We start from the raw sequence: 56,842 nt of genomic DNA, 5'->3' as shown, positions 1-56,842 counted from the left end.
GGGGGGGGGGGGGGGAGCCAGATCGGCAGGTCCAGCAACAGTTGTTGCTCGTTTGTCATGTCGGGCCTCCAGGGTGTTTGGGTGGCAGTGCAAGCGGTTGAGCACAAGACTATGCATGGATGCATATACAGTCAATGCATTGATGCATTTATTTGCCGCATAAGAAATGCAGCCCCCGTAGGAGCCCGCGGGCGGCGATCCTACAGGCGGACAAGCTTCAACGAGCGTACATACCCCACCAGAACACATGACCCAGGATCAGGATCTGCTCTTCCTGCATTTCCAGGAAAGAGTAGTCCTCGTCCGGATGCTCATCGCGATTGAAGCTGCGCAGGCGAATCCCGGTCGGTAGTCGATACAGCTGTTTGACCCGCAGTTGGCCGTTATGGTTGATGGCATAGAGATCGCCATCGACGATATCGCCTATCCCGCGCTTGCCGGCGTTGACGCCCACCGTGGCGCCGTCGCGCAACACCGGCAGCATGCTGTTGCCACGCACCGTCACGCATTTGGCCTGGTCGAACTGCACGCCGTTATGGCGCAGGCTACGCTTGCCGAACCGCAGGCTGGCGCGCTCGCTCTCTTCGATGGCGAATCTTCCTGATCCTGCAGCCAATTCAACCTCGCGAAGAAAGGGTACCGAGACCTCATCGTCATCAATCGGGGTGTCGTCGTCCCACAGACTGATGTCGGTGAGTTGCGAATGCGCGGCTTCACGCCGTGCACCCGATGCCTGCGCGATGACCGCGCGGCCACGCAACTGATCGGTACTGACGGCGAAGTAGTCGGCGATCTTCGAAATGTGTTTATCGGAGGGGTCGACAATCTTCCCGCCGAGGATGCGCGAGAGCGTGGATTGAGGCACGCCGGTGCGACGGTGAAGCTCCGTGGGGGAGATACCGTGCTGATCGAGCAGCGCTCTTAAAACGGTCGAAACATTGCGTTTTTGCATAACGCGCATGATGCTCGAAGTTTTTTACCACGACAAATGCTTATTTGCATAAGTCATGCATGAACCATCAATAAAGACGTCACCCGGCCGTGATGCCTGCGTCGACAAGACTGCCCATGGTAACCTTGCGCCCATCGCGGAAAAGCCGTGCCAACGCCCGCTTTTGCCCCACACCTTTTGAACGAGTTTTCCTGGCAATCCGATGAATAAAGCCCTCTCCGACCTGTCCTCGCACACGCCGATGATGCAGCAGTACTGGCGCCTGAAGAACCAGCACCCTGACCAGTTGATGTTTTACCGCATGGGCGACTTCTACGAGATCTTCTATGAAGACGCGAAAAAGGCCGCCAAGCTTCTCGACATCACCCTGACCGCTCGCGGGCAGTCGGCCGGCCAAGCGATTCCGATGTGCGGCATTCCTTACCATGCCGCAGAAGGTTATCTGGCGAAACTGGTGAAGCTCGGCGAGTCCGTGGTGATCTGCGAGCAGGTCGGCGACCCGGCCACCAGCAAAGGCCCGGTGGATCGCCAAGTGGTGCGGATCATCACCCCCGGTACGGTAAGCGACGAAGCGCTGCTCGATGAGCGCCGCGACAACCTGATCGCCGCTGTCCTGGGCGATGAGCGCCTGTTCGGCCTGGCAGTGCTGGATATCACCAGCGGCAACTTCAGCGTGCTGGAAATCAAGGGCTGGGAAAACCTGTTGGCGGAACTGGAGCGCGTCAATCCGGTGGAATTGCTGATACCGGATGACTGGCCCAAGGATCTGCCGGCCGAGAAACGTCGCGGCGTTCGTCGCCGTGCGCCGTGGGATTTCGAGCGTGATTCGGCACTGAAAAGTCTTTGCCAGCAATTCTCGACCCAGGACCTGAAGGGTTTCGGTTGCGAAAACCTGACCCTGGCCATCGGCGCCGCCGGCTGCCTGCTGGCTTACGCGAAAGAAACCCAGCGCACCGCCCTGCCGCACTTGCGCAGCCTGCGCCACGAACGCCTGGACGATACCGTGGTGCTGGACGGTGCGAGTCGCCGCAACCTGGAACTGGACACCAACCTGGCCGGTGGTCGCGACAACACCCTGCAATCGGTGGTCGATCGTTGCCAGACCGCCATGGGCAGTCGCCTGCTGACGCGCTGGCTGAACCGCCCATTGCGTGACTTGACCGTGTTGTTGGCGCGCCAGACCTCGATCACCTGCCTGCTGGATGGCTACCGTTTCGAAAAGCTGCAGCCGCAGCTCAAGGAAATCGGCGATATCGAGCGCATTCTCGCCCGGATCGGCCTGCGCAATGCCCGCCCACGGGACCTCGCGCGCCTGCGTGATGCCCTCGGCGCGCTGCCGCAACTGCAAGTGGCAATGTCCGAACTGGAAGCGCCGCACCTCAACCAATTGGCAATCACCACCAGCACTTACCCGGAACTGGCGGCATTGCTGGAAAAAGCCATCATCGACAACCCGCCCGCGGTGATCCGTGACGGCGGCGTGCTGAAAACCGGTTACGACAGCGAACTCGATGAACTGCAATCGCTCAGCGAGAACGCCGGGCAATTCCTGATCGACCTCGAAGCCCGCGAGAAAGCCCGCACTGGCCTGTCCCACCTGAAAGTCGGCTACAACCGCATCCACGGCTACTTTATCGAACTGCCGAGCAAGCAGGCTGAGTCCGCACCCGCCGATTACATTCGTCGCCAGACTCTCAAAGGTGCCGAGCGCTTCATTACGCCGGAACTGAAGGCTTTTGAAGACAAGGCACTGTCGGCCAAGAGCCGTGCCCTGGCGCGGGAGAAGATGCTGTACGAAGCGCTGCTTGAAGACCTGATCGCCCAGCTGCCACCCCTGCAGGACACCGCGGCTGCGCTGGCCGAGCTTGACGTGCTGAGCAACCTGGCCGAACGGGCGCTGAACCTCGACCTGAACTGCCCGCGCTTTGTCAGCGAGCCGTGCATGCGCATCAACCAGGGTCGCCACCCGGTGGTTGAACAGGTATTGACCACCCCGTTCGTGGCCAACGACCTCAGCCTCGACGACAATACCCGCATGCTGGTGATCACCGGTCCGAACATGGGCGGTAAATCCACCTACATGCGTCAGACCGCCTTGATCGTGCTCCTGGCGCATATCGGCAGCTTCGTCCCGGCGGCCAGTTGCGAATTGTCCTTGGTCGACCGCATCTTCACCCGGATCGGCTCCAGCGATGACCTGGCGGGTGGACGCTCGACCTTCATGGTCGAGATGAGCGAAACCGCCAACATCCTGCACAACGCCACCGAACGCAGCCTGGTGCTGATGGACGAAGTCGGGCGCGGAACCAGCACCTTCGACGGCCTGTCCCTGGCGTGGGCGGCGGCGGAGCGCCTGGCGCACCTGCGGGCCTATACGCTGTTCGCCACCCACTACTTTGAGCTGACGGTGCTGCCGGAAGCCCAGCCATTGGTGGCCAACGTGCACCTCAATGCCACCGAGCACAACGAACGCATCGTGTTCCTGCACCATGTGCTGCCAGGGCCGGCCAGCCAGAGCTACGGTCTGGCGGTCGCGCAGTTGGCCGGCGTGCCGAACGAAGTGATCGTGCGTGCCCGTGAGCACTTGAGCCGGCTGGAAGACACCGCCCTGCCCCATGAGGCGCCTGCGCCGACCAAAGGCAAACCGGCCGCGCCGCAGCAAAGCGACATGTTCGCCAGCCTGCCGCATCCGGTGCTGGATGAACTGGCCAGGCTCGATCTGGACAACATGACGCCACGTCGCGCACTCGAAATGCTCTATACACTAAAGACACGGGTCTAACGCAGCGGCTTGCAAGCTGTTAGAATCTCGCGCGGTTTGGGATGCTGCAGGCTTTTAGCCTGGCTTGCAGACTATCGCTCCCAAACCTTGCGACCCCTACGTGAAGGGGCGCAGCAAGCCGCGCCTGAGGAGAAAATTAGAAATGACCTTCGTCGTCACCGACAACTGCATCAAGTGCAAGTACACCGACTGCGTAGAAGTCTGTCCGGTGGACTGCTTTTACGAAGGCCCGAATTTCCTGGTGATTCACCCGGATGAGTGCATCGACTGCGCACTGTGCGAACCTGAATGCCCTGCCGTAGCCATCTTCTCCGAAGATGAAGTGCCTGCCGGCATGGAAAACTTTATCGCACTGAACCTCGAATTGGCCGAGGTCTGGCCGAACGTCACGGAACGCAAAGATCCGTTGCCCGATGCCGCTGAGTGGGATGGCAAGCCAGGCAAGATCGAACACCTCGAACGCTGATTATCCCCGCGTTCCAGAAAAAGGCCCCACAAGGGCCTTTTTGCTTTTCTGCAGGCAAAAAAAGGGGCGGTCTGACCCGCCCACATTTTTTCCCTATTCCCTGTGTTCCTTTTCATCATCCTGATGAATCGCGTCCTGCGATGTCCTTTCCCCTCGTCCTTGAAGGGCGTGTCTGTCCGTAGGCACAACACCGATACTAGGGTTTTTAGCGCCAAGAGCAATCGCCTGCCCAAGCCCGGATGACTTGTCACATCCCGTTCATGTTAGAAAATCGGCTTGTTTTTCAGCGGGATAAAACTGTCCTGCGAAAAATATGGTCGACTGCCAACCTGTAAAAATAGTGAACACTTACGAAAAGAGTAAGCGAAGACTTACACCCCGAAGCTACAAAGCTGCGCTGGCGTCCCGGGGATAAAACCAGGGTAGGCGGATAACAAAAAGCCCCGAACCAGTCGGGGCTTCTTGCTATCCGCTTAACGAATGGCTTATTGAAACAGCGACTCGCTCGACAGCCCGTTTTTCTCCAGGATCTCCCGCAGACGTTTCAGACCTTCTACCTGAATCTGTCTGACCCGTTCCCGGGTCAGGCCAATTTCCAGGCCCACATCTTCAAGGGTGCTGCTCTCATGACCGCGCAGGCCGAAGCGGCGTACAACCACCTCGCGCTGCTTGTCGGTCAATTCCGAGAGCCACTGGTCGATGCTTTGAGACAGGTCGTCATCCTGCAGCAGCTCGCATGGATCGGTTGGGCGATCGTCGGTAAGGGTGTCCAACAGGGTTTTATCCGAATCCGGCCCCAGCGAGACGTCGACCGAAGAAACCCGCTCGTTTAGGCCCAGCATGCGCTTGACCTCCGCTACCGGTTTTTCCAGCAGGTTGGCGATCTCTTCAGGTGAGGGTTCATGATCGAGTTTTTGCGTCAGCTCCCGTGCGGCCCGCAGGTACACATTGAGCTCCTTGACCACATGGATCGGCAACCGGATGGTCCGGGTCTGATTCATGATCGCGCGCTCGATGGTCTGACGAATCCACCAGGTTGCGTAGGTCGAGAAGCGGAAACCGCGCTCAGGGTCGAACTTCTCCACCGCCCGGATCAAGCCGAGGTTGCCCTCTTCGATCAGGTCGAGCAGCGAAAGACCACGATTGACGTAACGCCGGGCGATTTTCACCACCAGCCGCAGGTTACTTTCAATCATGCGTTTGCGCCCGGCCGGATCACCACTTTGCGACAGGCGCGCAAAATGCACTTCTTCTTCGGGGGACAGTAGAGGGGAAAAGCCGATTTCATTGAGGTACAGCTGCGTGGCATCGAGTGCCCGCGTGTAATCGATGTACTTGTGTTGCTTCAATGTCGCGGAGTGTTTGGATTTGGCACGAACGGAAGGTGGAGCCGCCCCTTCATCATTCGACATCGAATCCGCGGCGACGTCGGTCTCCATCAGGAGAACCTCATCGTCGATGTCAAACTCCGGCACTTCTTTACTGAGAGCCATTGTTATAGTCCTTTGGTGAGTTCGACCTCAAGCTCAAGCGGCGCCTTTATCCTTGGCAACGCTGGAGCCTGTCCCCTCTACGTGACGGAACAGGCTGGAAGCGATCAACGACGCGGCAGGAATTGCAGCGGATCTACTGGTTTACCTTGGCGGCGAATCTCAAAATGCAGTTTCACCCGGTCTGTACCCGTTGACCCCATTTCGGCAATTGTCTGTCCGACCTTGACCTGCTGCCCCTCCCGAACCAACAGCCTGCGGTTATGTCCGTAGGCACTGACGTAGGTTTCACTGTGTTTGATGATGACTAATTCGCCGTAGCCCCTTAAGCCACTCCCGGCGTATACCACCGTCCCATCAGACGCAGCTAAAACAGGCTGTCCCAAATCCCCTGCGATATCAATTCCTTTATTCAAACTACCGTTTGATGAGAATTTGCCGATCAAAATGCCATTAGATGGCCACCCCCAGCCGGTCGGGGCTGGGCCCGGTGGAGGCAGTGGAGCGGGTGCCGGCTTGTTGGCGACGGACGGTACAACTACCGGTGTGGTCGTGGTCGTACCGTCCGCAGAGCGGCGGATGACCGTGGTTTTACTCGAGGATGAAGGCGACGAACTGGACGAGCTGACCACGGTGGTCGGCGTTGAACCGCTGCGTCCATCGAAGCGAATCGTCTGACCCGGATGGATGGTGTATGGCGGCGCAATGTTGTTGCGCGCCGCCAGCGCCTTGTAGTCCCAGCCATAGCGAAAGGCGATTGAGAACAGGGTGTCCTTGGGGCGAACGACGTACTGCCCGGTGGTCACAGCCGGACGCTGGGCGGCGGCTTTGTTGCGGTCGACAACCCCTACATCGCTGGATTTGTTACTGGAGCAACCGACCAGCAAGGTGCTCATGACAAGGCCAGTCACCAGGCGCTGAAAGCTCGTTGTACCCATACGCTGCGCTATGACTGTGAGACTCACCCGCCGCTCCCTTTGTGGTGGCTGAAAATGTGATTTGCCGTGTTCCGGCACGAAGTGCCGCAAGTATAACGGGCCGTGCCGGCTTTTCCCTTAATGAAGCGAAATGCCTTGGCGCACACGTTTGCTGCCCGCCAAAACACCCCGTTTAATCAATCGACCCCGGTGTAAGACAGAGGCCATCGAAGAGAATTCAGCGCGTTTAAATAAATGCTCAGGCCAGTGGACCATTGAGTAACGGGACGAAGCGCACCGACCCCAGGACACGCCTGGAGAAGCCATTTTCTTCCCGGACGATCAGCATCAGTTGCTGTACCTCACCGGAGCCGACCGGGATCACCAGACGCCCCCCTGGCGCCAGCTGATCGAGCAGCGCCTGAGGTACGTCAGTTGCCACCGCCGTGACGATAATGCCGTTGTAGGGCGCCAGCGCTGGCCAGCCCTCCCAGCCATCGCCCCAGCGAAATACCACGTTACGCAAATTCAGCTCGACCAGGCGTTCCTTGGCCCGGTCTTGCAGCACCTTGATACGTTCCACGGAAAAAACCCGCTCGACCAGCTGCGACAACACCGCCGTCTGATAACCCGACCCCGTACCGATTTCCATGACCTTGTCCAACGGCCCGGCTTCAAGCAGCAACTCGCTCATGCGAGCCACCATATAAGGCTGGGAGATGGTCTGGTTGTGGCCGATGGGTAGCGCCGTGTCTTCGTAGGCCCGGTGCGCCAGCGCCTCATCGACGAACAGGTGACGCGGTGTACGACGAATGACTTCCAACACCTTGGCGTTGGTAATCCCCTCCTCATACAAGCGCTGGATCAGGCGTTCGCGGGTCCGTTGCGAGGTCATGCCGATGCCGCGGCGCATCATGTCGTCTTGTCCACGGGTCATGGGTGCAACCCCTCCAGCCAGCCGTCGAGGCTTCTGAAGGCATCATTGAAGGTGCGATCCAGTTGCAACGGCGTGATGGAAACAAAGCCCTGCATCACGGCATGGAAATCGGTGCCGGGGCCGCCATCCTCAGCGTCCCCCGCCGCCGCGATCCAGTACCCTGACCTGCCTCGCGGATCGACCACTTTCACCGGTGCAGCCGCGCGGGCGCGATGCCCGAGGCGGGTCAACTGGATACCGCGGATGTGCTCCAGCGGCAAATTGGGAATATTCACGTTCAGTACCGTACGCGGTGGCAGTTCGAGATCCGCATGGGCCTCGACCAGTTTGCGCGCAAAGTAGGCCGCCGTGGCAAGGTTGTCGACTTGTCGCGAGACCAGCGAAAAGGCAAACGCAGGACGCGCCAGGAACCGACCTTCGAGTGCCGCCGCCACGGTACCCGAGTACAGCACGTCGTCCCCCAGGTTGGCGCCCAGGTTGATGCCGGACACCACCATGTCCGCTTCACGCTCCAGCAAGCCGTTGAGGCCCAGGTGCACGCAATCGGTCGGCGTACCATTAACGCTTATAAAGCCGTTGGCCAGCGTGTGCGGATGTAACGGACGGTCCAGCGTGAGCGAACTGCTCGCGCCGCTTTTGTCCTGGTCCGGGGCAATCACCACGCACTCGGTGTAATCCGCCAGCGCAGCATGAAGCGCGGCGAGTCCGGGTGCGGTTACCCCGTCGTCGTTAGAAATCAGAATACGCATGGGCTGTCCGTCTGCCCCACCGGCACCAGATCAACAAGCTCGCGCACCAATACGGTGGCGAAGCATCCGGCCGGCAGGACGAATTCCAGTTGCAGAATGTCAGGCTCGGGATAATGCCACGTCAACCCGGCAATGGGCAGCCGCAGAATGCGACGTTCGTGGCTCATTCCGGCGTTGATCAACCAATCGCGAAGGTCCGCTTCGCGAGCGGCGATCGCCTGCTCCAGTTCATGGACAGCGCCCGTGGTCGGCGAGTCACCTTCGCCCCACTGCGGACCGGTCGGGTGCAGGTCGAGAATCGCCAGGCGTGGGTCGCTGCACTCGGCAACACCTGCCGGAAAAAAGCTGCGGCTATCGGTGAACGCCAGCAGGTCACCGACCTGAGCACGCTGCCAGGTACCGTCGGCGACACGCGCGGCCAACACCTGGTTGAAGAGGAAACTGCGAGCGGTCGACAGCAGGCGCGAACGCACGTTGCGCTGCTCGGGCAATGCCTTGCGCGCGGCCCAGGCGCGGGCGTCGACCACGTTGCCACCGTCATGCCCAAAGCGCTGGGCACCGAAATAATTGGGAATGCCTTGCCTGGCGATCAGCTGCAGGCGCTCTTCAATGGCGGCCTTGTCGCCTGCGAACTGCGTCAGGCGCAATGTGAAGCCGTTGGCCGAGTGGGCACCGCGTTGCAGCTTGCGTTTATGTCGACTGGTCTTGAGGATTTTCAGCGTGTCGTTTTCGGCCGCGGACAGATCCGGATCGGCCTTGCCCGGCAGTTGTACGCTGAACCATTGGCGCGTCAGCGCCTGGCGGTCCTTGAGCCCGGCGTAGCTGACAGTACGCAATGGCACCCCGGCCGCCTTGGCAATTCGACGTGCCGCCTCTTCCGTATTCAGGCCGCGTTTTTCCACCCAGATCCACAGGTGTTCGCCGTCACCGCTCAAGGGAATATCGAGGACTTCGTCGACCTGGAAATCTTCGGCGATGGCTTTCAGTACGGCGCTGCCGAGCGGTTCACCATAGGCCCGCGGGCCGAGCAATTGCAGTTCGTTCATGCGCGCAGCAACAAGGCAACGGAATGCACGGCAATGCCCTCTTCGCGACCGACAAAGCCGAGCTTTTCGGTGGTGGTAGCTTTCACGTTCACTTGATCCAACTCAACTTGAAGATCCGCGGCAATCAGCGCGCGCATCGATTCGATATGGGGGGCCATTTTTGGCGCCTGGGCAACGATGGTGTTGTCGACGTTAGCGACTTTCCAGCCTTTGGCGTGGATCAACGCGACGACATGACGCAACAGCACTCGGCTGTCGGCGCCCTTGAATTGCGGGTCGGTGTCCGGGAAATGCTTGCCGATGTCACCCAGCGCAGCAGCGCCGAGCAAGGCATCGCTCAAGGCGTGCAGCAGGACGTCACCGTCGGAGTGAGCGAGCAGCCCGAAGCCGTGTGCAATGCGCACGCCGCCCAGAGTGATGAAATCGCCTTCAGCGAAACGGTGCACATCATAGCCGTGGCCAATACGCATAAAAAAACGCCCCGAATTTTGTCAGGGCGTGATTCTACCTGCATTAGGCACCTAGAGCATGCGCGTGATGCCGCAAGTGCTCATCGATGAAACTGGCGATGAAGAAATAGCTGTGGTCATAACCCGGTTGCAGGCGCAACGTCAGCGGGTGACCGGCCAGTTTGGCCGCCTGTTGCAAGGCTTCGGGCTTCAACTGGTTGGCGAGGAAATCGTCGCGATCGCCTTGATCGACCAACAGCGGCAGCTTTTCATCGGCCTCGGCAATCAACGCACTGGCATCCCATTCACGCCATTTCGAACGGTCTTCTCCCAGGTAGCGGGAAAAGGCCTTCTGCCCCCACGGGCAATCCATCGGGTTGTTGATCGGCGAGAACGCCGATACCGACAGATAACGCCCCGGATTGCGCAAGGCACAGACCAGCGCACCGTGGCCACCCATGGAGTGACCGCTGATGCCGCGCTTGTCCGACGCAGGGAAATGCGCCTCGACCAATGCCGGCAATTCCTGCACGACATAGTCATGCATCCGATAGTGGCGCGACCAGGGTTCCTGGGTGGCGTTCAAGTAGAACCCGGCGCCGAGGCCGAAGTCCCAGGCACCGTCCGGATCACCCGGCACATCGGGACCTCGTGGGCTGGTGTCCGGCGCGACGATGATCAGGCCCAATTCGGCGGCCATGCGCATGGCGCCGGCCTTCTGCATGAAGTTCTCGTCGGTGCAGGTCAGGCCGGACAACCAGTACAGCACCGGCAGCTTGCCGCCCTGCTCCGCTTGCGGCGGCAGGTACACGGCAAACACCATGTCGCAGCCGAGCGTTTCCGAGCGATGGCGATAACGCTTGTGCCAGCCGCCGAAGCTTTTCTGGCAGGAGATATTTTCCAGGCTCATGGCTGACCTCAGAAATGGATGACGGAGCGGATGCTTTTTCCTTCATGCATCAGGTCGAACGCCTTGTTGATATCTTCCAGGCCCATGGTGTGGGTGATGAAGGTATCCAGCGGGATCTCACCGGTCTCGGCCATTTCCACGTAGCTTGGCAATTCGGTACGGCCGCGCACGCCGCCAAACGCCGAACCGCGCCAGACGCGACCGGTGACCAGCTGGAACGGACGGGTGGATATTTCCTGGCCGGCACCGGCCACACCGATGATCACCGACTCGCCCCAGCCCTTGTGGCAGCACTCGAGGGCGGCACGCATGAGTTGCACATTGCCGATGCACTCGAAGGAGAAGTCGACGCCGCCGTCGGTCATGTCGACGATGACTTCCTGGATCGGGCGATCGAAGTCTTTCGGGTTTACACAATCGGTTGCACCCAGCTGCTTGGCGATCTCGAATTTGGCCGGGTTGATGTCGATGGCAATGATCCGTCCGGCCTTGGCTTTTACCGCGCCGATGACCGCCGACAGACCGATGCCACCCAGACCGAAAATGGCCACGGTGTCACCGGGTTTCACCTTGGCGGTGTTCAACACTGCGCCGATGCCGGTGGTGACACCACAACCCAGCAGGCAGACTTTTTCCAGCGGTGCTTCCTTGGCGATCTTGGCCACGGAAATTTCCGGCAGCACGGTGTACTCGGAGAATGTCGAAGTACCCATGTAGTGGAAAATCGGCTGGCCTTTGTAGGAAAACCGCGATGTGCCATCCGGCATCAAGCCTTTGCCCTGGGTCGCACGAATCGCCTGGCAGAGGTTGGTCTTGCCCGACAGGCAGAATTTGCACTGGCGGCATTCCGGGGTGTACAGCGGGATCACATGATCGCCCACCGCCACGGAGGTCACGCCTTCGCCGATCGCTTCGACGATGGCTCCGCCTTCGTGACCGAGGATCGACGGGAAAATGCCTTCCGGGTCGGCGCCCGAGAGGGTGTAGGCATCGGTATGGCAGACACCGGAAGCCACCACGCGCAGCAACACTTCACCGGCCTTGGGCATGGCGACATCGACTTCAACGATCTCCAGAGGTTTCTTGGCCTCGAAGGCAACGGCGGCGCGTGACTTGATCATGGTGATTCTCCAGTGAATAAAAACGAGACAAGGAGTGTAATACAGCGCCCCACAGTGAATAATCAGGACAAAAGCAAAACATTATTGCTACACAGGGATAATCTTCGATGTCGGAAAACCGCTGGGAAGGGATCGACGAATTTGTCGCCGTCGCCGAATGCAGTCAGTTCACTGCCGCGGCCGAACGCCTGGGGGTTTCTTCCTCGCACGTCAGTCGACAAATCGTACGCCTCGAAGAGCGCCTGCAAACCCGCCTGCTCTATCGCAGTACCCGGCGGGTCACGCTGACCGAGGCCGGGCAAACCTTTCTGCAACATTGTCAGCGCTTGCAGGATGGCCGCGAAGAGGCGTTGCGGGCGGTCGGCGACTTGACCAGCGAACCCAAGGGCATGCTGCGCATGACCTGTGCCGTGGCCTACGGCGAACGCTTCATCGTGCCGCTGGTTACTCGCTTCATGGGGCTTTATCCGCAACTGCGGATCGACATCGAACTGAGCAATCGCCAGCTTGATCTCGTGCATGAAGGCCTGGACCTGGCGATCCGCCTGGGGCGCCTGCAGGACTCAAGACTGGTCGCCACCCGCCTCGCGCCACGGCGCATGTTCCTCTGCGCGTCACCTTCCTACCTGGAACGTTATGGTCGACCACACAGCTTGTCGGAGTTAAGCCGGCACAATTGCCTTATTGGCAGTTCGGACCTCTGGCAACTGGAACAGAACGGGCGGGAATTTTCCCAGCGAGTCCAGGGAAACTGGCGGTGCAACAGTGGGCAAGCGGTATTGGATGCGGCGCTGCAGGGTGTGGGGTTGTGCCAGCTGCCGGACTATTACGTGCTGGAGCATCTGAAAAGCGGCGCGTTGATTTCGTTGCTGGAAGCGCATCAACCGCCGAATACGGCCGTTTGGGCGCTGTATCCGCAGCAGCGGCATCTGTCGCCGAAGGTGCGCAAGTTGGTGGATTTTCTAAAAGAGGGGTTAGCCGAGCGGCCTGAATACCGGAGTTAGAAATGGGTCGATGTGTCAGCGGAAGGCTGGTTGTCCGGGCCGCCGCCATCGCGGGCAAGCCCGCTCCCACAGTGGTCGGAGGCGATAACAAACCTTGTAAACACCACTGAACCCTGTGGGAGCGGGCTTGCCCGCGATGGCAATCTATCAGACGCTGGAAGAATCAGCGGCGATTAGCCCAACGCTGTTTCAACCACTCAAGGTCTTCGGGCCGCGTGACCTTGAGGTTGTCCGAACGACCTTCAATCAAGCGAGGAGCCATACCCGCCCACTCCATCGCCGACGCTTCGTCGGTGATGACAGCGTCCGCCACCAGACTGTCCGCCAACGCTCGATGCAACGCCCCAAGGCGAAACATCTGCGGCGTGTAGGCCTGCCAGATCACACTGCGATCCACGGTTTCGACCACACGACCGTGCTTGTCGACCCGCTTGAGCGTGTCCCGCGCAGGAACCGCCAGCAGTCCACCGACAGGATCGTCAGCCAGCTCCGCCAGCAGCTTGTCCAGATCGTTGCGACTCAGGTTTGGCCGTGCAGCATCGTGAACCAACACCCAATCCTCATCATCGGCACCTTGGGCATGCAAATGCAGCAACGCGTTGAGCACCGACCCGGAACGCTCGGCGCCCCCCTCGACCCGTGCGATACGCGGATCGCCGGCAAGCGGCAGGTTCGGCCAATAAGGATCATCAACAGCAAGACTGACCACCAGGCCCTTCAGGCCAGGGTGATCGAGGAAACAGCCGAGGCTGTGTTCGAGAATAGTGCGCCCGCCCAGTTGCAAGTATTGCTTGGGACGGTCCGCGGCCATACGGGCACCGACGCCCGCGGCAGGAATCACGGCCCAGAAGGCCGGCAGATCGAGGTTCATTGGGCGAGCTGGTAAAGGGTTTCACCGTCCTTGACCATGCCCAACTCATGGCGAGCCCGTTCTTCAACGGTTTCCATGCCTTTTTTCAACTCGCTGACTTCCGCGTCCATCACCCGATTGCGTTCCAGCAATGTCTGGTTCTCGGCTTGTTGATCCGCAATCTGCTGGGTCAGCTCAGCCACTTGCGCCAGGCTGCCATTACCCACCCACAGGCGGTATTGCAGGCCAGCCAGCAACAGGAGCAAGACGAGAAACAACCAATTGGGACTGCGCATCGAATATCAGGTATCCAGTGGAAAAAGACAGCCATACCAAAACATGAAGCTACTGATAGCACGAAGCCTGGAAAAACCAGGCTTGTGCTTTCAAGGCATCAGATTAGTGGCAAAAATGTCGCTGCTGCGATTTTTCCGACACAATCCGGTGTCTTTTTTACCAGCTTACTATCAACCGCGGAATTCGCTGCGGCCGTTGTACTTGGCTTTACCGTTCAACTGCTCTTCGATACGCAGCAGTTGGTTGTACTTGGAAACGCGGTCGGAACGGCACAGGGAGCCGGTCTTGATCTGGCCAGCCGAAGTGCCCACGGCCAGGTCGGCAATGGTCGAATCTTCGGTTTCGCCCGAACGGTGCGAGATCACGGCGGTGTAACCGGCGGCCTTGGCCATCTGGATGGCTTCCAGGGTTTCGGTCAGGGTGCCGATCTGGTTGAACTTGATCAGGATCGAGTTGGCGATCTTCTTGTCGATGCCTTCTTTCAGGATCTTGGTGTTGGTCACGAACAGGTCGTCGCCTACCAGCTGAGTCTTCTCGCCGATCTTGTCGGTGAGGATTTTCCAGCCAGCCCAGTCGGACTCGTCCAGGCCATCTTCGATGGAGATGATCGGGTAACGCTCGGTCAGGCCTTTGAGGTAATCAGCGAAACCTTCAGCGGTGAACACCTGGCCTTCGCCGGACAGGTTGTACTTGCCGTCTTCGTAGAATTCGCTGGCTGCGCAGTCCAGGGCCAGGGTCACGTCGGTGCCCAGGGTGTAACCGGCGTTGGCCACGGCTTCGGAGATCACTTTCAAAGCGTCTTCGTTGGAAGCCAGGTTAGGTGCGAAACCACCTTCGTCACCCACGGCAGTGCTCAGGCCACGGGCCTTCAGAACAGCCTTGAGGTGGTGGAAAATCTCGGTACCCATGCGCAGGCCTTCCGAGAAAGACTTGGCGCCAACCGGCTGCACCATGAATTCCTGGATGTCGACGTTGTTATCGGCGTGCTCGCCACCGTTGATGATGTTCATCATCGGAACCGGCATCGAGTACACACCCGGGGTGCCGTTCAGGTTGGCGATGTGCGCGTACAGCGGCAGGTCCTGGTCCTGTGCTGCTGCCTTGGCCGCAGCCAGGGAAACGGCAAGGATCGCGTTGGCGCCCAGGGAACCTTTGTTTTCAGTACCGTCGAGCTTGATCATCGCCAGGTCGAGGGCTTTCTGGTCGCTTGGGTCCATGCCTTTCAACAGGTCTTTGATCGGACCGTTGATGTTGGCCACGGCCTTGAGTACACCCTTGCCCAGGTAACGGCTCTTGTCGCCATCACGCAGCTCGAGCGCTTCACGCGAGCCAGTGGAAGCACCGGACGGCGCGCAAGCGCTGCCGATGATGCCGTTATCGAGAAGCACATCCGCTTCCACGGTGGGATTGCCACGGGAGTCGAGAACTTCACGACCTTTGATGTCGACGATTTTAGCCATTGTTGTAAACACTCCAAAGTTGACGAAAACGACGCAGCTAGAGGAAATCTTTTACCGTCGGCAAGTGAGTCGCAGCGGGCAGGCTTGCGGACGATAAGGCTCAGGCCCGAGGGCCTGAGCGTTAAATCGTGCGGTACTTTACCGGAGAATTGAGGATTACGCGGTTTCTACCGTCGGAAAACTCTTCACCAGTTCGTCCAGGGCTTTGAGCTGGGCCAGGAATGGCTCCAGTTTGTCCAGACGCAAGGCGCAAGGGCCGTCGCATTTGGCGTTGTCCGGATCCGGGTGGGCTTCCAGGAACAGGCCGGCCAGAGACTGGCTCATGCCGGCTTTCGCCAGATCCAGGACCTGGGCGCGACGACCACCAGCGGAATCAGCACGACCGCCCGGCATTTGCAGCGCGTGGGTCACGTCGAAGAACACCGGGTATTCGAACTGCTTCATGATGCCGAAGCCGAGCATGTCGACGACCAGGTTGTTGTAACCGAAGCTCGAACCACGCTCGCAGAGGATCAACTGATCGTTACCCGCTTCCACGCACTTGTTCAGGATGTGTTTCATTTCCTGAGGCGCGAGGAACTGGGCCTTTTTGATGTTGATCACCGCGCCGGTCTTGGCCATCGCGACAACCAGATCCGTCTGGCGCGACAGGAAGGCCGGCAACTGGATGATGTCGCAGACTTCAGCGACGACCGCGGCCTGCTCCGGCTCGTGGACGTCGGTGATGATCGGCACGCCGAAGGCTTGCTTGATGTCCTGGAAAATCCGCATGCCCTCTTCCAGGCCTGGGCCACGGTAAGAGGTCACGGAGGAGCGGTTGGCCTTGTCGAAGCTGGCCTTGAACACGTAAGGGATACCCAGTTTCTGGGTAACCTTCACATACTCTTCGCACACCTGCATCGCCATGTCGCGGCTTTCCAGCACGTTCATGCCACCGAACAGCACCATAGGCTTGTCGTTGGCAATCTCGATATCGCCTACGCGGATGATCTTCTGCGCCATCAGGTTTACGCCTTCTTCTGGTGTTGAGCCAAAGCAGCTTTAACGAAACCGCTGAACAACGGGTGACCGTCGCGTGGTGTCGAAGTGAACTCCGGGTGGAACTGGCAAGCGACGAACCATGGGTGATCCGGGGCTTCCACCACTTCGACCAACGCGCCATCACCGGAACGACCGGAGATTTTCAGGCCGGCTTCGATGATCTGCGGCAGCAGGTTGTTGTTCACTTCGTAGCGATGACGGTGACGCTCGACGATCACGTCCTTGCCGTAGCAGCCGTGAACCAGGGAGCCCGGCTCCAGCAGGCAATCCTGTGCGCCCAGGCGCATGGTGCCACCCAGGTCGGACGCCTCGGTACGGGTTTCGACAGCACCGGTGGCGTCTTCCCACTCGGTGATCAGGCCCACGACCGGGTGACCGCTGGCACGATCGAACTCGGTGGAGTTGGCGTCTTTCCAGCCCAGCACGTTACGAGCGAACTCGATCACGGCCACTTGCATGCCCAGGCAGATGCCCAGGTAAGGAACCTTGTTTTCGCGAGCGTACTGGACGGCAGTGATCTTGCCTTCCACGCCACGCAGGCCGAAGCCACCAGGTACCAGGATCGCGTCGACGCCTTCGAGCAGCGCAGTGCCCTGGTTCTCGATGTCTTCGGAATCGATGTAGCGCAGGTTGACCTTGGTGCGGTTGCTGATACCGGCGTGGCTCATCGCTTCGATCAGCGACTTGTACGCGTCCAGCAGTTCCATGTACTTGCCGACCATGGCGATGGTGACTTCATGCTCAGGGTTGAGCTTGGCGTCGACCACGGCTTCCCATTCGGACAGGTCGGCACCGCCGCATTGCAGGCCGAAACGCTCGACGACGAAGTCGTCCAGACCCTGGGAGTGCAGGATGCCCGGGATCTTGTAGATGGTGTCGGCGTCTTCCAGCGCGATCACCGCACGTTCTTCAACGTTAGTGAACTGCGCGATCTTGCGACGCGACGACACATCGATCGGGTGATCGGAGCGGCACACCAGCACGTCTGGTTGCAGGCCGATGGAACGCAGTTCCTTCACCGAGTGCTGGGTTGGCTTGGTCTTGGTTTCGCCTGCAGTGGCGATGTACGGCACCAGCGTCAGATGCATCAGCATCGCGCGCTTGGCGCCGACTTCGAAACGCAGCTGGCGGATAGCCTCCAGGAACGGTTGGGATTCGATGTCACCCACGGTGCCACCGATCTCGACCATCGCCACGTCGGCATCGCCGGCGCCCTTGATGATGCGGCGCTTGATTTCGTCGGTGATGTGCGGAATCACCTGGATGGTTGCACCCAGGTAGTCACCACGGCGCTCTTTGCGCAGCACGTGCTCGTAGACACGGCCGGTGGTGAAGTTGTTGTTCTGGGTCATGGTCGTGCGGATGAACCGCTCGTAGTGACCCAGGTCCAGGTCGGTCTCGGCGCCGTCGTGGGTGACGAACACTTCACCGTGCTGGAACGGGCTCATGGTGCCCGGGTCGACGTTGATGTACGGGTCCAGCTTCAGCATGGTGACCTTAAGTCCCCGCGCCTCCAGGATGGCCGCCAATGATGCCGATGCAATGCCTTTCCCCAAAGAAGAAACAACACCGCCCGTGACGAATATGTAGCGCGTCATGAAAAACCCTAGAAGTCTGCGTTAAAGCGGTCCGAGCCGCCGGGGAAAGCGAAGGAAGGCCGAAGCCCCCGATCACCTGCATTAATCACAGTGCACCTTTCAAAAAAACCGCCGCGTTGGGACAGACCGGGAAATGAAACACCGGTTCGTTGCTCGCTACACATTTTTTGGAATCGCCCAGCAAAGACTGCTTGGTAATCGGCAACTCCTGCAATTCAGGCGAATCCACAGAAGTTGTATCAAGAAGGGAGCGTAGTCTACCGGAAAGCCCCTTTCAGCTCAAACCTTGATCTTCGCCTGGTGGTTGCCAATGTAAATGCCAGTCTCCCTGCGCACTGCCGTCCAACCCCGGCAGGTTCGCCACCGCCAGCAATTGCGCGCCCTTGAACAGCAGCGGCAATCTGCCGCGCACGAACAGCGGCACCGCGCTTTCATTGAGCAAACGCTTGAGGTCACGATGCCCGCGACCCGGTAAATCCATCACCTCGCCTCCCTCACGATAGCGGATCTGCAGCGTACCGGCGGGGATTTGCCCACTGAGCGTGAGCACGCCGTTGTCGGCCAACGTCAACGGTTGCGTGGGTTCAAGCCATGCTCCAGGCGCTGGTGCCGCACGCAGCCAGGCATCGGATAACCACCAGATACGCCCGCCCGCCCGATGCAGCTCGCCATCGGCCAAGCGCCAGATCGGCCGCGCGTCGCCGGTGGCATCGCGTAAATCGACCCAACCCGACCAATGGTCACTGTCCGGCAGTCGGGTCAGGGGTTCGAGCCAATGGCTGAGCGCATTGCGCTGGCGAGCGGCGGAGAGTTTTTCCAGGGGTGCCAGCACCAGCGATGGCAGGCCCAGCCAATCGAAATCACTTGGCGTGTTCGCCTGGCTCAAGTCGATTTGCGCAAGATCATCGAGCAATGCCTGCGCCTCACTGAGATGCGCAGCACTGCGGGCCATGGTCGCCAGCGCCTGTGGCCAACGCGCAGTCAATGCCGGGAACACCTGATGACGCAGGTAATTGCGTGAGAACTGCCGGTCCTGGTTGGAAGGATCCTCGATCCAGCTCAGCTTGTGTTCCGATGCATAGGCCTCAAGCTCGGCGCGCGTAACATCGAGCATGGGTCGTAGCAGATGCCCTTTACCCAGCGGGCGCTGGCGTGGCATCCCTGACAGCCCCCTTACGCCGGCCCCACGCAACAGACGAAACAGCAAGGTTTCCGCCTGATCGTCACGGTGTTGGGCCGTCAGCAGCACTTCTTTGTCTTGAATGGCCTCACAGAACGCCGCATAACGCGCATCACGGGCGGCTCGCTCAAGGCTGGCGCCGGGTTGCACCCGGACGCGAATGACCTGTAACGGCACTCCCAGCGACTCGCACATCGCCCGACAATGCTCCGGCCACGCGTCGGCCACAGCCTGGAGGCCGTGATGGACATGGATGGCGCTCAGCGCTGGCAGGGATTCGGTTTTGGCGAGGTGTGCGAGAAGGTGCAGGAGGACGGTGGAGTCGAGGCCACCGGAGAAGGCGATGTGCCAGGTTGCGGCGTTGCGCCAGGGCGCAAGATTCAGCAGAAGCCTGGCTGACAGAATGTTGGAATTGCTCATATCCGTCGCCTCGCGCAAATCAAATGTGGGAGCGAGCCTGCTCGCGATAGCGATTCAACAGCCAACATATTTGCTGAATGTTAAACCCTCATCGCGAGCAGGCTCGCTCCCACATGGGTACTGCGTGATCGTCTTAGAGACCGTAGCTCATCAGACGCTCGTAACGACGGTCCAGCAGCGCCTTGTGGTCGAGCTTCTTGAGCATCGCCAGTTGCGTGCTCAGTTCGGCACGGATCGAGGCAGCCGCAGCCGCCGGATCACGGTGCGCGCCACCCAGGGGCTCGCCGATCACTTTATCCACGATGCCCAGGCCTTTGAGGCGCTCGGCGGTGATGCCCATGGCTTCAGCGGCGTCCGGGGCTTTCTCGGCGGTTTTCCACAGGATCGATGCGCAACCTTCCGGCGAGATCACCGCGTAGGTCGAGTACTGCAGCATGTTCAGCTGATCGCAAACACCGATCGCCAGCGCACCACCGGAACCACCTTCACCGATCACGGTGGCGATGATTGGGGTTTTCAGGCGAGCCATCACGCGCAGGTTCCAGGCAATCGCTTCGCTCTGGTTGCGCTCTTCCGCGTCGATGCCCGGGTAGGCGCCCGGGGTGTCGATGAAGGTCAGGATCGGCATCTTGAAACGTTCGGCCATTTCCATCAGGCGGCAGGCCTTGCGGTAGCCTTCCGGACGCGGCATGCCGAAGTTGCGGCGAACTTTTTCGCGTACTTCACGGCCTTTCTGGTGACCGATCACCATCACAGGCTGGTCCTCCAGACGGGCAATACCACCGACGATGGCGGCGTCGTCGGAGAAGTGACGGTCGCCGTGCAGCTCATCGAACTCGGTGAAGATGTGTTCGATGTAGTCCAAGGTATATGGACGCTTCGGGTGACGCGCCAGACGCGCGATCTGCCAGCTGGTCAGCTTGCCGAAGATGTCTTCGGTCAACGTGCTGCTCTTGTCCTGCAGGCGGGAGATCTCATCGCCGATATTCAGCGAATTGTCATTACCGACCAAGCGCAACTCTTCGATCTTGGCTTGCAGGTCGGCGATCGGCTGTTCGAAATCCAGAAAATTCGGGTTCATAGGCGTCCGTCTTGGGTCGGCGTCCAAGGGAGCTTGGGCCGGCCGGTTGTCTATTCGCGCCCTACCATAAGGGACAGGCGCGTTAAGGTCGAGATTAAAAATTCTGCTCAAGCCCAGGGTTGCGTAATGTCACCCTGACCTTAACGGTATTGGAGGAAGACGTTGTCTCGCCCGAACTGGTCACGCAGGGCTTGAATCAACGCATCCGCCGGGTCGATTCGCCAGCCTTCGCCGAACTGCAGCAAGGCTTTCGCATCGGGACTGGTGTAGTCCATGGTGATCGGGCACGCACCTCGGTGACGCTTCAACAGTTCACCCAGCCAGCGTAGCTGATCGCCCTTGAGATCCTTGGCATGCAGCTTCAGGCGCAGGCTTTCGGCCAGGTTGGTGCGCGCATCTTCCATGCTCATCACCCGCTTGACCCGCAACCGCAGGCCGCCGGAGAAGTCGTCGTTGCTGACTTCGCCCTCGACCACCACCATCGCATCGGTCTGCAACAGCGATTGCGCGGAATGGAACGCATCGGCGAACAGCGACGCTTCGATCCGCCCCGAACGGTCGTCGAGGGTGATGAAGCCCATCTTGTCGCCCTTTTTGTTCTTCATCACCCGCAGGGCGATGATCATGCCAGCAACGGTCTGGGTGTCGCGCGCCGGCTTCAGGTCGATGATGCGCTGACGGGCGAAACGGCGGATTTCGCCTTCGTATTCGTCGATCGGGTGACCGGTCAGGTACAGGCCGAGGGTGTCTTTCTCGCCCTTGAGTCGTTCCTTGAGGGTCAGCTCCTTGGCCTTGCGATGATTGGCGTAGACGTCGGCGTCTTCTTCCACGAACAGCCCGCCAAACAGGTCGGCATGGCCGCTGTCATGGGTGCGGGCGGTTTGCTCGGCGGCCTTGATCGCCTCTTCCATTGCGGTCAGCAATACCGCGCGGTTACGGTCGATATTGGCCTGGTAGGCTTTGGCTTCGTCATGGAAATACGGCCCCAGGCGATCCAGTGCACCGCTGCGGATCAAACCGTCGAGGGTGCGCTTGTTGATGCGCTTGAGATCGACCCGGGCGCAAAAATCGAACAGGTCCTTGAACGGGCCGTCCTGGCGTGCCTCGGTGATCGCCTCCACCGGCCCCTCGCCCACACCCTTGATCGCGCCCAGGCCGTAGATGATCCGGCCTTCGTCGTTCACCGTGAACTTGAACTCGGAAGTGTTCACGTCCGGCGCGTCGAGACGCAGCTTCATCGTGCGCACTTCTTCGATCAAGGTCACGACCTTGTCGGTGTTGTGCATGTCCGCCGAGAGTACCGCGGCCATGAACGGCGCCGGGTAATGCGCTTTCAGCCACGCGGTCTGGTACGACACCAGGCCATAGGCCGCGGAGTGGGATTTGTTGAAGCCATAACCGGCGAATTTTTCCACCAGGTCGAAAATGTTACCTGCAAGGTCGGCATCGATGTTGTTGGTCGCGCAACCCTCAATGAAACCGCCGCGCTGCTTGGCCATTTCCTCGGGCTTTTTCTTACCCATCGCCCGACGCAGCATGTCCGCACCGCCGAGGGTGTAGCCAGCCATGACCTGGGCAATCTGCATCACCTGTTCCTGATACAGGATGATGCCGTAGGTCGGGGCCAATACCGGCTTGAGGCCTTCGTACTGGTAGTCCGAGTGCGGGTACGCCAGCTCGGCGCGACCGTGCTTACGGTTGATGAAGTCGTCCACCATGCCCGATTGCAGCGGGCCCGGACGGAACAGAGCCACCAGTGCGATCAAGTCTTCCAGGCAGTCGGGCTTGAGCTTTTTGATCAGCTCCTTCATGCCGCGCGATTCAAGCTGGAACACCGCGGTGGTTTCGGCTTTCTGCAGCAGGCTATAAGTCGGTTTGTCATCCAGGGGGATGAACGCGATGTCCAGCGGCGGTTCGTTGACCTTGGCGCGGTCGCGGTTGATGGTTTTCAGCGCCCAGTCGATGATCGTAAGGGTCCGCAGGCCGAGGAAGTCGAACTTCACCAGGCCGGCCGCCTCAACGTCGTCCTTGTCGAACTGGGTTACCAGGCCATCGCCGGCTTCGTCACAATAAATCGGCGAGAAGTCGGTGAGCTTGGTCGGCGCGATCACCACGCCACCGGCGTGCTTGCCGACGTTACGCACAACGCCCTCAAGCTTGCGGGCCATCTCCCAGATTTCCGCCGCTTCTTCATCGACCTTGATGAAGTCACGCAGGATTTCTTCCTGTTCGTAGGCCTTTTCCAGGGTCATGCCGACTTCGAACGGGATCATCTTCGACAGACGATCCGCCAGGCCGTAGGACTTGCCCTGCACCCGCGCCACGTCGCGCACCACCGCCTTTGCCGCCATGGAACCAAAGGTGATGATCTGGCTTACCGCGTTGCGGCCGTATTTTTCGGCCACGTAGTCGATCACCCGATCACGACCGTCCATGCAGAAGTCGACGTCGAAGTCGGGCATGGAGACCCGTTCCGGGTTAAGGAAACGTTCGAACAGCAGGTCATATTCCAGCGGGTCGAGGTCGGTGATCTTCTGCACGTAGGCCACCAGCGATCCGGCACCCGACCCTCGGCCAGGACCGACCGGCACGCCGTTGTTCTTGGCCCACTGGATAAAGTCCATCACGATCAGGAAGTAACCCGGGAAGCCCATCTGGATGATGATATCCAGCTCGAAATTCAGCCGGTCGACATAGACCTGGCGCTTGGCTTCATAGTCTTCGGTGGTGTCCTTGGGCAGCAGGACGGAGAGCCGCTCTTCCAGACCATCGAAGGACACCTTGCGGAAGTACTCGTCGATGGTCATGCCATCTGGGATCGGGAAGTTGGGCAGGAAGTGCGTGCCCAGCTTGACTTCGATGTTGCAGCGCTTGGCGATCTCGACGGTGTTTTCCAGCGCCTCGGGAATGTCGCTGAACAGCTCGGCCATTTCCTCGGCACTTTTGAGGTACTGCTGATCGCTGTAGTTCTTCGAACGACGCGGGTCGTCGAGGGCCCGGCCCTCGCCGATGCACACGCGGGTTTCGTGGGCGGCGAAATCTTCCTGCTTGATGAAGCGCACATCGTTGGTCGCAACCAGCGGTGCGCCGATTTTCTCGGCCAGTGCCACGGCACCGTGCAGTTGTTCTTCATCGTTGGGGCGGTTGGTGCGCTGGATTTCCAGATAGAAGCGATCCGGAAACACGGCCATCCATTCACGCGCCAGGTTTTCCGCTTCATCCGGGTTGCCGCTGAGCATGGCCTGGCCGATTTCACCCTCTTTGGCCGCCGACAGCATGATCAAGCCGTCGCTGGCTTCGGCCACCCACTCGCGCTCGATGATGATCGAGCCATTGCGCTGACCGTCGATAAAACCGCGAGAGATCAATTCGGTGAGATTGCGATAACCCGCGGCATTCATTACCAGCAGGCTGATCCGGCTCAGGGGGTTGTCCGGATCCTTGTTCGACAGCCACAGGTCGGCGCCGCAGATCGGCTTGATCCCGGCACCCATGGCGTTTTTATAGAATTTGACCAGGGAACACATGTTGTTCTGGTCAGTGACCGCTACGGCAGGCATGTTCATGCCGACCAGGGTCTTGACCAGCGGCTTGATCCGCACCAGACCGTCGACCAGGGAGTATTCAGTGTGCAGGCGCAGGTGAACGAATGAAGCCGGCATAGTGATCCTGTCTAAAACGTGAAAACAACAATGCCCGGAAATCCGGCGTTTAAAGCTACTGCGCTTGGTAATACTGCGTTGAACGGCAACTCGAAATGCTCATTGACTAAAGTCAACTCCGCTTTCTCGCTACCGTTCGCCTTGTCTTACCTGCGCTCGTGACGCTTTAAGACGCCGGATTGTACCGGGCCTTGGTAGAAAAAATCAGCCTTGCGACTAACTCTCGATCAGGCTTTCCCGTGCTTCATAAGCGAGGCGTACCGGGGCAAACGAACGTCGATGAATCGGCGTTGGCCCAAGGCGGGCGAGCGCTTCCAGATGAACGGGCGTCGGGTAGCCTTTGTGTCCGCCGATGCCGTAACCGGGGTAGATCAATTCGAAAGCAGCCATTTCACGGTCACGACTGACCTTGGCCAGGATCGATGCCGCGGCGATGGCTGGCACCTTGCTATCACCCTTTACCACCGCTTCGGAGCGCATCGGCAATTTCGGGCAACGGTTGCCGTCAATCATCGCCAGTTTCGGCTGGACGTGCAGCCCGGCAACCGCGCGCTGCATGGCCAGCATGGTGGCGTGGAGGATGTTCAGCTCGTCGATTTCTTCGACTTCCGCGCGGGCAATGCACCAGCTCAGGGCTTTTTCGCAGATTTCGTCGTAGAGCTTTTCGCGGCGGGCCTCGGTGAGTTTCTTCGAGTCGTTCAGGCCGAGGATCGGACGATTCGGATCCAGGATCACCGCCGCCGTGACCACCGCGCCACAGAGCGGTCCTCGTCCGACTTCATCGACTCCGGCTACCAATTCTTCAACCTCCGCGACCAAGGTGAAATCCAGCCCCATCTGCATGCTTTTTTTACTCATTTTACCGGGTCGATCAAGTTCAGCACTGCGTCCGCAGCCTGATTGGAGGCATCCAGACGAAGGGTCCGGTGAATTTCATCAAAACCGCGGGTCTGCTCTTCACCACCCTCGATCAGCGGCGACAGGGTCTGGGCCAGCGCTTCGACCGTGGCATCGTCCTGCAACAACTCGGGCACCAACAGACGCTGGGCCAGCAGGTTCGGCAAGGACACGTAGGGGCTTTTCACCATGCGCTTGAGAATCCAGAACGTCAGCGGTGCCAGGCGATAGGCAACCACCATCGGCCGCTTGTACAACAAGGCTTCAAGCGTTGCTGTACCGGAGGCAATCAGCACGGCGTTGCAGGCCGCCAACGCCAGGTGGGACTTGCCGTCGAGCAAGGTCAGCGGCAAATCGCGACCGGCCAACAGCTCTTCCAGCTGCGCCCTGCGTTGCGGGTTGGCACAAGGCACTACAAACCGCACACCGGGGCGCATTGCCCGCAGGCGCTGGGCCGTATCGAGAAACAAGGCACCGAGACGGCCGACTTCGCCGCCACGACTGCCGGGCATCAGCGCAACCAACGGCCCGTCAGGCAATCCCAGTTCGGCCCGCGCAGCAGCACGGTCTGCTTCCAGCGGAATGGCATCGGCCAAGGTATGCCCGACAAACCGCACCGGCACGCCTTTTTCTTCGTAGAATTTCGCTTCGAACGGGAACAGCGTGAGCATCAGGTCGCAACCTTCGCGAATCTTCAGCACGCGCTTCTGCCGCCACGCCCAGACCGACGGGCTGACGTAATGCACGGTCTTGATCCCGGCCTGACGCAGCTTGAGTTCGATATTGAGGTTGAAGTCCGGGGCGTCGATACCGATGAATACGTCCGGCTTCGCGGCGATCAGGTCGGCCACCAGCTTTTTGCGGCGCGCCAGCAATTCTCGCAAGCGGCCCAGCACTTCCACCAGGCCCATGACCGACAGGCGTTCCATGGGGAAATAGGACGTCAGGCCCTCGGCCTGCATCAATGGGCCGCCAACGCCGATGAACTCGACCGCCGGATGGCGCGCCTTGAGCGCACGCATCAGACCCGCGCCCAGAATGTCGCCGGAAGCCTCGCCCGCCACCAGCGCAATACGCAGACTGGCCATGATTAGCGGGTGATGCCGCGGGTCGAGGACTGTATGGAATCGCGGAACACCGCCACTTCCGGGAACTGGGCAGAGGATTCGGCCAATTCGGCGAGCGCCTGCTCAACCGTCAGCCCCTGGCGATACACCACCTTGTAGGCACGACGCAGGGCGTGGATCGCGTCTTCGCTGAAACCGCGACGGCGCATGCCTTCGAAGTTCATGCTGCGGGCTTCGGCCGGATTGCCGAATACCGTGACATAGGCCGGGACGTCCTTGCCAATGGCGGTACCCATGCCAGAAAAGCTGTGGGCGCCGATGTGGCAATACTGGTGAACCAGGGTGAAACCGGACAGGATCGCCCAGTCTTCCACATGCACATGGCCGGCCAGCGCCGTGTTGTTGACCAGGATGCAGTGGTTGCCGATGACACTGTCGTGACCGATGTGGGCGTAGGCCATGATCAAGTTGTGATCGCCCAGGGTCGTTTCCGAACGATCCTGAATGGTCCCACGATGAATCGTCACGCCTTCGCGGATGACGTTGTGGTCACCGATCACCAGGCGGGTTTCCTCGCCTTTGTATTTCAGATCGGGCGTGTCCTCACCTACCGAGGAAAACTGGTAGATACGGTTGTGCTTCCCGATTCGGGTCGGGCCTTTGAGAATAACGTGCGGCCCGATTACCGTGCCCTCGCCGATTTCCACACCTGCGCCGACGATCGACCACGGGCCGACCTCGACACCGTCAGCCAGGACGGCTTTCGGATCGATGATTGCGCGAGGGTCGATCAAACTCATAGTTTGCGTTCCGCGCAGATGATTTCAGCAGAGCAGACCGGCTTGCCATCGACCGAAGCCTGGCACTCGAACTTCCAGATCTGACGCTTGCAGCTGATGAACTTGGCTTCAAGGATCAACTGATCGCCCGGCAGTACAGGCTGGCGGAAGCGCAGCTTGTCGGAGCCGACGAAGTAATAAAGGGTGCCATCGGCCGGTTTCACGTCGAGCATTTTGAAACCAAGGATCCCGGCAGCCTGAGCCATCGCTTCGATGATCAGTACGCCCGGCATGATTGGATGCGCAGGAAAGTGACCATTGAAGAACGGTTCGTTGATGCTGACATTCTTGTAGGCGCGAATGCGCTTGCCTTCCACGTCCAGATCCACGACCCGGTCCACCAGCAGGAACGGGTAACGGTGAGGCAGGTATTCGCGAATCTCGTTGATGTCCATCATTTCGGGGGGAAGCCTATGTAAAGATTGGGAGCGCGCGACTGACGCACACTCCGCTAGCAAATCAAGGACGCAGTCTAGCGGCTGTGCACACTTGATATGGAAATGGTATCAGCCATCTGATGAAGCATTACCGCCAGGGGTCACTTCCCCTGCTTGCTTTTCCAGCTGTCGCAGACGCCGCGCGATGTCATCGAGCTGACGAATACGTGCCGCGCTTTTGCGCCATTCGGCGGCTGGCTGCATCGCCGTACCGGAGGAATAGGCACCCGGCTCGGTGATCGAGTGGGTCACCATGGTCATCCCGGTGATGAAAACGTTGTCGCAAATATCGATATGCCCCACCAGCCCTACGCCACCGGCGAGCATGCAGTGCTTGCCGATCTTGGTGCTGCCGGAGATACCCACGCACGCCGCCATGGCGGTGTGATCACCTACCTGGACGTTGTGGGCGATCTGAATCTGGTTGTCGAGCTTCACGCCATTACCAATGATGGTATCGGCCAGCGCACCGCGGTCGATGGCGGTGTTCACGCCAATTTCCACATCGTCGCCCACCAGCACGCCACCGATCTGGGCGATTTTTTGCCAGATGCCTTTCTCGTTGGCAAAGCCAAAACCTTCACCACCAAGTACCGCACCGGACTGAATCACCACCCGCTTGCCGACGCGCACGTCGTGATACAGCGTGACGCGCGGGGCCAGCCAGCCACCCTCGCCAACGACGCTACGGGCACCGATGAAGCAATGCGCACCCACGGTCGTACCGGCAGCAATATGCGCCCCGCTTTCGATGACCGCAAATGCACCTATACTCGCTGCCGGGTCGACTACCGCATCCGCTGCAATCACAGCCGTCGGGTGCACACCGGCTACCGCCTTGGGCTTGGGATCGAACAGGTGGGAAATACGCGCGTACGCTGCATAAGGATCAGGCACCACCAACGCATCGCCAGCAAAACCTTCGGCGTCAGCGGCCTTGAGCAACAGCCCTGCCGCCTGGCTGCCTGCCAGGTACTTGCGGTATTGGGGGTTTGCGAGAAAGCTCAACTGAGTTGGGCCAGCCTCCTGCAAGGTGGCTAGCCCAGTAATTGCTTTCTCTGGGTCGCCACGTAGCGTGGCGCCGAGGAACTCGGCCAGCTGGCCGAGCTTAATGGTCACGGTCATGGATTACTTCAGCTGATTCATGCGCTCGATAACCTGGCGCGTGATGTCGTACTGAGGCTTGACATCAATCACTGCACCACGCTCGAAGACCAGGTCAAAAGCACCTTTCTTGATGACTTCTTCCACAGCGCTGTCCAGTTTCGGCTTGAGCTGCTTCAGCATTTCACGGTCGGCAACGGCTTTGGCTTCGTTCAGCTCCTTGGACTGGAACTGGAAGTCACGCGCCTTTTGCTTGAACTCAAGCTCCAGACGCTCACGCTCGCCTTGCTGCATTTTGTCGCCACCGGCCATCAGGCGATCCTGGATGCCCTTGGCGCTGCTTTCCAGGGTCTTGAGCTTGCTCAGCTGAGGACCGAATTTCTTCTCGGCATCCACGGCGTATTTCTTGGCCGCATCGGATTCCAGCAGGGCCATCTGATAGTTCAGAACGGCGATTTTCATGTCGGCAAATGCCGGACCTGCAACCAGTACGGAAGCCAGGAGAACCAATTGAGTCAACTTACGCACGATGCACTCCTACAAAATCCATTGTCGTTATCTTGGGGCAGACGCTTAGAACGTCTGACCGAGGGAGAATTGGAACACTTGAGTTTCAGCGTCATCCGGTTTCTTGACTGGCATGGCCAACGCAAAACTCAGAGGACCCAGTGCGGTGACCCAGGTCACACCCACACCGACGGAACTGGCCATATTGCTCAGACTGATGTCGTTGCACTTGGTGTTGGACTTCGTGCCATCGGCGTTCACAGTATCAGAGCACGATGAGTCGAATACGTTACCCACATCCCAGAATACCGAAGTGCGCAGGGAACGCTGATCCTTGACGAACGGCAGCGGGAACAGAACTTCCACACCACCCTGGATCAGCACGTTACCACCGAACGGCAGCGGATCCTGGTCCGGGTCGAGCGCAGTGCCAGGGTTCTTGCCGGTACTTGGCGTACTGCGAGGACCCAAAGTGCTGTCCTTGAAGCCACGAACCGAGTTGAAACCACCAGCATAGTAGTTTTCATAGAATGGCAAGCCATCGGTCGAACCGTAACCATCGCCATAACCCAGTTCGGTATGCAGGCGCATGGTGTAGTTGTCGCTCAGCGGCTGGAACAACTGGCCACGGTAGTCGAGCTTGAAGAACGACAGGTCGCTGCCCGGCGTGGTGGTTTCCAGCACGAGGCTCTGGGAATGGCCACGGGTCGCCAGTACGCCTTTGTTCAAGGTCGACTCGGACCAACCGGCCGACGCCTTGAAGTTGAGGTACTTGTCGCCTTCCTTGTTAACGAAGTCGAAGATCTCGTCAACGGTATACACACCGGTCTTGATCTCGTCCTGCTGGGCCGTCAGGCCGAAGGTCAGGCGCGAAGTCTCGCTGATCGGGTAGCCGACGCTCACGCCTGCACCCAGGCTATCCACGGCATAGCTGGCCACGTCGACGTCGAGATCGTCGTAGTCAGTTGTACGATAGAAGGCGTTGTAACCCAGGCTCACGCCATCGGCAGTCCAGTAGGGGTCGACATAACCGAAGTTGTAGCGGCTCTGGTATTCACTGCGGGTCAAGCCGAGGCTGACCTTGTTACCGGTACCCAGGAAGTTGTTCTGGGTGATCGAACCACCGAGGATCAGGCCCGCGCTCTGGGCGAAACCGACGCTGGCGGTAATCGAACCGGACGCCTGTTCTTCAACGCTGTAGTTGACGTCCACCTGGTCATCGACACCCGGTACAGCCGGGGTTTCAACGTTGACTTCCTTGAAGAAACCCAGGCGCTCCAGACGGGTCTTGGACTGGTCGATCAGGTAAGTCGACGCCCAGCCACCTTCCATCTGGCGCATTTCACGGCGCAGCACTTCGTCTTCCGACTTGGTGTTGCCACGGAAGTTGATGCGGTTCACGTAGGCGCGCTTGCCTGGATCGACAGCGAAAGTGATGTCTACCGTGTGGTCGTCATCGTGGGGCTGAGGTACGCCGTTGACGTTGGCGAAGGTGTAACCCTCGTTACCCAGGCGACGGGTGATCAGCTCGGAGGTGGTGGTCATCAGCTTGCGCGAGAACACCTGGCCTTTCTGCACCAGCAGCAGGGACTTGACCTGGTCTTCAGGGACTTTCAGGTCACCGCTCAGCTTCACGTCACGAACGGTGTACTTGTCACCTTCGTTGATGTTGACGGTGATGTAGACGTGCTTCTTGTCCGGGGTGATGGACACCTGGGTCGAAGCGATGTCCATGTTGATGTAGCCGCGGTCCAGGTAGTAGGAACGCAGGCGCTCCAGGTCACCGGAGAGTTTTTCACGGGCGTACTTGTCATCGTTCTTGAAGAACGACAGCCAGTTGGTGGTCTTGAGTTCGAACAGGTCGATCAGGTCCTCGTCAGGGAAGACCGTGTTGCCTACCACGTTGATGTGTTGGATAGCCGCAACGGTGCCTTCGTTGATGTTGACCTTCAGGCCAACGCGGTTGCGCGGCTGCGGCACCACCTCGGTGTCGACGGTAGCCGAATAGCGGCCCTGGGCGACGTACTGGCGCTGCAGTTCATTACGTACACCTTCGAGGGTGGCGCGCTGGAAGATCTCGCCTTCGGCCAGGCCGGATTGCTTGAGGCCCTTCATCAGGTCTTCAGTGGAGATCGCCTTGTTGCCTTCGATCTCGATACTGGCAACCGACGGACGTTCGACTACCGTAATGACCAGGACGTTGCCATCGCGGCCCAGCTGGATATCTTGAAAGAACCCGGTTTTGAACAGCGCACGAGTGGATTCCACCAGGCGTCGATCATCCGCCTGTTCACCGACGTTCAACGGCAAAGCACCAAAGACGCTACCCGCGGAGACCCGCTGGAGGCCATTGACGCGAATATCAGAGATAGTGAAGGACTCGGCGTGAACTTCGGCGATCATCAATACGGTGAGAACCGCAGTTAGCAGCAGACGTTTCATGAAGTCCTTTCTTATTCCAACTGGCAATAAACAAACTGCCGCAAAATGCGGCAGGTTCGCAATTCAGCGAAGCGTTACAGTCGACCCAGATCATTGACCAGAGCAAGCAACATCACCCCAATCACCAAACTGATGCCGATCTGTATCCCCCAACCTTGCACCCGATCCGACAAGGGACGACCACGCGCCCACTCGATCAGATAAAACAACAAATGCCCCCCATCCAGTACAGGAATGGGCAGCAAATTCAGAACACCCAGGCTAATACTCAGATAAGCAAGGAAATTCAGGAAATCAGCGACGCCCGACTGGGCCGAAGCGCCCGCCACTTTAGCAATGGTTATCGGTCCACTCAAGTTTTTTACCGAGAGCTCACCGAACAACATTTTCTTCAACGAATCGAGGGTCAGCAGGCTCATCGTCCAGGTGCGTCGAGCCCCTTCCCCCACGGCGGCCAACGGCCCGTAACTGACTTCGCGAATCATCTCCGGTGGCCAATCGACCGCTTTCACCCCCGCCCCAAGGTAACCGGTGGGGGCTTTGCTTTCGCCACGGGCGGCCAACATGACGGGGACGTCGATTTGAGCAGCGTCACGTTCTACCCGCAGCATGATCTTGGTATCAGGATGCATACGGACCGTATCGACGACCTGTTGCCAGTCATCCACCGCCTTGCCATCCACCGCCAACAGCCGGTCACCGGTCTTCAGGCCAGCCGTCTGGGCCGGGCCTTTGGGATCCAGCTCGGCCAGTACGGGCGGCAATGCCGGGCGCCATGGACGAATACCCAGCGAACGAATCGGATCCGGCTCATCTGCGCCCTTGAGCCACTTGTCCAGCACCAGTTCACGAGGCGAATCCACCGTGGATCCCTGCTCACGCACCAGCAATTGCAGGGAACCGCTTTCACCCAGGCGACGGACCAATTGCAGATTGACCGCAGCCCAACCGGAAGTGGGCTCGCCGTCGATGGCAATGATTTCCTGACCTGCGCCCAGGCCTGCCCTGGCAGCAAGGCTACCGGACTCAACAGCGCCGATGACCGGGCGGACCTGCTCGGTACCGAGCATCGCCAACGCCCAGAAAAACACCATCGCCAACAAAAAGTTGGCAATCGGCCCTGCCGCCACGATCGCAATGCGCTGGCGCACCGATTTACGGTTGAAGGATTGATCGAGCTGATCAGCAGGCACTTCGCCTTCTCGCTCGTCGAGCATTTTAACGTAGCCACCCAGCGGAATGGCAGCCACCACGAATTCAGTACCCTGCTTGTCGTGCCAGCGCAGCAGCGGCATACCAAAGCCTACGGAGAAACGCAGCACCTTGACCCCACAGCGACGCGCGACCCAGAAATGGCCGAACTCGTGGAAGGTAACCAGCACACCCAAAGCGACCAGGGTGCCGACAATCATATAGAGCGCGCTCATCTATTTTCTCCGCATTCCTAATCCAGTCCTGCATGGGCCGGCGCATTGCAACACTTACCGCCCGTGGCGACTCAACCATTGCTCGGCCAGTACACGCGCCTTGGCGTCTGCCGTGAACACCGCTTCAAGATCATTCACTACAACCACAGGCTCGAGATTGAGTACTTCTTCGATGATACTCGCGATTTCCAGGTAACGAACCCGTCCGTCGAGAAAGGCCGCCACAGCGACTTCATTTGCCGCATTCAACATCGCCGGAGCGCTGTTGCCCGCCTCGGCGGCGTGACGAGCCAGGCGCAGGCACGGGAATCGATCTTCATCGGGCGCCTGGAAATCCAGGCGCGCAACGGCAAACAAGTCCAGCGGCGGCACGCCTGAGTCAATTCGCTCAGGCCAGGCCAGCGCATTGGCGATCGGCGTGCGCATGTCCGGATTGCCCAACTGGGCCAATACCGAGCCATCGATGAAGTCGACCAGCGAATGAATCACACTTTGCGGGTGAATCACCACTTCAACCTGGGACGGCTTGGCATCGAACAGCCAGCAGGCTTCGATCAATTCAAGCCCTTTATTCATCATGCTGGCCGAATCGACCGAGATTTTGCGCCCCATGGACCAATTAGGGTGGGCACAGGCCTGCTCGGGCGAAACATGCGCCAGCTCGGCCATGGGTGTCTGCCGGAACGGACCGCCAGAGGCGGTCAGCAGGATCCGGCGCACGCCGACCGAATCCAGGCCACGGGCAAAATCCCGGGGCATGCACTGGAAAATCGCGTTGTGCTCACTGTCGATCGGCAGCAATACCGACCCGCTTTTGCGCACAGCCTGCATGAACAACGCGCCGGACATGACCAGCGCTTCCTTGTTGGCCAGGAGGATCTTCTTGCCGGCCTCAACGGCCGCCAGGGTCGGACGCAAGCCCGCTGCGCCGACGATGGCCGCCATGACCGCATCGACCTCAGGGGCGGCAGCCACCTGGCACAGCCCCTCCTCCCCCACCAGAACCCGAGTCGACAGACCGGCAGCGCGCAAATCATCCTGCAAGCAGCGGGCAGCAGCGGGCTCAGGCACCACGGCAAACTGTGGGGCGTGACGCACGCACAGCGCCAGCAGCTCGCTCAGGCGGCTGAAACCGCTCAAGGCGAAGACTTGGTAGCGCTCCGGGTGGCGGGCGATGACATCCAGGGTGCTCAAACCGATCGAGCCCGTGGCCCCCAGGACAGTTATCTGTTGAGGGCGGCTCACGGTGCAGCCATCCACAACAGCACCGCAAACACCGGGATCGCCGCGGTCAGGCTGTCGATGCGGTCCAGCACGCCGCCATGCCCCGGCAGCAGATTACTGCTGTCCTTGATCCCGGACTGGCGCTTGAACATGCTTTCGGTGAGATCACCCACCACCGAGACGAATACGATCAGCGCAGCGCCGATCAAGCCCTTGAACAATTGCGCCACCGTCCAGTCACGCACCAGGGCAACCAGGGTGGTGATCACCAGGCTCAAGGCCAGGCCGCCGTACACGCCTTCCCAGCTTTTGCCCGGGCTGACCTGCGGCGCGAGCTTGCGCTTGCCGAAAGCACGCCCGGAAAAATAAGCACCGATATCGGCGCCCCAGACCAGCACCATCACCGCCATGATCAGCCAGTTACCCAGCGGGTACTGCTTGATCTGTACCAGGCCTTGCCAGGCCGGCAACAGGATCAACAGGCCGATCACCAGCTTGCAGGCGGCGCTCGCCCAATGCTCGCTGGAGCGTGGGTAGGTCAGCACCAGATAGGTCGCCACCGCCCACCACAACACCGAAGCACCCAATACCCATGGCGCAAGGCCCGGCAGGATGTACATGACGAACAGCATCAATGCGACGACGGCGGCATAGCCGGCACGAAACGCTTGAGCAGTGAAACCGGCGAGGCGCGCCCACTCCCAGGCACCCAAGGTCACGACCAGGCCGATGAACAGCGCAAAAGCGGAACCCTCCAGCAGAAAAAACCCACACAGGGCAATCGGCAGCAGGATCAGCGCGGTGATGATTCGTTGTTTAAGCATTAAACCCGGGCTCCAGCCTCGACCTGCTCGCTCGTTTTACCGAAGCGGCGCTGGCGAGATGCGAAATCGGCCAGCGCATTGCGCATGGCATCGTGTTTGAAGTCCGGCCAGAACAGGTCGGAGAAGTACAACTCGGCGTAGGCCAGTTGCCACAGCAGGAAGTTACTGATGCGATGTTCGCCACCGGTACGGATGCACAAGTCCGGCAACGGCAGGTCGCCGGTGGCCAGACAGGTTTGCAGCAGCTCTGGGGTGATGTCTTCCGGCCGCAGATGCCCGGCCTGAACTTCACGCGCCAGGCGTTGTGCGGCTTGTGCGATATCCCACTGACCGCCGTAGTTGGCAGCGATCTGCAGGACAAAGCGATTGGCGCCGGCCGTCATGGCCTCGGCTTCACGCATGGCAGCCTGGAGTTCGGGGTGGAAGCGCGAGCGATCGCCAATGATGCGTAAGCTGATGTTGTTGTCGTTGAGGCGCTTGGCCTCTCGACGCAATGCCTTGAAGAACAGATCCATCAAGGCACTCACTTCATCGGCTGGACGTTGCCAGTTCTCACTGGAGAACGCGAACAGGGTCAACACCTCGACCCCCGCCTCGGCGCACACCTCGATGACCGCGCGCACCGCATCCACACCCGCTTTATGCCCGGCGACACCCGGCATAAAGCGTTTTTTCGCCCAGCGATTATTACCATCCATGATGATCGCGACATGGCGCGGCACCGCGGACGGTGCAACCTGCTTGGTCTTTTCCATGAAAACGCGACCCTTATACGGCCATCAGGTCTTTTTCTTTCTGCGCCAGGTTCGCATCGATTTGAGCCACGTACTTCTTGGTCAGATCATCGATTTCGCCAGTTGCGCGACGCTCTTCGTCTTCGCTGATTTCCTTTTCCTTGACCAGATCCTTGAGCTGGCTGTTGGCATCGCGACGGATGTTGCGCACGGCAACCCGGGCATCCTCAGCCACGTCACGCGCCTGCTTGGTAAAGCCCTTGCGGGTTTCCTCGGTCAGGGCCGGCATGGAGATCAGCAGCAACTCACCCAGGTTGGTCGGGTTCAGGTTCAGGCCGGCACTGCCAATGGCCTTGTCTACAGCACCCAGCATGTTGCGCTCAAAGGCAACGACTTGCAGGGTACGGGCGTCCTTGACAGTGATGTTCGCCACTTGCTTGATCGGGGTATCGGCACCGTAGTACGGAACCATCACACCTTCCAGGATGCTTGGGTGCGCCTGGCCGGTACGGATACGACCGAAGTTGTGCGCCAGCGATTCCACGGACTTCTGCATGCGCTCTTGAGCGTCTTTCTTGATTTCGTTGATCATTGTTGGCCTTCCTCGATCAGGGTCCCTTCAGCGCCACCATGCACGATGTTCAGCAGGGCGCCGGGCTTGTTCATGTTAAATACGCGCAACGGCATCTTGTGGTCGCGGCACAGGCAAATGGCCGTCAGATCCATCACGCCCAGCTTGCGATCCAGTACTTCATCGTAGGTCAGATGATCGAACTTCTCGGCATGCGGGTCCTTGAATGGGTCAGCGGTGTAGACGCCATCGACCTTGGTTGCCTTGAGCACGACATCGGCGTCGATTTCAATTGCACGCAGGCAGGCAGCCGAATCCGTAGTGAAGAACGGGTTACCGGTGCCGGCCGCGAAAATCACCACATCCTTGGAATTCAGGTGGCGCATGGCCTTGCGGCGATCGTAGTGATCGGTCACGCCGACCATGGAGATGGCCGACATCACGATGGCCGAGATATTGGCACGTTCCAGCGCATCGCGCATGGCCAAGGCGTTCATCACAGTGGCCAGCATGCCCATGTGGTCGCCCGTAACCCGGTCCATGCCGGCCTTGCTCAGCGCTTCGCCGCGGAACAGGTTGCCGCCGCCGATCACCAGACCGACCTGGACACCGATGCCAACCAGTTGGCCGACTTCCAGCGCCATGCGATCCAGAACTTTCGGATCGATCCCGAACTCTTCCGAGCCCATCAGGGCCTCGCCGCTAAGCTTGAGTAGAATGCGTTTATAGCGAGCCTGATAACCACTGCCCTGCTGAGCCATTGCGAATCTCTCCTGCGGCGTATTTTAAAAATTCTTTGCGAGCTGTTTTCAGCTGGCGTTCACTCTAGCGTGACGCTGCTTCAGCGCCATCGGAACATGGCTTTGTAAGCCAGTTCCAAACGGAAACCAATAAAAATTGGCAACCCATCTGAAAAGAGGCTGCGCGCGTGAGCGGGCAGCCTCTTCAGGGCGACAGTTAAAAAACCGTCTTATTGCTTGGCGGCAGCCAGCTGTGCAGCAACTTCTTCAGCGAAGTTGTCTACTGGCTTCTCGATGCCTTCGCCAACCTTGAAGTAGGTGAAGGAAACGATTTCAGCGCCGGCTTTCTTGGCCAGGGCGCCTACGGTAACTTCCGGATTCATGACGAAAGCCTGCTCAACCAGGCTGGCTTCGGCCAGGAACTTGGTGATACGACCAGCAATCATCTTCTCGACGATTTCAGCTGGCTTGCCTTTCATCTTGTCTTCGTTCAAGGACAGGAAAACGCCCTTTTCACGCTCGATGGCTTCTGGCGAAACCTGCGATGGCAGCAGGAACTCAGGGTTGCTTGCAGCCACGTGCATGGCGATCTCTTTGGCCAGCTGAACATCGCCGCCCTTGAGAACAACAGCAACACCGATCTTGTTACCGTGCAGGTAAGTACCGACCACGTCACCTTCAACGCGAACCAGGCGACGGATGTTGACGTTTTCGCCAACTTTGGCCACCAGGGCTTCACGAGCCGATTCCTGAGCGGCGATCAGCGGAGCTGCGTCGGTCAGTTTTTCGGCGAAGGCTTTTTCTACGCTGGCAGCAACGAAGTTCTTGAAGTCGTCTTGCAGGGCCAGGAAGTCGGTCTGCGAGTTCACTTCCAGCAGTACGGCGGACTTGTCGTCAGCCTTGATGGCGATGGCGCCTTCAGCGGCAACGTTGCCCGCTTTCTTGGCAGCCTTGATGGCGCCCGAAGCACGCATGTCATCAATGGCTTTTTCGATGTCGCCGCCAGCCTTGGTCAAGGCCTTTTTGCAGTCCATCATGCCTTCGCCGGTACGCTCGCGCAGTTCTTTGACCAACGCTGCAGTAATCTCTGCCATTTCAAAATTCCTCTTGGATAGGTTATCAACCATTCCACCCGATCGAACGGGCGTTCAATTCTTCCCGAACCACCCTTGTTAGCTGCCGCACGTTACAGATAGAGCAGTGGGCGCCGACAAACGGTTTTCGAGGTGGCAAAAAGGGGGCCAAGCCCCCTTTTTGCTTACTGAGTCAACGCCAGGGCGTCAATTACTCAGCTGCAGCTGCCGGAGCTTCTTCAACGAAAACTTCGGTGCCGCCAGCAACGTTGTTGCGACCACGGATAACAGCGTCAGCCATCGAACCCATGTACAGCTGGATAGCGCGGATTGCGTCATCGTTGCCTGGGATGATGTAGTCAACGCCTTCCGGGCTGCTGTTGGTATCGACTACGCCGATAACCGGGATGCCCAGCTTGTTGGCTTCGGTGATCGCGATGCGCTCGTGATCAACGTCGATAACGAACAGAGCGTCTGGCAGACCGCCCATGTCCTTGATACCACCCAGGGAACGATCCAGCTTTTCCAGGTCACGGGAGCGCATCAGCGCTTCTTTCTTGGTCAGCTTGGCGAAAGTACCGTCTTCGGCTTGTACTTCAAGGTCACGCAGACGCTTGATGGAAGCACGGATGGTCTTGAAGTTGGTCAGCATGCCGCCCAACCAGCGGTGATCGACGTACGGCGAACCGCAACGTGCTGCTTCTTCAGCAACGATCTTGCCAGCGGAACGCTTGGTGCCGACGAACAGAATCTTGTTTTTGCCCTGGGCCAGGCGCTCTACGAAAGTCAGAGCTTCGTTGAACATTGGCAGGGTTTTTTCAAGGTTGATGATGTGGATCTTGTTACGCGCGCCGAAAATGTATTTACCCATTTTCGGGTTCCAGTAACGGGTCTGGTGACCGAAGTGCACACCGGCCTTCAGCATATCGCGCATGTTGACTTGGGACATGATAGTTCCTTAATAAGTCGGGTTTGGCCTCCACGTATCCCAATGACCAACCACCAGCATTTCGCTTGCGGCACCCAGGTCATCGTGTCGACACGTGTGTGGATTTAAGCTTTTCGGGGCATCCCCGGAAAGCGGCGCATTTTATACCACAGGGCAGGAAAAAACGGAACCCGGATTCTGAAATCGAGGCAAATGCTCGCCACCATCCCTTGGAATCAGCCCGGAATGCGCCATTCTATAGAGAGAAGCGATCTACAGGGCCGCGGATTTGCGCTGATCGTCTGTTAGAATCGCGTTTTTCAGGGCTGCGAAGATCGATCGCGCAACGCCCTTTTCGTCACAAAGCGCCATTGAGCGCAGAGAGAGCCTGTATGACCGTCACCCTCAAAACCCCCGAGGACATCGCAAAAATGCGCATCGCCGGCAAACTGGCCGCCGATGTGCTGGAAATGATTGCCGAATATGTCAAGCCGGGCGTCACCACCGATCAGCTGAACCAGATCTGTCACGACTATATCGTCAACGAACAGAAGGCTATCCCTGCCCCGCTGAATTACAAGGGCTATCCGAAGTCGATCTGCACCTCGATCAACCATGTGGTCTGCCACGGCATCCCGAACGACAAGCCGCTCAAGGATGGCGACACCCTGAACATCGACGTCACCGTCATCAAGGACGGCTACCACGGCGACACCAGCCGCATGTTCCACGTCGGCACCGTGCCGGTCTGGGCCGAGCGCCTGTCGCAAGTGACCCAGGAATGCATGTACAAGGCCATTGAAATCGTCAAGCCTGGCTGCCGCCTGGGCGACATCGGTGAAATCATCCAGAAGCACGCCGAGAAAAACGGCTTTTCGGTGGTTCGCGAGTTCTGTGGCCACGGCATCGGCAAGGTGTTCCATGAAGAGCCGCAGATCCTGCACTACGGCCGTGCCGGCACCGGCATGGAACTGAAGGCCGGCATGACCTTCACCATCGAGCCGATGATCAACCAGGGCCGCGCCGACACCAAGGTGCTGGGCGATGGCTGGACCGCGATCACCAAGGACCGCAAGCTGTCGGCACAGTGGGAACACACCCTGCTGGTGACCGAAACCGGCTACGAGATCTTCACCCTGCGCAGCGATGACACCATCCCCCGCGTTTCGGCCTGATCCCGTCACCGTACCCAGCCTATAGAAAGGAAAGCAATCGATGCCGCAGGTGGATCCCGAACTCTTCGATCGTGGCCAGTTCCAGGCTGAACTGGCCCTGAAGGCCAGCCCGATCGCGGCCTTCAAGAAGGCGATCCGCCAGGCTCGCGAAGTGCTCGACGGGCGTTTTCGCAGCGGCCGGGACATTCGACGCCTGATCGAGGACCGCGCCTGGTTCGTCGATAACATCCTGCAAAAGGCCTGGGAGCAATTCAACTGGAGCGAGGACGCCGACATCGCGCTGGTCGCGGTCGGCGGCTACGGTCGTGGCGAATTGCATCCTTATTCCGACATCGACCTGCTGATCCTGCTGGACAGTGCGGACCACGAGGTTTTCCGTGATCCCATCGAACGTTTCCTGACCCTGCTGTGGGACATCGGCCTGGAAGTCGGCCAGAGCGTTCGTTCGGTCGACGAGTGCGCCGAGGAGGCCCGCGCCGACCTGACGGTCGTGACCAACCTGATGGAAAGCCGCACCATCACCGGTCCCGAACACCTGCGCCAGCGCATGCTGGATGTCACCAGCACCGCGCACATGTGGCCGAGCAAGGATTTCTTCCTGGCCAAGCGCGCCGAGCAGAAAGCCCGGCACCACAAGTACAACGACACCGAGTACAACCTGGAACCCAACGTGAAGGGCTCGCCCGGCGGACTGCGGGATATCCAGACGATTCTCTGGGTGGCCCGTCGCGAGTACGGCACCCTGAACCTGCGGGCACTGGCCGGCGAAGGTTTCCTGGTCGAAAGCGAGAACGCCCTGCTGGCCTCCTCCCAGGAGTTCTTGTGGAAGGTGCGCTACGCGCTGCACATGCTCGCCGGTCGCTCCGAAGACCGCCTGCTGTTCGATCACCAGCGCACCATTGCCGGGCTGCTGGGGTTCCAAGGCGACGACGCCAAGCAGGCCGTCGAGAACTTCATGCAGCAGTATTTCCGCGTGGTCATGAGCATTGCCCAGCTCAGCGACCTGATCATCCAGCACTTCGAGGAAGTCATCCTCGCGCCGGAGGATGCGGCGCCGCCACAACCGGTCAACTCGCGATTCCAGCTGCACGACGGCTATATCGAGGCGCGTAACGACAACGTGTTCCGCCGCACGCCGTTCGCCATGCTCGAGATCTTCGTGCTGATGGCCCAGCAACCGGAAATCAAGGGTGTGCGCGCCGACACCATTCGTCTGCTGCGCGAAAATCGACACCTGATCAACGACGACTTCCGCAACGACATACGCAACACCAGCCTGTTCATCGAACTGTTCAAGTGCAAGATCGGCATCCACCGCAACCTGCGCCGGATGAACCGCTACGGCATTCTCGGGCGTTATCTGCCGGAATTCGGTTTCATCGTCGGCCAGATGCAGCACGACCTGTTCCACATCTATACGGTTGATGCCCACACCCTGAACCTGATCAAGCACCTGCGTAAGCTGCAGTACACCCAGGTCTCGGAAAAATTCCCGCTGGCCAGCAAACTCATGGCCAAGCTGCCCAAGCCTGAACTGATCTACCTGGCCGGCCTGTACCACGACATCGGCAAAGGCCGGCATGGCGATCACTCGGAAATCGGCGCGGTGGACGCCGAGTCCTTTTGCCAGCGTCATCAGTTGCCGGTGTGGGACAGCCGCCTGATCGTCTGGCTGGTGCAAAACCACCTGGTGATGTCGACCACGGCCCAGCGCAAGGATTTGTCCGATCCGCAGGTGATCCATGATTTCGCCCAGACCGTGGGCGATGAAACCCGCCTCGACTACCTGTACGTGCTGACGGTCGCCGACATCAATGCCACCAACCCGACGCTGTGGAACTCCTGGCGGGCCAGCCTGCTGCGCCAGCTCTACACCGAAACCAAGCGCGCCCTGCGTCGCGGCCTGGAAAACCCGGTGGACCGCGAAGAGCAGATCCGCCAGACCCAGAGTGCCGCGCTGGACATCCTGGTGCGCGGTGGCACCGACCCGGACGACGTCGAGCAATTGTGGGCGCAACTGGGAGATGACTATTTCCTGCGCCACACTGCCGGCGACGTCGCCTGGCACAGCGATGCGATCCTCCAACAGCCGGCCTTCGGCGGGCCGCTGGTGCTGATCAAGGAAACCACTCAACGCGAGTTCGAGGGCGGCACGCAGATCTTCATCTACGCACCGGACCAGCACGACTTCTTCGCCGTGACCGTGGCCGCGATGGACCAGCTCAACCTGAACATCCATGACGCCCGGGTCATCACCTCCAGCAGCCAGTTCACCCTCGACACCTACATCGTGCTCGACACCGACGGCGACTCGATCGGCGATAACCCGGCACGGGTCAAGCAGATCCGTGACGGCCTGACCGAAGCCCTGCGCAATCCGGACGATTACCCGACCATCATCCAGCGTCGGGTGCCGCGCCAGCTCAAGCATTTCGCCTTTGCACCACAGGTGACGATCCACAACGACGCCCAGCGTCCGGTGACCGTGCTGGAACTGACCGCCCCCGATCGCCCTGGCCTGCTGGCGCGGGTCGGTACGATCTTCCTGGAGTTCGACCTGTCGCTGCAGAACGCCAAGATCGCCACCCTCGGCGAGCGCGTGGAAGACGTGTTCTTCATCACCGACGCGAACAACCAGCCGCTGTCCGACCCGTTGCTGTGCAGTCGTTTGCAGGATGCAATTGTCGAACAATTGAGCGTCAACCAGGAACCCGATATCAAACTGTCGCGCATCAGTATCTGAATCAAACCCAATCCCCTGTAGGAGCTGCCGCAGGCTGCGATCTTTTGATCTCGCTTTTCAGGATCAAGATCAAAAGATCGCAGCCTGCGGCAGCTCCTACATTGAACGAGGCCCCTCATGAACAAAGCTTTGTCGCAGCTCCAGCCCTACCCTTTCGAGAAACTCCGCGCCCTGCTCGGCAGCGTTACGCCCAACCCGGACAAGCGCCCAATCGCGCTGTCGATCGGCGAACCGAAACACCGCTCGCCGAGCTTCGTCGCCGAAGCCCTGGCGAGCAACCTGGATCAGATGGCCGTGTACCCGACAACCCTCGGCATCCCGGCCCTGCGTGAAGCCATCGCCGCCTGGTGCGAGCGCCGCTTCGGCGTGCCGAACGGCTGGATCGACCCGGCGCGCAACGTACTGCCGGTCAACGGTACCCGTGAAGCGCTGTTCGCCTTCACCCAGACCGTGGTCAATCGTGGCGACGACGCGCTGGTGGTCAGCCCGAACCCCTTCTATCAGATCTACGAAGGCGCGGCGTTCCTCGCCGGGGCCAAGCCACACTACCTGCCCTGCCTGGACGAAAACGGCTTCAACCCGGATTTCGATGCCGTTTCGCCGGACATCTGGAAACGCTGCCAGATCCTGTTCCTGTGCTCGCCGGGTAACCCGACCGGCGCGCTGATCCCGGTCGAGACCCTGAAAAAACTGATCGCCCTGGCCGATGAATACGACTTCGTGATCGCTGCGGACGAGTGCTACAGCGAACTGTACTTCGACGAACAAACCCCACCGCCAGGTCTGCTCAGCGCCTGCGCGGAACTGGGTCGCCAGGATTTCAAGCGCTGCGTGGTGTTCCACAGCCTGTCCAAGCGCTCCAACCTGCCGGGCCTGCGTTCCGGTTTTGTTGCCGGTGACGCGGATATCCTCAAGGGCTTCCTGCTCTATCGCACCTACCACGGCTGCGCGATGCCGGTTCAGACCCAACTGGCCAGCGTTGCTGCGTGGAACGACGAAGTGCATGTACGCGCCAATCGTGCGCTGTATCGCGAGAAGTTCGACGCCGTACTGGAAATCCTCAGCCCGGTTCTGGACGTACAACGTCCCGATGGCAGTTTTTACCTGTGGCCGAATGTGGCTGGCGACGACGCAGCCTTTTGCCGCGACCTGTTCGAGCAGGAGCATGTGACCGTGGTGCCGGGCTCCTACCTGTCACGGGATGTCGACGGCGTCAATCCGGGTGCCGGGCGTGTGCGCATGGCGCTGGTTGCGCCGTTGGCCGAGTGTGTTGAAGCTGCAGAGCGGATTCGTGCGTTTGTTACTGCGAAAAGATAAGTCGGTCCGTCCCGCCCTGTGCAATGCAGTGGCGGGATATCATTTCAGCGCAAGCTGCAATCCTTCGAGACATATCGCTTTCACGACCAACAAAAATTGACGATCGAAAAACGCGAAACACCAAGACCTCGCAATACCGAGAACCAAAACCACACTTCACTTCTTAATCATCACAACCGTATTATCCCAAAGCGCACTTAGCAAGTATCACAACTCGCGAAGCCTTACCAAACCCCGATAACTTACAACAAACCATTCATAATACGGACATTATTCTCATGGACACGGATGAATTGCACATTTGCGGTGGCCTCCCACCCGTCGACATCGACGCAGCTTATGATACCACGCCAGAATATTCTGATAGCGATGGTGGAATGCGCATTAGGCGTGCCTTTGGCTTACCCTCTGTATATTGGCCTGAAGCCATTAGATTAAAAATCGGTTTCCTTGAAAGTGACCCTGAACTCGAAGACCTTTTCAAATCAGCAGTAGCGCAATGGACGCCACATATAAATCTCAGTATCGAATATGTTATAAATTTGACACAGGCAGATATAAGGGTAGCTTTCGGGGCCTGCAGAGACGGTCACTGGTCGCGCGTTGGAACGGATGCTCTGACAGTTCCAATTGAAAAACCGACTATGCAAATTGACTTTAAAGAGGAACATAGCGACGAAATATGGATCGCAATAATACTTCACGAATTTGGTCACGCCCTTGGTCTGCAACACGAACATCAGCACCCCGATGCCAATATAGACTGGCATACACCCAAGGTTTACAAAATATGTAAAGAAAGGCACGGCTGGTCAGAAGATACGACCCGTTCCAATATTTTCCGAAAGCACAAAAACATTAAAGCACTGGGCCCTTACGATCAAACATCAATCATGCATTACGGTTTTGGCAAGGCATTTATCTGGAAAGGGACAGCAATCCCCAGGCCCTTGACACTTTCAGAAAAGGACAAAGAGTTGATATCAAGCATTTACCCACCACACCTACGTCGGGGTTAACGCGCCCTCCCCCTTAACTAACTTCACCCAAATTTGCCTCACTCAAATCCAGCTCACCTAACACCTCACGCAACACATCATCACCAATCTGGTGATTACCGCTGAGCTTGTACAACTCCAGGCGCTGCGCCCGCAGCGCCCGGAGCCGTAAACGTCGCTCCAGCAAATCCATCTGAAGAGCCAGAGCCTGGGCTTCCACTGAATCGTTGAACACCTCGAGCTGATGCCGATACTCGGACATGATCCGTGCCTTCAGCTCAACCGCCAGCGCAGCCTGGGCCGCATCCTGCGGGGTGACCTCTTCAACTTCGAGCGCATGAATCGCCGCCTGCGCGGTTTTGCGCCAGGCATCACGCACTTCATTGCGGCGCTTGTCGTCCGGGCTTTTTTCTATGCCACGCAGCAGCAACGGCAAGGCCACGCACGCGGCGATCAACGACAACAGGATCACCCCGGCAGCGATGAAGATCAGCAGGTCACGCTCGGGAAACGCGTCGGCCCCCATCAGCATCGGCACCGACATCACACCTGCCAGCGTCACCGCCCCGCGCACGCCGCCGACAGTCAGCAACCAACATGAACGGGCACTGGGCACCCGGGTGATCTCGTCCTTGCCGCGCCAGCGCCGCAACAGAATCGAAAGGCGCCAGATGCTCTGCACCCAGACGAACCGCAATACCAGCAGCACCAGGAAAATCGCCAGTACATCGACGCAGCGATAGAGCAGCGTCGGCCACAGCGAGGCTTCATGACTGGCCACGGCCTTGATGATGTCCGGCAACTGCAAACCCAGCAGCAGAAAAATCAAGCCATTGAAGGCGAATTCGAGCAATGACCAGACGCTGCGATTGAGCAGCCGCGTATTGGTCTGGCGCGGCAGCAGATCGAGCCAGCTTTGCATCATCCCCGCCGCTACCGCCGACAGGATGCCCGACGCACCCACGCGCTCGGCGAGCACGTAGGCGGCAAACGGCAGCAACAACATGAAGACGACGTGGGTGGCCGGGTCATCCCAGCCGCGGGCAATCATCCACGAGCGCAGGCGCCCCACCAACCAGCTCAAGGCCACGCCAATCGCCAGGCCACCGACCGCCACCAACACAAAGGTGACACTGGCGTTGGCCAGCGAAAACGCCCCGGTCACCGCCGCCACCAGGGCGAACTTGAACGTCACCAGACCCGAGGCATCGTTCATCAAGGCCTCGCCCTGCAGGATGTGCATCAAGGGCGTCGGCAAGCGATTCTGGGAGATCGCCGACACCGCCACGGCGTCCGTGGGCGACAGCACCGCAGCCAGCGCAAACGCCACCGGCAGCGGGATACTCGGCAGCAACCAGTGAATGAAGTACCCGGCACCGACCACGGTAAATAGCACCAGGCCCACAGCCAGGGTCAGGATCGGGCCACGCAGGCGCCAGAACTCTCGCTTGGGCATGCGCCAACCGTCGGAAAACAATAATGGCGGCAGGAACAGGAACAGAAACAATTCAGGGTCCAGCGCCACATGCAGGCCCAGGGTCGGCCAGGCCAGCAAGGCGCCCGCGGCAATTTGCACCAACGGCAACGGTAGCGGGATCACCCGCCCGAGCAAGCGCGAAACGCCCACCAGCATCAACAGAATCAGAACGGTGTAGGCGGTTTGCATAAAACGGGGTTCCCGGACAATCGACAGCATTGAAGTGCCATATTAGCCGCTTAGACTGAGCGTGCCCCTTGCACCAATGTCGCACGCCGCCACGCCAGGGGCCCTGGTTTTATGCCATGGCACAAAGACAAACCTGACCATAGCCGCCGCGAAGCCGTCCGGTCATGGCATAATCCGGCACCTTTTATTTCCGACACCTGTAAAGGGGGCGATTCCTTGACCGTTTCAAGTAAAACGTTGCACCTTTTCGGCATCAAAGCCTGCGACACCATGAAAAAGGCGCGCACCTGGCTCGATGAACACGCTGTCAGCTATGACTTTCATGATTACAAAGCGGTCGGTATCGACCGTGAACACCTGACCCAATGGTGCAACGAGCACGGCTGGGAAGTGGTGTTGAACCGCGCAGGCACGACCTTTCGCAAGCTCGACGACGAACGCAAAGCCGATCTCGACCAGTCGAAAGCCATCGAACTGATGCTCGCACAACCTTCGATGATCAAGCGCCCGGTGCTCGATCTCGGTGACCGAACCCTGATTGGCTTCAAGCCAGATATCTACGCGGCCGCGCTCAAGTAAGCAGCCCGTTTCAATTTGCTAGAGGTATCAACATGTCCACTACCCCGTTCAGCCTGGCCTTTGGTGTCGGCACTCAAAACCGTCAAGGCGCCTGGCTGGAAGTGTTCTACGCACAGCCACTGCTCAACCCGTCGGTCGAACTGGTCGCTGCCATTGCGCCAATCCTGGGCTACACCGAAGGCAACCAGGCCATCACCTTCACCACCGCGCAAGCTTCGCAACTGGCTGAAGCGGTGAAAGGCGTCGACGCTGCCCAGGCCGCCCTGCTGACCCGCCTGGCCGAGAGCCACAAGCCGCTGGTCGCCACTATCCTGGCCGAAGACGCGCAACTGACCTCCACGCCTGAGGCCTACCTCAAGCTGCACCTGCTGTCCCATCGCCTGGTCAAGCCACACGGCCTGAACCTGGCTGGCGTGTTCCCGCTGCTGCCAAACGTAGCCTGGACCAGCCAGGGCGCCATCGACCTGTCCGAACTGGCCGAGCATCAACTCGAAGCCCGCCTGCGCGGCGAGCTGCTGGAAGTGTTCTCGGTGGACAAGTTCCCGAAAATGACCGACTACGTCGTACCGGCTGGCGTGCGTATCGCTGACGCCGCGCGTCTGCGCCTGGGCGCCTACGTGGGCGAAGGCACCACCGTGATGCACGAAGGCTTCATCAACTTCAACGCCGGCACCGAAGGCCCGGGCATGATCGAAGGCCGCGTCTCCGCTGGCGTATTCGTCGGCAAGGGTTCGGACCTGGGCGGCGGCTGCTCGACCATGGGCACCCTGTCGGGTGGCGGCAACATCGTGATCAAGGTTGGCGAAGGCTGCCTGATCGGCGCCAACGCCGGTATCGGCATCCCGTTGGGCGATCGCAACACCGTTGAGTCGGGCCTGTATGTGACGGCCGGTACCAAGGTGGCGCTGCTGGACGAGAACAACGAGCTGGTCAAGGTCGTGAAGGCCCGTGAACTGGCTGGCCAGACCGACCTGCTGTTCCGTCGCAATTCGCAAACCGGTGCCGTGGAATGCAAAACCCACAAATCGGCCATCGAACTGAACGAAGCGCTGCACGCTCACAACTAAGCGTCGCACGATCACCTCTAATCCCGTAGGAGCGAGGCTTGCCCGCGAAGCTTTTGGCGGCTTCAAGGGCCCCTTCGCGAGCAAGCTTCGCTCCTACAGGGTCAGCAAGGTCAGGCGTACACCCGCCCATGTTCACCAGGGCCGAACACCATGATGATTCTCTCCCCGTGGCGCGCCGATTTCCCGGCCATCGCCGCCCTGCAACGGCAAGGCCAGACCTATCTGGACAACGCCGCCACCACGCAAAAACCTCAAGCGCTACTGGATGCCCTGGCGCATTACTACGCCAATGGCGCGGCCAACGTGCATCGGGCGCAACACCTGCCCGGCGCCCACGCCACCCAGGCGTTCGAGGACAGCCGCCGCAAAGCCGCGCAATGGCTCAACGCCGGTGACAGCGGGCAGATCATATTCACCCACGGCGCGACCTCTGCGCTAAATCTCCTGGCCTATGGCCTGGAACCTCTTTTCAATCCGGGCGATGAAATTGTCATCAGCGCCCTGGAACACCACGCCAACCTGCTGCCGTGGCAGCAACTGGCGCACCGCCGCGAGTTGAAACTGGTGATCCTGCCACTGGATGCCGACGGCGTGATCGACCTCCAGGCCGCCACGAATTTGATCGGCCCACGCACGCGACTGCTGGCGGTTAGCCAGTTGTCCAACGTGATCGGCGCCTGGCAACCCCTGCCCGCGCTGCTGGCGATGGCCAAGGCGCATAACGCACTCACCGCGATCGACGGCGCCCAGGGCGTGGTCCATGGCCGGCATGACGTGCAGGCACTGGGGTGCGATTTTTACGTATTTTCCAGCCACAAGCTCTACGGGCCCGATGGCCTGGGCGTGTTGTTCGGGCGCCATGAAGCGCTGCAACAGCTACACCCCTGGCAGTTCGGCGGCGAGATGGTGCTGGACGCCAACTATCACGACGCGCGCTTCCGCCCTGCACCGCTGGGATTCGAAGCCGGCACGCCGCCGATTTCCAGCGTCATTGGCCTGGGGGCAACCCTGGACTACCTTGCCGGGCTCGATCAGGACGCCGTATCCGCCCACGAAGCGGCGCTGCATGACCGTCTGCTCAAGGGCCTCGAGGCGCGCAACGGCATCCGCCTGCTAGGCAAGCCGCAAGTGGCGCTGGCGAGTTTTACCATCGAGGGTATACATAACTCTGATCTGGCGCACCTGCTGACCGAACAAGGCATTGCGGTGCGCGCCGGTCATCACTGCGCCATGCCGCTGCTCAAAAGCCTGCACCTGGCCGGAGCGATCCGGGTGTCGTTGGCGCTGTATAACGACTCCGAAGACCTGGAACGGTTCTTTGAAGCGCTGGATCAAGCACTGGAGTTACTGCGATGAGCCTGTCTGCTGAAGCCGTGGCCGCGCTGCAAGCCTTTCAAGATCTGCCGGGCTGGGAACAACGGGCGCGCCTGCTGATGCAGTGGGGCGAGCGCCTGCCGGCATTGAGCGAAGTGGAAATGTGTGACACCAACCGCGTGCATGGCTGTGAAAGCCAGGTGTGGTTGGTGGGTGAGCTGAAGGATGGCCACTGGCTGTTCAGGGCCAACAGTGATGCACGCTTGATTCGCGGCTTGGTGGCGTTGCTGTTGGCGCGGGTCAACGGGTTGTCGGCGGCTGATCTGAAGCAGGTGGATCTGGCGGACTGGTTCAATCAGCTGGGGTTGGGTCGCCAGTTGTCCCAGTCGCGCAGCAATGGCTTGAATGCGGTGCTTCAGCGAATGCGCGAACTCGCCGCCTGACGCTGATCGTTCCCACGCTCTGCGTGGGAACGATCAGCGTCAGGAAGGTTTGATGCGCTCCGCCGGCCGCCGCACACCCGCCACAATCTTGTCCACCGCCTTGGTCGCCGCGACCATGCCGAAGGTCGCCGTCACCATCATCACCGCGCCAAAGCCACCGGCGCAGTCAAGCTTCACACCATCGCCGACGAAACTCTTCTGCAAACAAATGCTGCCATCGGGTTTCGGGTAGCGCAGTTGCTCGGTGGAGAACACGCACGGCACGCTGTAGTGACGGGTCACGGTGCGTGAGAAGCCATAGTCGCGGCGCAAGGTGGAGCGCACTTTCGACGCCAGCGGGTCATTGAACGTACGGTTGAGGTCACAGACCTGGATCAGCGTCGGGTCAATCTGCCCGCCCGCGCCGCCGGTGGTGATGATCTGGATCTTGCGCCGCTTGCACCAGGCAATCAGCGCCGCCTTGGCGTTGACACTGTCGATGCAGTCGATCACGCAATCGATGTTCGGGGTGATGTATTCGGCCATGGTCTCGCGGGTGACGAAATCCGGCACCGCGTGCACCGTGCAATCCGGGTTGATCCCGCGCAGGCGCTCGGCCATCACTTCGACCTTGGGTTTGCCGACGGTGCTGTCCAGCGCGTGCAACTGACGGTTGGCGTTGCTGACGCAGACATCGTCCAGGTCGAACAACGAAATCTCGCCAACACCGCAACGGGCCATGGCTTCCGCCGCCCAGGAGCCAACGCCACCAACGCCGACAATCGCCACGTGCGCCGCGCGCAAGCGTTCAAGGCCCTCGACGCCATACAAACGGGCGATGCCTGCAAACCGCGGATCTTCTGTACTCATGACCATCACCTCAAAAACCGGCGCGCAGTATAGGGCTTCGCGGCACTAAATTTTAGGCTTCAAGCGGTCAGTGTAAGAACTTATGTGAAATCAAATTGCCCAATATCGGGTAATTCCCTGTCCGCTGTAGGTTCAGAGAATGCCTAGTGTAGGATTCGCCCCCCTTGGCGGCCCGACCGTTCCTTCGTTCCACAGTCTTTGGAACCCGAAATAACTATGTCATCGCGTAAATTTGGACTCAACCTGGTGGTGGTGCTCGCCATCGCTGCCTTGTTTACCGGCTTCTGGGCGCTGATCAATCGCCCGGTGACCGCGCCCAACTGGCCCGAACAGATCTCCGGCTTCTCGTACTCACCTTTCCAGCAGGGTCAATTCCCACAAAAAGAGCAGTACCCGACCGACGATCAAATGCGTCGCGACCTGGAGATCATGAGCAAGTTGACGGACAACATCCGTACCTACTCGGTGGACGGCACGCTTGAGAACATCCCCAAACTGGCGGAAGAATTCGGCCTACGGGTGACACTGGGGATCTGGATCAGCCCGGACCAGGAACGCAACGAACGGGAAATCGCCCGTGCCATCGAAATCGCCAACTCTTCGCGCAGCGTCGTGCGCGTCGTTGTCGGCAACGAAGCGATTTTCCGTAAGGAAATCACCGCCGCCGAACTGAGCGTGATCCTAGATCGCGTCCGCGCCGCGGTGAAAGTGCCGGTGACCACGTCCGAACAGTGGCACGTCTGGGAAGAACACCCGGAACTGGCCAAGCACGTCGACCTGATCGCCGCCCACGTGCTGCCCTACTGGGAATTCATCCCGATGGACAAGGCCGGGCAGTTCGTCCTCGACCGCGCCCGCGACCTGAAAAAGATGTTCCCGAAAAAACCGTTGCTGCTGTCTGAAGTGGGCTGGCCGAGCAACGGCCGCATGCGCGGTGGCGCCGATGCGTCGCCGGCAGACCAGGCGATCTACCTGCGAACCCTGGTCAACAAGCTCAACCGCCAGGGTTTCAACTACTTCGTGATCGAAGCATTCGACCAGCCGTGGAAGGTCAGCGACGAAGGTTCGGTGGGCGCCTATTGGGGTGTGTTCAACGCCGCGCGCCAGCAGAAATTCAACTTCGAAGGCCCGGTGGTCGCCATTCCGCAATGGCGCGTGCTGGCCATCGGTTCGGTGGTATTGGCGCTGCTGTCGCTGACCCTGCTGATGATCGACGGCTCGGCCCTGCGCCAGCGTGGCCGCACCTTCCTGACCTTTATCGCATTCCTCTGCGGTTCGGTGCTGGTATGGATCGGCTATGACTACAGCCAGCAATACAGCACCTGGTTCAGCCTGACGGTGGGCTTCCTGCTCGCCCTCGGCGCGCTCGGGGTGTTCATCGTGTTGCTGACCGAGGCTCACGAACTGGCCGAAGCGGTGTGGATCCACAAGCGGCGTCGGGAATTCCTGCCGGTGGAAGGCGATTCCAGCTATCGCCCGAAAGTCTCGATCCATGTGCCCTGCTACAACGAGCCGCCGGAGATGGTCAAACAGACCCTCAACGCCCTGGCCAACCTCGACTATCCGGACTTCGAAGTCCTGATTATCGACAACAACACCAAGGATCCGGCGGTCTGGGAACCGGTGCGCGACTACTGCGAAACCCTCGGCCCGCGCTTCAAGTTCTTCCACGTCGCGCCATTGGCCGGTTTCAAGGGCGGCGCCCTGAACTACCTGATCCCGCACACCGCCAAGGATGCCGAAGTGATCGCGGTGATCGACTCCGATTACTGCGTGCACCCCAACTGGCTCAAGCACATGGTGCCGCACTTTGCCGATCCGAAGATCGCCGTGGTGCAGTCGCCGCAGGATTACCGCGACCAGAACGAAAGCACCTTCAAGAAGCTCTGCTACGCGGAATACAAAGGCTTCTTCCACATCGGCATGGTCACCCGTAACGACCGTGACGCGATCATCCAGCACGGCACCATGACCATGACCCGGCGCTCGGTACTCGAAGAACTGGGCTGGGCCGACTGGTGCATCTGCGAAGACGCCGAACTGGGCTTGCGGGTCTTCGAAAAAGGCCTGTCGGCGGCGTATTACCACGACAGCTACGGCAAGGGCCTGATGCCCGATACCTTCATCGACTTCAAGAAACAGCGGTTCCGCTGGGCCTATGGTGCGATCCAGATCATCAAGCGCCACACCCGCAGCCTGCTGCGCGGCAAGGACACCGAACTGACCCGCGGCCAGCGTTACCACTTCCTCGCGGGCTGGTTGCCGTGGGTCGCGGATGGCATGAACATCTTCTTCACCGTCGGCGCGCTGTTGTGGTCGGCGGCGATGATCATCGTGCCGCAGCGGGTCGATCCACCGCTGTTGATTTTCGCGATCCCGCCGTTGGCGCTGTTCGTGTTCAAGGTCGGCAAGATCATCTTCCTCTACCGTCGCGCCGTCGGCGTGAACCTCAAGGATGCGTTCTGCGCGGCGCTGGCGGGACTCGCGTTATCGCACACCATAGCCAAAGCGGTGCTGTACGGCTTCTTCACCAGCAGCATTCCGTTTTTCCGCACACCGAAGAATGCCGATAACCACGGCTTCTGGGTGGCGATTTCGGAAGCCCGGGAAGAGGTGTTCATCATGCTGTTGCTGTGGGGTGCGGCGCTGGGGATCTTCCTGGTGAACGGCATGCCGAGCAACGACATGCGCTTCTGGGTGACCATGTTGCTGGTGCAGTCGCTGCCGTACCTGGCGGCGCTGATCATGGCGTTCCTTTCGTCGCTGCCCAAACCTTCGGGCGAAACCGAAACGGCGCCAGCGGTCTAAATCTTCACCGATGCACTAAACGGCGGCCAATGGTCGCCGTTTTGCTTTAAGATAACCGCCATTTTGCAGGGCCTCGCCCCATTGGCCTGCCCCAATGCCTGTGGGAGCGAGCCTGCTCGCGATGAGGCCGTCACATTCAACATTTATGTTGACTGAGATTGCGCCTTCGCGAGCAGGCTCGCTCCCACATATACAGCTTCCGGAGTTTTTTCCATGACGGCCCACGCCGACCTTTCGCCGACCCTTCAACTCGCCATCGACCTGATCCGCCGTCCGTCCGTGACGCCGGTCGACGCCGATTGCCAGAAGCAGATGATGCAGCGCCTGGGCGATGCCGGTTTCATGCTGGAACCGATGCGCATCGAAGATGTGGATAACTTCTGGGCCACCCACGGCAAACACGATGGCCCGGTGCTGTGCTTCGCCGGCCACACCGACGTGGTGCCGACAGGTCCCGTGACCGCCTGGCAGATCGACCCGTTCAACGCGGTGATCGACGAGCACGGCATGCTTTGTGGCCGTGGCGCGGCAGACATGAAAGGCAGCCTGGCGTCCATGACCGTGGCGGCCGAGCGTTTCGTCGCCGACTACCCGGATCACAAGGGCAAGGTCGCGTTCCTGATCACCAGCGACGAAGAAGGCCCGGCGCACCACGGCACCAAAGCCGTGATTGAACGCCTGGTCGCGCGCAAGGAGCGTCTGGACTGGTGCATCGTCGGCGAACCGTCGAGCACCACCCTGGTCGGTGACGTGGTCAAGAATGGTCGTCGCGGCTCCCTCGGCGCCAAGCTGACCGTGCGCGGCGTGCAGGGCCACGTGGCCTATCCGCACCTGGCGAAGAACCCGATCCACCTCGCTGCTCCAGCCCTGGCGGAACTCGCCGCCGAGCATTGGGACCATGGCAACGATTTCTTCCCGCCAACCAGCTTCCAGATTTCCAACGTCAACTCCGGCACCGGCGCGACCAACGTCATCCCGGGTGACCTGGTCGCCGTGTTCAACTTCCGCTTCTCCACCGAGTCGACTGTCGAAGGCCTGCAAAAGCGCGTCGCCGACATCCTCGACAAGCATGGCCTGGACTGGCACATCGACTGGGCACTGTCCGGCCTGCCGTTCCTCACCGAGCCGGGCGCGCTGCTCGACGCCGTGTCGTCGAGCATCAAGGACATCACCGGGCGTGAAACCCAGGCGTCCACCAGCGGCGGCACGTCCGACGGTCGTTTCATCGCGACCATGGGCACGCAAGTGGTCGAGCTGGGGCCGGTCAACGCGACCATCCACCAGGTCAACGAGCGCGTGCTGGCGGCCGACCTCGATGTGCTGACCGAAATCTACTACCAGACCCTTGTCAAGTTGCTCGCCTGATGCTCGCTTGCCCGATCTGCAGCGAACCGCTCAACGCGGTGGACAACGGCGTGGCCTGCCCCGCCGGGCACCGTTTCGACCGTGCGCGCCAGGGTTACCTGAACCTGTTGCCGGTGCAGCACAAGAACAGCCGCGACCCTGGGGATAACCAGGCGATGGTCGAAGCCCGCCGCGACTTCCTCAACGCCGGCCATTACGCGCCGGTAGCCAAGCGCCTGGCGCAACTGGCGGCAGGTTACGCGCCACAGCGCTGGGTCGATATCGGTTGTGGCGAGGGTTACTACACCGCGCAAATCGCCGATGCCTTGCCGGATGCCGACGGCTACGCCCTGGACATCTCTCGCGAAGCGGTCAAGCGCGCCTGTAAACGCAACCCCAAGCTCACCTGGTTGATCGCCAGCATGGCCCGCGTGCCGCTGGCGTCGGGCAGCTGCCAGTTCCTGGCCAGCGTTTTCAGCCCGCTGGATTGGGAGGAAGCCAAGCGCCTGCTCAGCCCCGGCGGCGGCCTGATGAAAGTCGGACCGACCAGCGGCCACCTGATGGAGCTACGTGAGCGGCTGTACGACGAAGTCCGCGAGTACATCGACGACAAGCATCTGGATCTGGTGCCCGAAGGCATGACACTGGCACACAGCGAAACCCTGACCTTCAAACTGACGCTTGCCAGTGGCCAGGACCGGGCGAACCTGCTGGCCATGACCCCCCACGGCTGGCGTGCCAGTGCCGAACGCCGGACAGCGGTCATCGAGCAAGCCGAGCCTTTCGAGGTCACCGTGTCGATGCGCTACGATTATTTCGTACTTCAATAACTTCAATCCTTTTTGGTCTTGGGCAATGGCCCAGGGCCGGCTAAATCCGCGAATGGATTTTTCAGACACGCAGTGAGGACATCCATGCGCCAGCCCGATATCGAGATTTACCTGAAAGACGCCGACGTCGACCACAAGGCCATCTCGGCCTGGCTCGGCACGGCATTGGGCCCGTGCACCGACTGGGTGCAGAAAGGCCAGACCTACAAGTGCAAGGCCGGCAACGTGCCGGTGACCTGGTTGCCCAAGGCCGTAGGAAAGTGGAACAGCCTGTACCTGGAAAGCGACCAGACGCCGTGGGACGACGACATTGCTTGCGCCCGCGCCGCTTTTACCGCACTGAACGTCGAAGTGCGCTGCGCACCGGGTAGCTGGGTCGAGGAAGAAGGTGAGGAGACGGCAGATCGCTGGATTCGCATCAGCGCCGACGGTGAAGAAGAGATCACCTGGAAAACTGCTTAACCGCCAAAAGATCGCAGCCTG

General features: G+C 59.8%; 49 protein-coding genes. 15 read left to right on the top strand and 34 right to left on the bottom strand.

Features of this window, described 5'->3' with window-relative positions; genetic code table 11:
- Positions 1-217: 217 nt before the first annotated feature.
- Positions 218-952, bottom strand: a complete 735-nt coding sequence (locus PMI35_RS22260; RefSeq protein WP_008057351.1) for a LexA family transcriptional regulator — start codon at positions 950-952, stop codon at positions 218-220.
- A gap of 202 nt (positions 953-1,154) precedes the next feature.
- Between PMI35_RS22260 and mutS the strand changes: the two genes are divergently transcribed.
- Together mutS and fdxA are read left to right on the top strand one after the other, a co-directional pair.
- Positions 1,155-3,734 (top strand): DNA mismatch repair protein MutS, encoded by a 2,580-nt coding sequence (mutS, locus tag PMI35_RS22265; RefSeq protein ID WP_008057349.1) that lies wholly within the window; start codon positions 1,155-1,157, stop codon positions 3,732-3,734.
- Positions 3,735-3,876: 142 nt separating this feature from the next.
- A complete protein-coding gene (gene fdxA, locus PMI35_RS22270) occupies positions 3,877-4,200 on the top strand; it encodes a ferredoxin FdxA (protein ID WP_008057346.1) in 324 nt (107 codons plus the stop codon).
- 485 nt (positions 4,201-4,685) lie between these two features.
- Here the strand turns inward: fdxA and rpoS are convergent, their stop codons facing one another.
- The 8 genes from rpoS to PMI35_RS22310 form a co-directional block, all read right to left on the bottom strand.
- Positions 4,686-5,693, bottom strand: a complete 1,008-nt coding sequence (rpoS, locus tag PMI35_RS22275; RefSeq protein ID WP_008057345.1) for an RNA polymerase sigma factor RpoS — start codon at positions 5,691-5,693, stop codon at positions 4,686-4,688.
- Positions 5,694-5,797: 104 nt separating this feature from the next.
- On the bottom strand, positions 5,798-6,655 hold the full coding sequence (locus tag PMI35_RS33760; protein ID WP_008057344.1) for a peptidoglycan DD-metalloendopeptidase family protein: 858 nt from the start codon (positions 6,653-6,655) through the stop codon (positions 5,798-5,800).
- Positions 6,656-6,866: 211 nt separating this feature from the next.
- Positions 6,867-7,502: a protein-L-isoaspartate(D-aspartate) O-methyltransferase gene (locus PMI35_RS22285; RefSeq protein WP_177325071.1), complete on the bottom strand. Its 636-nt coding sequence runs from the start codon at positions 7,500-7,502 to the stop codon at positions 6,867-6,869.
- Between the two features lie 38 nt (positions 7,503-7,540).
- Positions 7,541-8,293 (bottom strand): 5'/3'-nucleotidase SurE, encoded by a 753-nt coding sequence (gene surE / locus PMI35_RS22290; RefSeq protein WP_008057342.1) that lies wholly within the window; start codon positions 8,291-8,293, stop codon positions 7,541-7,543.
- Entirely contained in the window at positions 8,281-9,339 is a 1,059-nt protein-coding gene (truD, locus tag PMI35_RS22295; RefSeq protein WP_008057341.1) for a tRNA pseudouridine(13) synthase TruD, read from the bottom strand. The genes surE and truD overlap by 13 nt, the downstream gene beginning before the upstream one ends.
- Positions 9,336-9,809 (bottom strand): 2-C-methyl-D-erythritol 2,4-cyclodiphosphate synthase, encoded by a 474-nt coding sequence (gene ispF / locus PMI35_RS22300; protein WP_008057340.1) that lies wholly within the window; start codon positions 9,807-9,809, stop codon positions 9,336-9,338. Before ispF ends, truD begins: the two co-directional genes overlap by 4 nt.
- A 43-nt stretch (positions 9,810-9,852) precedes the next feature.
- Positions 9,853-10,698 (bottom strand): S-formylglutathione hydrolase, encoded by an 846-nt coding sequence (fghA, locus tag PMI35_RS22305; RefSeq protein ID WP_008057339.1) that lies wholly within the window; start codon positions 10,696-10,698, stop codon positions 9,853-9,855.
- Positions 10,699-10,706: 8 nt separating this feature from the next.
- Positions 10,707-11,819, bottom strand: coding sequence for an S-(hydroxymethyl)glutathione dehydrogenase/class III alcohol dehydrogenase (locus PMI35_RS22310; protein WP_008057338.1), 1,113 nt, complete (start codon positions 11,817-11,819; stop codon positions 10,707-10,709).
- 107 nt (positions 11,820-11,926) lie between these two features.
- On the opposite strand from PMI35_RS22310, the gene PMI35_RS22315 reads away from it, so the two are divergent.
- Positions 11,927-12,823 carry a LysR substrate-binding domain-containing protein gene (locus PMI35_RS22315; protein WP_008057337.1) on the top strand — a complete coding sequence of 299 codons (897 nt, stop codon included), beginning with the start codon at positions 11,927-11,929 and terminating at the stop codon, positions 12,821-12,823.
- Positions 12,824-12,986: 163 nt separating this feature from the next.
- Here PMI35_RS22315 and ispD read toward each other — a convergent pair whose 3' ends face one another.
- The 23 genes from ispD to rpsB all read right to left on the bottom strand — a co-directional run bounded on the left by ispD (position 12,987) and on the right by rpsB (position 39,247).
- Positions 12,987-13,694 (bottom strand): 2-C-methyl-D-erythritol 4-phosphate cytidylyltransferase, encoded by a 708-nt coding sequence (gene ispD / locus PMI35_RS22320; RefSeq protein WP_008057336.1) that lies wholly within the window; start codon positions 13,692-13,694, stop codon positions 12,987-12,989.
- Entirely contained in the window at positions 13,691-13,969 is a 279-nt protein-coding gene (ftsB, locus tag PMI35_RS22325) for a cell division protein FtsB (RefSeq protein WP_008057335.1), read from the bottom strand. Before ftsB ends, ispD begins: the two co-directional genes overlap by 4 nt.
- A gap of 171 nt (positions 13,970-14,140) precedes the next feature.
- A complete protein-coding gene (eno, locus tag PMI35_RS22330) occupies positions 14,141-15,430 on the bottom strand; it encodes a phosphopyruvate hydratase (protein ID WP_008057334.1) in 1,290 nt (429 codons plus the stop codon).
- 156 nt (positions 15,431-15,586) lie between these two features.
- Positions 15,587-16,432, bottom strand: coding sequence for a 3-deoxy-8-phosphooctulonate synthase (gene kdsA, locus PMI35_RS22335; protein ID WP_008057333.1), 846 nt, complete (start codon positions 16,430-16,432; stop codon positions 15,587-15,589).
- 5 nt (positions 16,433-16,437) lie between these two features.
- The gene (locus PMI35_RS22340) at positions 16,438-18,069 is read right to left on the bottom strand and encodes a CTP synthase (protein WP_008057332.1); all 1,632 of its coding nucleotides are present in this window, start codon (positions 18,067-18,069) and stop codon (positions 16,438-16,440) included.
- 274 nt (positions 18,070-18,343) lie between these two features.
- Entirely contained in the window at positions 18,344-19,669 is a 1,326-nt protein-coding gene (gene tilS, locus PMI35_RS22345) for a tRNA lysidine(34) synthetase TilS (RefSeq protein WP_008057329.1), read from the bottom strand.
- 133 nt (positions 19,670-19,802) lie between these two features.
- Positions 19,803-20,750, bottom strand: a complete 948-nt coding sequence (locus PMI35_RS22350) for an acetyl-CoA carboxylase carboxyltransferase subunit alpha (protein ID WP_008057327.1) — start codon at positions 20,748-20,750, stop codon at positions 19,803-19,805.
- A 140-nt stretch (positions 20,751-20,890) separates the two neighbouring features.
- Complete coding sequence (gene dnaE, locus PMI35_RS22355; RefSeq protein WP_008057325.1) at positions 20,891-24,412, bottom strand: DNA polymerase III subunit alpha; 3,522 nt, start codon at positions 24,410-24,412, stop codon at positions 20,891-20,893.
- A gap of 216 nt (positions 24,413-24,628) precedes the next feature.
- The gene (rnhB, locus tag PMI35_RS22360; RefSeq protein ID WP_008057324.1) at positions 24,629-25,255 is read right to left on the bottom strand and encodes a ribonuclease HII; all 627 of its coding nucleotides are present in this window, start codon (positions 25,253-25,255) and stop codon (positions 24,629-24,631) included.
- Between the two features lie 11 nt (positions 25,256-25,266).
- Positions 25,267-26,397, bottom strand: a complete 1,131-nt coding sequence (lpxB, locus tag PMI35_RS22365; RefSeq protein ID WP_008057323.1) for a lipid-A-disaccharide synthase — start codon at positions 26,395-26,397, stop codon at positions 25,267-25,269.
- Positions 26,398-26,399: 2 nt separating this feature from the next.
- Positions 26,400-27,176, bottom strand: coding sequence for an acyl-ACP--UDP-N-acetylglucosamine O-acyltransferase (lpxA, locus tag PMI35_RS22370; RefSeq protein ID WP_008057322.1), 777 nt, complete (start codon positions 27,174-27,176; stop codon positions 26,400-26,402).
- Positions 27,173-27,613, bottom strand: a complete 441-nt coding sequence (gene fabZ, locus PMI35_RS22375) for a 3-hydroxyacyl-ACP dehydratase FabZ (RefSeq protein WP_007940511.1) — start codon at positions 27,611-27,613, stop codon at positions 27,173-27,175. Before fabZ ends, lpxA begins: the two co-directional genes overlap by 4 nt.
- A gap of 108 nt (positions 27,614-27,721) precedes the next feature.
- Positions 27,722-28,777: a UDP-3-O-(3-hydroxymyristoyl)glucosamine N-acyltransferase gene (gene lpxD / locus PMI35_RS22380; RefSeq protein ID WP_008057320.1), complete on the bottom strand. Its 1,056-nt coding sequence runs from the start codon at positions 28,775-28,777 to the stop codon at positions 27,722-27,724.
- A 3-nt stretch (positions 28,778-28,780) separates the two neighbouring features.
- On the bottom strand, positions 28,781-29,284 hold the full coding sequence (locus PMI35_RS22385; RefSeq protein WP_008057318.1) for an OmpH family outer membrane protein: 504 nt from the start codon (positions 29,282-29,284) through the stop codon (positions 28,781-28,783).
- A gap of 45 nt (positions 29,285-29,329) precedes the next feature.
- Positions 29,330-31,705: an outer membrane protein assembly factor BamA gene (gene bamA / locus PMI35_RS22390; protein WP_008057316.1), complete on the bottom strand. Its 2,376-nt coding sequence runs from the start codon at positions 31,703-31,705 to the stop codon at positions 29,330-29,332.
- Positions 31,706-31,779: 74 nt separating this feature from the next.
- Positions 31,780-33,132, bottom strand: coding sequence for an RIP metalloprotease RseP (gene rseP, locus PMI35_RS22395; RefSeq protein WP_008057314.1), 1,353 nt, complete (start codon positions 33,130-33,132; stop codon positions 31,780-31,782).
- Positions 33,133-33,186: 54 nt separating this feature from the next.
- On the bottom strand, positions 33,187-34,377 hold the full coding sequence (ispC, locus tag PMI35_RS22400; RefSeq protein ID WP_008057312.1) for a 1-deoxy-D-xylulose-5-phosphate reductoisomerase: 1,191 nt from the start codon (positions 34,375-34,377) through the stop codon (positions 33,187-33,189).
- Positions 34,374-35,180, bottom strand: a complete 807-nt coding sequence (locus tag PMI35_RS22405; RefSeq protein ID WP_008057311.1) for a phosphatidate cytidylyltransferase — start codon at positions 35,178-35,180, stop codon at positions 34,374-34,376. The genes ispC and PMI35_RS22405 overlap by 4 nt, the downstream gene beginning before the upstream one ends.
- Positions 35,180-35,935 carry a polyprenyl diphosphate synthase gene (gene uppS, locus PMI35_RS22410; protein WP_008057310.1) on the bottom strand — a complete coding sequence of 252 codons (756 nt, stop codon included), beginning with the start codon at positions 35,933-35,935 and terminating at the stop codon, positions 35,180-35,182. The genes PMI35_RS22405 and uppS overlap by 1 nt, the downstream gene beginning before the upstream one ends.
- Positions 35,936-35,948: 13 nt before the next feature.
- Entirely contained in the window at positions 35,949-36,506 is a 558-nt protein-coding gene (frr, locus tag PMI35_RS22415) for a ribosome recycling factor (protein WP_008057309.1), read from the bottom strand.
- On the bottom strand, positions 36,503-37,246 hold the full coding sequence (gene pyrH, locus PMI35_RS22420; protein ID WP_003222124.1) for a UMP kinase: 744 nt from the start codon (positions 37,244-37,246) through the stop codon (positions 36,503-36,505). The genes frr and pyrH overlap by 4 nt, the downstream gene beginning before the upstream one ends.
- A gap of 209 nt (positions 37,247-37,455) precedes the next feature.
- Positions 37,456-38,319, bottom strand: a complete 864-nt coding sequence (gene tsf, locus PMI35_RS22425) for a translation elongation factor Ts (protein ID WP_008057308.1) — start codon at positions 38,317-38,319, stop codon at positions 37,456-37,458.
- Positions 38,320-38,509: 190 nt separating this feature from the next.
- Positions 38,510-39,247, bottom strand: coding sequence for a 30S ribosomal protein S2 (gene rpsB / locus PMI35_RS22430; protein WP_008057307.1), 738 nt, complete (start codon positions 39,245-39,247; stop codon positions 38,510-38,512).
- Positions 39,248-39,618: 371 nt separating this feature from the next.
- Here rpsB and map point away from each other — a divergent pair, with 371 nt between their 5' ends.
- The 4 genes from map (at position 39,619) to PMI35_RS33415 (ending at position 45,480) form a co-directional block, all read left to right on the top strand.
- Positions 39,619-40,401 (top strand): type I methionyl aminopeptidase, encoded by a 783-nt coding sequence (map, locus tag PMI35_RS22435; protein ID WP_008057306.1) that lies wholly within the window; start codon positions 39,619-39,621, stop codon positions 40,399-40,401.
- A 40-nt stretch (positions 40,402-40,441) separates the two neighbouring features.
- Positions 40,442-43,144: a [protein-PII] uridylyltransferase gene (locus tag PMI35_RS22440; RefSeq protein ID WP_008057305.1), complete on the top strand. Its 2,703-nt coding sequence runs from the start codon at positions 40,442-40,444 to the stop codon at positions 43,142-43,144.
- A 117-nt stretch (positions 43,145-43,261) separates the two neighbouring features.
- Positions 43,262-44,461 carry a succinyldiaminopimelate transaminase gene (gene dapC / locus PMI35_RS22445; protein ID WP_008057303.1) on the top strand — a complete coding sequence of 400 codons (1,200 nt, stop codon included), beginning with the start codon at positions 43,262-43,264 and terminating at the stop codon, positions 44,459-44,461.
- Between the two features lie 278 nt (positions 44,462-44,739).
- The gene (locus tag PMI35_RS33415; RefSeq protein ID WP_008057301.1) at positions 44,740-45,480 is read left to right on the top strand and encodes a M12 family metallopeptidase; all 741 of its coding nucleotides are present in this window, start codon (positions 44,740-44,742) and stop codon (positions 45,478-45,480) included.
- Between the two features lie 13 nt (positions 45,481-45,493).
- Here PMI35_RS33415 and PMI35_RS22455 read toward each other — a convergent pair whose 3' ends face one another.
- Positions 45,494-47,125: a Na+/H+ antiporter gene (locus PMI35_RS22455; protein WP_008057299.1), complete on the bottom strand. Its 1,632-nt coding sequence runs from the start codon at positions 47,123-47,125 to the stop codon at positions 45,494-45,496.
- A 216-nt stretch (positions 47,126-47,341) separates the two neighbouring features.
- On the opposite strand from PMI35_RS22455, the gene PMI35_RS22460 reads away from it, so the two are divergent.
- The 4 genes from PMI35_RS22460 (at position 47,342) to PMI35_RS22475 (ending at position 50,528) form a co-directional block, all read left to right on the top strand.
- Positions 47,342-47,704: an ArsC family reductase gene (locus PMI35_RS22460; RefSeq protein WP_008057297.1), complete on the top strand. Its 363-nt coding sequence runs from the start codon at positions 47,342-47,344 to the stop codon at positions 47,702-47,704.
- Positions 47,705-47,736: 32 nt separating this feature from the next.
- Complete coding sequence (gene dapD, locus PMI35_RS22465) at positions 47,737-48,771, top strand: 2,3,4,5-tetrahydropyridine-2,6-dicarboxylate N-succinyltransferase (RefSeq protein WP_008057296.1); 1,035 nt, start codon at positions 47,737-47,739, stop codon at positions 48,769-48,771.
- A gap of 150 nt (positions 48,772-48,921) precedes the next feature.
- Positions 48,922-50,127, top strand: coding sequence for an aminotransferase class V-fold PLP-dependent enzyme (locus tag PMI35_RS22470; protein WP_008057294.1), 1,206 nt, complete (start codon positions 48,922-48,924; stop codon positions 50,125-50,127).
- Complete coding sequence (locus tag PMI35_RS22475) at positions 50,124-50,528, top strand: SufE family protein (RefSeq protein ID WP_008057293.1); 405 nt, start codon at positions 50,124-50,126, stop codon at positions 50,526-50,528. The genes PMI35_RS22470 and PMI35_RS22475 overlap by 4 nt, the downstream gene beginning before the upstream one ends.
- A gap of 39 nt (positions 50,529-50,567) precedes the next feature.
- Here the strand turns inward: PMI35_RS22475 and tcdA are convergent, their stop codons facing one another.
- Entirely contained in the window at positions 50,568-51,377 is an 810-nt protein-coding gene (gene tcdA, locus PMI35_RS22480; RefSeq protein ID WP_008057292.1) for a tRNA cyclic N6-threonylcarbamoyladenosine(37) synthase TcdA, read from the bottom strand.
- Positions 51,378-51,593: 216 nt separating this feature from the next.
- On the opposite strand from tcdA, the gene PMI35_RS22485 reads away from it, so the two are divergent.
- From PMI35_RS22485 to PMI35_RS22500, 4 genes are all read left to right on the top strand, one after another.
- The gene (locus tag PMI35_RS22485) at positions 51,594-54,185 is read left to right on the top strand and encodes a glycosyltransferase (RefSeq protein ID WP_008057291.1); all 2,592 of its coding nucleotides are present in this window, start codon (positions 51,594-51,596) and stop codon (positions 54,183-54,185) included.
- Between the two features lie 213 nt (positions 54,186-54,398).
- Positions 54,399-55,550 (top strand): succinyl-diaminopimelate desuccinylase, encoded by a 1,152-nt coding sequence (gene dapE, locus PMI35_RS22490; protein ID WP_008057289.1) that lies wholly within the window; start codon positions 54,399-54,401, stop codon positions 55,548-55,550.
- A complete protein-coding gene (locus tag PMI35_RS22495; protein WP_008057288.1) occupies positions 55,550-56,359 on the top strand; it encodes a putative RNA methyltransferase in 810 nt (269 codons plus the stop codon). Before dapE ends, PMI35_RS22495 begins: the two co-directional genes overlap by 1 nt.
- An 84-nt stretch (positions 56,360-56,443) precedes the next feature.
- Complete coding sequence (locus PMI35_RS22500) at positions 56,444-56,821, top strand: hypothetical protein (protein ID WP_008057287.1); 378 nt, start codon at positions 56,444-56,446, stop codon at positions 56,819-56,821.
- Positions 56,822-56,842 lie beyond the last annotated feature (21 nt).

Source organism: Pseudomonas sp. GM78, assembly GCF_000282475.1.
Lineage (GTDB): Bacteria > Pseudomonadota > Gammaproteobacteria > Pseudomonadales > Pseudomonadaceae > Aquipseudomonas.
The sequence above is the reverse complement of the archived record's forward strand: the minus strand, read 5'-3'. Positions and strand labels throughout refer to the sequence as shown.

Bases quoted from the DNA above. Each gene is read 5' to 3' on its own strand.
- uppS (WP_008057310.1), bottom strand. From the start codon at position 35,935: ATGGAAAAGACCAAGCAGGTTGCACCGTCCGCGGTGCCGCGCCATGTC.
- PMI35_RS22340 (WP_008057332.1), bottom strand. From the start codon at position 18,069: ATGACGCGCTACATATTCGTCACGGGCGGTGTTGTTTCTTCTTTGGGG.
- pyrH (WP_003222124.1), bottom strand. From the start codon at position 37,246: ATGGCTCAGCAGGGCAGTGGTTATCAGGCTCGCTATAAACGCATTCTA.
- PMI35_RS22405 (WP_008057311.1), bottom strand. From the start codon at position 35,180: ATGCTTAAACAACGAATCATCACCGCGCTGATCCTGCTGCCGATTGCC.
- ispD (WP_008057336.1), bottom strand. From the start codon at position 13,694: ATGAACCTCGATCTGCCGGCCTTCTGGGCCGTGATTCCTGCCGCGGGC.
- rseP (WP_008057314.1), bottom strand. From the start codon at position 33,132: ATGAGCGCGCTCTATATGATTGTCGGCACCCTGGTCGCTTTGGGTGTG.
- PMI35_RS22440 (WP_008057305.1), top strand. From the start codon at position 40,442: ATGCCGCAGGTGGATCCCGAACTCTTCGATCGTGGCCAGTTCCAGGCT.
- PMI35_RS22315 (WP_008057337.1), top strand. From the start codon at position 11,927: ATGTCGGAAAACCGCTGGGAAGGGATCGACGAATTTGTCGCCGTCGCC.
- rpoS (WP_008057345.1), bottom strand. From the start codon at position 5,693: ATGGCTCTCAGTAAAGAAGTGCCGGAGTTTGACATCGACGATGAGGTT.
- truD (WP_008057341.1), bottom strand. From the start codon at position 9,339: ATGAACGAACTGCAATTGCTCGGCCCGCGGGCCTATGGTGAACCGCTC.
- ftsB (WP_008057335.1), bottom strand. From the start codon at position 13,969: ATGCGCAGTCCCAATTGGTTGTTTCTCGTCTTGCTCCTGTTGCTGGCT.
- PMI35_RS22500 (WP_008057287.1), top strand. From the start codon at position 56,444: ATGCGCCAGCCCGATATCGAGATTTACCTGAAAGACGCCGACGTCGAC.
- eno (WP_008057334.1), bottom strand. From the start codon at position 15,430: ATGGCTAAAATCGTCGACATCAAAGGTCGTGAAGTTCTCGACTCCCGT.
- kdsA (WP_008057333.1), bottom strand. From the start codon at position 16,432: ATGGCGCAGAAGATCATCCGCGTAGGCGATATCGAGATTGCCAACGAC.
- tcdA (WP_008057292.1), bottom strand. From the start codon at position 51,377: ATGAGTACAGAAGATCCGCGGTTTGCAGGCATCGCCCGTTTGTATGGC.
- fabZ (WP_007940511.1), bottom strand. From the start codon at position 27,613: ATGATGGACATCAACGAGATTCGCGAATACCTGCCTCACCGTTACCCG.
- PMI35_RS22310 (WP_008057338.1), bottom strand. From the start codon at position 11,819: ATGATCAAGTCACGCGCCGCCGTTGCCTTCGAGGCCAAGAAACCTCTG.
- PMI35_RS22260 (WP_008057351.1), bottom strand. From the start codon at position 952: ATGCAAAAACGCAATGTTTCGACCGTTTTAAGAGCGCTGCTCGATCAG.
- PMI35_RS33415 (WP_008057301.1), top strand. From the start codon at position 44,740: ATGGACACGGATGAATTGCACATTTGCGGTGGCCTCCCACCCGTCGAC.
- rnhB (WP_008057324.1), bottom strand. From the start codon at position 25,255: ATGCAGATGGGGCTGGATTTCACCTTGGTCGCGGAGGTTGAAGAATTG.
- PMI35_RS22470 (WP_008057294.1), top strand. From the start codon at position 48,922: ATGATGATTCTCTCCCCGTGGCGCGCCGATTTCCCGGCCATCGCCGCC.
- dnaE (WP_008057325.1), bottom strand. From the start codon at position 24,412: ATGCCGGCTTCATTCGTTCACCTGCGCCTGCACACTGAATACTCCCTG.
- lpxA (WP_008057322.1), bottom strand. From the start codon at position 27,176: ATGAGTTTGATCGACCCTCGCGCAATCATCGATCCGAAAGCCGTCCTG.
- map (WP_008057306.1), top strand. From the start codon at position 39,619: ATGACCGTCACCCTCAAAACCCCCGAGGACATCGCAAAAATGCGCATC.
- fghA (WP_008057339.1), bottom strand. From the start codon at position 10,698: ATGAGCCTGGAAAATATCTCCTGCCAGAAAAGCTTCGGCGGCTGGCAC.
- surE (WP_008057342.1), bottom strand. From the start codon at position 8,293: ATGCGTATTCTGATTTCTAACGACGACGGGGTAACCGCACCCGGACTC.
- tsf (WP_008057308.1), bottom strand. From the start codon at position 38,319: ATGGCAGAGATTACTGCAGCGTTGGTCAAAGAACTGCGCGAGCGTACC.
- lpxD (WP_008057320.1), bottom strand. From the start codon at position 28,777: ATGACCGTGACCATTAAGCTCGGCCAGCTGGCCGAGTTCCTCGGCGCC.
- PMI35_RS22455 (WP_008057299.1), bottom strand. From the start codon at position 47,125: ATGCAAACCGCCTACACCGTTCTGATTCTGTTGATGCTGGTGGGCGTT.
- tilS (WP_008057329.1), bottom strand. From the start codon at position 19,669: ATGAGCAATTCCAACATTCTGTCAGCCAGGCTTCTGCTGAATCTTGCG.
- bamA (WP_008057316.1), bottom strand. From the start codon at position 31,705: ATGAAACGTCTGCTGCTAACTGCGGTTCTCACCGTATTGATGATCGCC.
- rpsB (WP_008057307.1), bottom strand. From the start codon at position 39,247: ATGTCCCAAGTCAACATGCGCGATATGCTGAAGGCCGGTGTGCACTTC.
- ispF (WP_008057340.1), bottom strand. From the start codon at position 9,809: ATGCGTATTGGCCACGGCTATGATGTGCACCGTTTCGCTGAAGGCGAT.
- dapC (WP_008057303.1), top strand. From the start codon at position 43,262: ATGAACAAAGCTTTGTCGCAGCTCCAGCCCTACCCTTTCGAGAAACTC.
- dapE (WP_008057289.1), top strand. From the start codon at position 54,399: ATGACGGCCCACGCCGACCTTTCGCCGACCCTTCAACTCGCCATCGAC.
- fdxA (WP_008057346.1), top strand. From the start codon at position 3,877: ATGACCTTCGTCGTCACCGACAACTGCATCAAGTGCAAGTACACCGAC.
- PMI35_RS22285 (WP_177325071.1), bottom strand. From the start codon at position 7,502: ATGACCTCGCAACGGACCCGCGAACGCCTGATCCAGCGCTTGTATGAG.
- PMI35_RS22485 (WP_008057291.1), top strand. From the start codon at position 51,594: ATGTCATCGCGTAAATTTGGACTCAACCTGGTGGTGGTGCTCGCCATC.
- PMI35_RS22475 (WP_008057293.1), top strand. From the start codon at position 50,124: ATGAGCCTGTCTGCTGAAGCCGTGGCCGCGCTGCAAGCCTTTCAAGAT.
- dapD (WP_008057296.1), top strand. From the start codon at position 47,737: ATGTCCACTACCCCGTTCAGCCTGGCCTTTGGTGTCGGCACTCAAAAC.
- frr (WP_008057309.1), bottom strand. From the start codon at position 36,506: ATGATCAACGAAATCAAGAAAGACGCTCAAGAGCGCATGCAGAAGTCC.
- lpxB (WP_008057323.1), bottom strand. From the start codon at position 26,397: ATGGCCAGTCTGCGTATTGCGCTGGTGGCGGGCGAGGCTTCCGGCGAC.
- PMI35_RS22495 (WP_008057288.1), top strand. From the start codon at position 55,550: ATGCTCGCTTGCCCGATCTGCAGCGAACCGCTCAACGCGGTGGACAAC.
- PMI35_RS22350 (WP_008057327.1), bottom strand. From the start codon at position 20,750: ATGAACCCGAATTTTCTGGATTTCGAACAGCCGATCGCCGACCTGCAA.
- mutS (WP_008057349.1), top strand. From the start codon at position 1,155: ATGAATAAAGCCCTCTCCGACCTGTCCTCGCACACGCCGATGATGCAG.